Below are 56,777 nucleotides of genomic sequence, written 5' to 3'. Positions count from 1 at the left end.
CTTTCCCTGCTGGCGCGCAAGGCATCTTCGAAGTGGACGCGTTCCGTGATGTCCGAGCAGAACCCTTCAAAATGCTCAACCGAGCCATCCTCGGCGTACACCGCGCGCGCGCTCAGGCTGACCCAGCGCGGCTCCTGCGCCGCGCCCTTGAGCCGTGTGACAAAATTGGAGACTTCCCCTTGCTGCGTGAGCTGGGCGTACAACCTCTCCCGATCAGCCGGGTCGCTGTAGGTCTGGGTCGAGATGTCCGTGACCCGGCGCACCAGCGCCTCGGGGTCCTGCTCGCCGAGAAGCTTCGCGAAATACTTGTTCACCCCGAGGTAGCGGCCCTCGGGCAGGGAGGTGAAGATGCCCACCGGGGCTTCCTCGTATAGTGTGCGGAAGGCCTCCTCGCTCTGGCGCAGCTCGCGTTCCATCCGCAAAGCGCGCTCCACCTGCCGCTCCAGCGCCTGCTGGGTTCTGACGCGGCTGTATTCCATGGCCATGGCCACCAGGCCGCTGACGATGCTCACGCCGATGAACCGGTAGACGAAGGTGGCGCTGTACTGGTGGAAGTGGCCGGGGGAATAGCCCCAGAGCAGGTAAACGGTGAGGAAAACCGCGTAGGATCCGCACAGGATCAAGCCGCCTTGCAGCCCCAGCAGAAAAAACGTGCAGGCAGGAACCAGCAGGCTCCAGAGCATGCCGGAGTTCTCCGCCCCGCCGCTCACAAGCAGCAAGGCGAAAGCGGACGTGCAGAATATGCCCACCAGCTTGCGCACGAAGGCCAGACCAGGCCGCAGGACGATCCAGGCGGTGAGCCCCGTGAGCACGACCGCCAGCACAAGATCGAAAACACCGAGGAAAGTCTGCCCAAGACGCAGGGCGTTGATTCCGAATGCCAGGGCGAAAAAGCCGCCGGTCCCGGTGATCATGAGGGAGACGACGTGGCGGACGTACTCGTCCGGAGAGGCCTTGCCGGGGCTGGCGTCGGGGGGGAGCTGCATGTGCGCGCCCCTACTCGGCATTCGCTCCGGGCAGGCTCCCAGCAAAGAGCTCCAAGAGCTTCTCGTCGATGGTCTTCTTGTCCACCGGCTTGACCAGATAGGCCGTGGCCTGGCCCTTGAAGAAGGCCTTGGTCGCTTCCTTGGGGCTGTTCAGGGAGGTGGTCATGACGACCCGGACCTCGCGGCCGGGAGGCACTGCCCACTGCTGCTCCATCTGCCGAACGGCCTGGAGGAACTCGTGCCCGTCCATTTCGGGCATGACGATGTCGAGGAAGATGAGATCGAAGGGGGCATCGTCGCCCAAGGCTTTGAGGAAGGTCCCAAGGGCGGCCTTGCCGTTGTCCTCAAGCACGCACTCCCCATAGCCGGAGAGCAGTTTCTTAAGCAGGAGCCTGCTGGTGATGTCGTCGTCGATGACAAGTATGCGCACGCTTTCCCTCCCCGGACACACGGTAGAGTGCAACGGGCAGACCTCTGTGGCGCAGCCCGTACGTCGTCAATTAGCACAATAAGCCCATGTCGTGGAATCTGTCCAGACCAATGGCGAGGATAACATTCTGCCACCGGGACAAACCGGGCCCGAGCCGAAAGTGCTGGCGCGCAGGGGGCTAGCGGCCTCCGGAACTGTGGCCGGACTGCTTTTCGATGATGGAGGACAAGCCGAATTTCTTGATGCGGTAGCCGATCTGGCGCGGAGTGATGCCCAGTTCCTCGGCGGCCTTGTACTGCACCCAGCCGTTGCGACGGAGCGCCGCCACGACCTCGTTGCGTTCCATGGTCCGCAGCGGCGTGCCGCCGGACACGGGGGTCCCCTGCGCCCGCTCCGGCGGAGTGGCGCCGTGCAAGCCAGAGGGGTTCAGGTAGGGCTTGAGGAATACCGCGTCCACGCGCTCGCCGTCGCTCATGATGACCAGGCGCTCGATGAGGTTCTCCATCTCGCGCACGTTGCCCGGCCAATCGTACATGGTGAGGTCCGACAGCGCCCTGGGCGTGAAGGAGAGGATGCGCCCGTACTCGCGGGAGACCTTGTCGATGAAGTGGTTAAGCAGGGCCGGGATGTCGCCCTTGCGCTGGCGCAGGGGCGGAACCTGGATGGGGAAGACCGAGAGGCGGTAGTAGAGGTCGGCACGGAAGCCGCCGCGCTCGGCCAGTTCGCCCAGATCGCGGTTGGTGGCGGCCACCACGCGCACGTCGACCTTGCGCGTCAGGTTCGAGCCCAGGCGTTCGAACTCCTTCTCCTGCAGCACGCGCAACAGCTTGGCCTGGATGCCGAGCGGCAGTTCGCCGATCTCGTCGAGAAAGATGGTGCCGTTGTGGGCGTCCTCGAAACGGCCGGGCTTGGAGCCGGTGGCCCCGGTGAAGGCGCCCTTCTCATACCCGAAGAGCTCGCTCTCCAGCAGGTTTTCGGGGATGGAGGCGCAGTTGACCTTGATGAAGGCGTGGTCCTTGCGCTCGGAAAATTCGTGGATGATCTTGGCGATGAGCGTCTTGCCCGTGCCCGACTCGCCCAGGAGCAGGACGCTGGCGCGTGTGGGCGCGACCTTCAAAATCTGCCGCTCCACTTCCTGCATGGCCAGGCACTTGCCGACAATGTACGGCCCGCGCCGCTCCCGCGTGATCTGCGAGCGCAGATTCAGGTTTTCGCGCACCAGGGCCTGCTCGCGCGCCTTGATCTTTTCGTTCAGGGACAGGAACTGCCCGATGAGCGTGGCCACCACGGTGAGGAAGCTCAGGTCCTCGTCGTAGGCCACCTCGTCGCCGAACAGCCGGTCCACGTTGAGCACGCCCAGGCAGCGCTTGTGCGAGGTGATGGGTACGCCGATGAAGGACACGCGGCCCTTTTCCAAGTGGCGCGAGCCGGTCTTGTCGAGGAACAGGGGCTCGTGGCGGATGTCCGGCACCACGTAGGGCTTGGCGGTCTGGAAGATGAGGCCGGTGACGCCCTCGTCCAACTCGTACACGCCGCGCTCGCGCTCCTCGTCGGTGAGCCCGTGGGAGGCGCTGATGACCAGCAATTCGCTCTCCTGGTCCATGAGCGTTATGGTGGCGCGCTTCATGCTGAGCGACTCGGACAGGATGCGCAGTATCTCGGACAGGGCGCGTTCCAGGTCAAGGGCCGTGTCTATGATCTGGCAGATGGACGAGAGCACCTGAAGTTTGAGATTGCCAAGCATAATAGTCATGCTGAAACCAAAGCAATATCGGTGCCTAGGAAAGCTCCACGAGAGGAAATTATGCAACGCATTGTTTTTGCTTGATATATTAGCACAACAGTTCCACCTTCAAAATAGGTGAAATTACATTTTTGAAAATTTTCGGTAAAAACTGTTTCGTCGTCTCACAGAATTGAACAATCTCGGCAGCCTCACCCGTAGGCGCTGAAGTGCTCGCCGAGAACCAGCCCGGAGGCCGCCACGCCGCCCTCTGGTCCGTCCGCGAATGTCTCCATGCGGCGCACCCGCCCCTCGTCGTACAGCACCACCGTGCCGCCGAACTCGGCCAAGTCCTCGGGGTCGTGGGTGACGAGCATCGTCGGCGTGTCCACCGCCTGGCACATGGCGCGCACCTCGCGGCGCATGCGCGCGCGCAGCAGCGGATCCAGGGCCGAGAAGGGCTCGTCCAGCAGCAGCGCGCGAGGGCTCCTGGCCAGGGCGCGCAGCAAGGCCACGCGCTGGCGCTGGCCGCCGGAGAGCCTGCCCGGCCTGGCGTCGGCCAGGTGCGCCAACCCGGCCAGGTCCAGCAGCTCGCCAACGCGGTTGCGCGCCGCAAGATCCAGCCGCCCGAACAGCCCGACCCCCAGCCCGAACCCCACGTTCTGCGCCACGGACAGGTGCGGGAACAGCGCATAGTCCTGAAACATGAGCCCCACCCCGCGCTGCCTGGCCGGAACGTCGACCCCGTTGACCGAGTCGAACAGGCTGCGGCCGTCCAGGTCGATGCGTCCGGCGTCCGGCGCCATGAGCCCGGCCACGGCGCGCAGGGTGAGGGTCTTGCCCGAGCCGGACGGGCCGAAGAGCACGATGGACCGGCCCTGCGCCTCGAAGGCGGCGGCCAGCTCGAACTCCTGGGCTCCGGCCCGGAGCGTCTTCCTGATATCCAGGCGCAGCGCCACGGGGACTCCTTGCTACGGCTTCCTGAAGCCGAAGGCCGCGAGGATTCGCTGCCCTTCGGCGCTCAGCAGATAGTCCACAAAGGCCTTGGCCGCGGGCTTCCCGCCGGTGGCGCTCACGGCGACGGGGTACAGGGCCGGGGTCTTGCCCTCGGCGGTCTGGACCACGCGCACCTTCGCGCCCGCCTTCTGCGCGTCTGTGGCGAAGACAAAGGCCGCGTCCACCTCGCCCCGGGTGACGTAGTCCAGCACCTGGCGCACGTTGTTGCCGAAGATGTACTTTTGCGTCAGCCCCGCCCACTGCCCGGTGCTCTCCAGATATTCCTTCGCGTAGCGCCCGGCGGGCACGATGTCGGGATTCCCCAGAGAGATGCGGGCCACCTCGGGCCGGGCCAGGTCCGCGGCGGACTTCACGTTCAACCGGGAATCCCCCGGGACGACCAGCACCACGGCATTGCGGACGAAATCGCGCCGCGAGCCCTTGTCCACCAGCCCCTTGGCCACGGCCTGGTCCATGGTCTTCTGGTCCGCGCTGGCGAACACGTCCACGGGCGCGCCACTCTCCATCTGCCGGAGCAGCACCCCGGAGGCCGCGTAGTTGCTCACCACCGCCACCCCTTGGTGCGACGCCTCGAAGCCCTTCTTCACTGCGTCGAAGGCGTTGGTCAGGCTGGCGGCGGCGGAAACGATGATCTCCGCCCTCTGCCCGGCGGCCTGGGCCGGGGCAACGCGCGCCAGGAGCAGCAGGCACAGGGCCAGGAAGCCAACGACGGTCTTGAGGCGCGACATGGAGGCTCCTTTGCTTCAGGTTGCGGGTAAGGCCTTGAGAAATTTGCCAGAGGCCAGCAGCAGGCTGATGCACACCAGGGAAGTCAGCACTACCAGGAACAGCGCCTCGTTGTCGCGCCCGGCCTGGGCCGCGTCGTACACGGCCAGCGACAGCGTCTGGGTGCGGCCCGGCAGGTTGCCAGCGAGCATCAGCGTGGCACCGAACTCGCCCATGGCCCGGGCCAGGGCCAGCATGGTGCCGGAGAGCACCCCCCGCCAGGCCAGGGGCAGGCTCACGCGCAGGAACACCGCGCACTCTGTCGCCCCGAGGCTGCGTGCGGCATGCTCCAGGTTCTCGTCCACGCCCTCGAAGGCCGTGCGCGCGGCCTTGCACACCAGCGGAAAGGCCACCACGCAGGCTGCCAGGGCCGCCCCCTGCCAGGTGAACACAAGGCTCACGCCGAAGCTCTCCTGCAGCCACTGGCCCAGCCACCCGCGCCGTCCGAAGAGCACCAGCAGGTAGTAGCCGATGACCGTGGGCGGCAGCACCAGCGGCAAGGCGCAGATGGCGTCGAGCAGTTCCCGGCCGGGCAGGCCGCGCCTGGACAGCGCGAAACCCGCCCCGACGCCGAGCGCGCAAGCCCCGGCAGTGGCCGTGAGCGCGACCTTGAGGGTCAGCGCCAGCGGCACGAGCGCCTGCAGCAGCAGCTCGGTCATACGCGGGGACAGCCGCTACGGCAGGGCTCGCACTCCAGGGGGGCGTTCTCGGCACAGGCGAGCACCGGACAGCCAGCGTCCCAGTCATCGCAGAAGTGCTCCATGCTCAAGTCCGCCGCGGCGCCGATGCCGCCAAGCTTCCACAAGGCATCCAGAATTCTCTTGAAAACATGCTCCAGGCTCATGACGCACTCCTTCCGCCGCGCTGGGCGCGGGCTACAGGACTCCCAGCAATTCCGAATCGGTGAGCGGGCGGCCCAGGCGACAGGCAAGCGTGCGCACCCGCTCCATAAGGCTTGCGTCGCCACCGCAACCGCGGTCGGACGGCCTGCTCAGCCGCGCCAGGGTGGCGCTCACCGCCGCGCCGCCGCTCTTGGACCCGACCCCCACGCGCCGGGTGGCACCGACGGCTTCGGGGGCGAAGGGCTCGAACAGGGACGGATCACGCAACAGGCCGTGCACATGAATGCCCGACTCCGCGGCGAAGACATCTTCCCCGGCCACGGCCTTGTTGCGCGGCACTGTCGTCTTGGCGGCCTGTGCAGCCAGCCGGCACAGCTCGCGCAGGGCCGGGACGTCGTAAACGGCCTGCCCCTGCATGGCGGCAGAGGCGCGCAGGGCCAGCCAGGCGGCCACCTCCTCCAGGGCCGCGATGCCCGCCCGTTCGCCTAGGCCCAGGGCCGAGACATCCACAAAGCCCGCACCGCACTCCAGCGCCGTGACGGCGTTGGCCGTGGCCATGCCCAGGTCGTTATGGCCGTGGAAGGCCACCGGCACGGCGATCTCGCGCAGGAAGCTCCCCAGCAGCCGGGCCGTGGAGAGCGGCGTCAGCACACCCACCGTGTCCGACAGGCGGATGCGCGAGGCGCCAGCCTGCACGGCAACGCGGGCCAGGGCCAGGGCCTCATGCGGGGCGGCCCGGGAGACATCCTCCAGGCCGACGGAAATGTAGGGGACCATGGCGGCGCGAGCCGCGCCCACCACGTAGTCCACGCGCTCGCACATCTCGGCCAGGGACAACCCCAGGCGCTTCTGCCGGTGCGCGGACGAGGACGGCGCGCCGATGTTCAGGCGGTCCACGCCAAGGGCTGCGGCCTCGCGCACGTCGGCCTCGCGGCAGGGACACCAGAGCGAAAGCGCCGGCCCCCCCTGTTCCAGCCGGGGCAGCTTCTCCCTGGCCCATGCCATGAACTCCGGCAGGCCCTCCTGGCCCAGCCAGCCGCACTCGATCTCGTCGACCCCGGCTGCGGCCATGATCTCGGCCATGCGGCGGCGTGCTGCGGTTGAAAAGTAGACTCCGTAGGCCTGTGCCCCTTCCCTCAGCGTACTGTCGATGAGCATACGCCCTCCCTTGGTCTTGGCAAGGAGGGTTGCACCTCTGATGCCAAACGCTCGATGTGGGGGCAAGAACTGCAATTTCAGCATGTTGCTCACAGTCCATCCCCGCCGCCGACCAGCATACAAAAACGTAGTTCATACACTTTTGGTATGTAGGCTTGTGTCGGAAGCGTAAGCGCCCGCAGCCGCCACGCGCTGGGAAAGTGTTCTGGTATCACGCTGTTACAAACATTCGTGACTGCTGGCACGCCCCTTGCCTTAGGGGTGATGTTCCCAAACCAATTTCGAGAGGAGTTAGTCATGAAGAAGATGAGAAAGGTGGCAATTTACGGCAAGGGCGGCATCGGCAAGTCCACCACCACGCAGAACACCGTGGCCGGACTGGCCGAAATGGGACGCAAGGTCATGGTTGTCGGCTGCGACCCCAAGGCGGACTCCACCCGCCTGCTGCTGGGCGGCCTGGCCCAGAAGTCCGTTCTCGACACCCTGCGCGACGAAGGCGAGAACGTGGAGCTTGAGGACATCCGCAAGGCCGGCTTCGGCGGCACATGGAACGTGGAGTCCGGCGGCCCCGAGCCGGGAGTCGGCTGCGCCGGCCGCGGCATCATCACCTCCATCAACATGCTGGAGTCTCTCGGCGCCTATCACGAGAGCGAGGACCTGGACTACGCCTTCTACGACGTTCTGGGCGACGTTGTCTGCGGCGGCTTCGCCATGCCCATCCGCGACGGCAAGGCCGAGGAGATCTACATCGTCTGCTCCGGCGAAATGATGGCCATGTACGCCGCCAACAACATCTGCAAGGGCATCATGAAGTACGCCCAGTCCGGCACCGTGCGCCTGGGCGGCCTCATCTGCAACAGCCGCAAGGTCGACAACGAGAAGGAGATGATCGAGGAGCTGGCCCGCCAGATCGGCACCCAGATGATCTACTTCGTCCCCCGCGACAACATGGTGCAGCGCGCCGAGATCAACCGCAAGACCGTCATCGAGTTCGACCCCAAGGCCGAGCAGGCGGACCACTACCGCAACCTGGCCAAGGCCATCGACACCAACGAGATGTTCGTCACCCCGAAGCCTCTTGAGATCGATGCGCTGGAAAAGCTGCTCATGGACTTCGGCCTCATGGAAGCCGTCTAACCACAACGCGAAAGGCAAGGAGGAAATTCATATGATCATGGTGAGAGCAATCGTCCGTCCCGAGAAGGCTGATGACGTCCTGGCGGCCCTCATGGACGCCGGATTCCCCGCAGTGACCAAGTTCTCCGTGGCCGGGCGCGGCAAGCAGCGCGGCATCAAGATCGGCGAGGTCACCTATGACGAGATCCCCAAGACCATGCTCATGAGCGTGGTCAAGAACGCCGACCGCGACTTCGTGGTGGAGACCATCATGACCGCCGCCCGCTCCGGCAAGAAGGGCGCCTTCGGCGACGGCAAGATCTTCATCTGCCCCGTGGACGAGGTCTACACCGTCAGCTCCGGCGTTTGCGAAACGGCCACACCCGAGGAGGCGTAGCCCCATGAAGGAAGTCATCGCGGTGGTGCGCATGAACATGATGAACCGCACCAAGCAGGCTCTCACCGATGCCGGCATCGACGGCTTCTTCGCCCATGAGGCGCAGGGACGCGGCGTCGGCCTGGCCAACCCCCACGTGCTGGAGGGCGCCGCCAGCGGCTACGAAGAGGCTGCCGCGCTCCTGGGCGAAAAGGGCAAGCTGTATCCCAAGCGCATGATCTCCGTGGTGGTGCCGGACAAGGCCGTGAAGTCCGTGGTCAAGACCCTCATCGAGGTGAACCAGACCGGCAAGCCTGGCGACGGCAAGATCTTCGTCATGCCCATGACTGACGCCGTGCGCGTGCGCACCGCCGAGTCCGGCGAAAAGTCCATCATCTAACGGCCCGTCATCACAAGGGTAAGGAGCCAATACCATGGCCACACAGAGCAAGCCCGCGCAGTGGACCCCAGCCGAGGTCAAGGAGGAGATGCTCAAGAAGTATCCCCCCAAGGTGGCCCGCAAGCGCGCCTCGTCCATCCTCATCAATGAGGCCCTCTCGAACACCACGCCGGAAATCCAGGCAAACGTGCGCACCATCCCCGGCATCATCACCATGCGCGGCTGCACCTACGCAGGTTGCAAGGGCGTCATCATGGGCCCCACCCGCGACATCGTGAACCTGGTGCACGGCCCCATCGGCTGCAGCTTCTACGCGTGGCTCACCCGCCGCAACCAGACCGACGCGGGCGAGACCGGCGAGAACTACATGACCTACGCCTTCTCCACCGACATGCAGGATTCCGACGTCATCTTCGGCGGCGAGAAGAAGCTCAAGGCGGCCATCCAGGAAGCCTACGACCTCTTCCACCCCAAGGGCATCGCCGTGTTCGCCACCTGCCCCGTGGGCCTCATCGGCGACGACATCCACGCCGTGGCCAAGGAGATGAAGGACAAGTTCGGCGACTGCAACGTCTTCGCCTTCTCCTGCGAGGGCTACAAGGGAGTAAGCCAGTCCGCCGGCCACCACATCGCCAACAACCAGGTGTTCAAGCACCTCGTGGGCCAGAACGACGAAAAGAAGCCCGGCGAATACAAGATCAACCTGCTGGGCGAGTACAACATCGGCGGCGACGGCTTCGAGATCGACCGCATCCTGAAGCTGTGCGGCATCACCAACATCGCCACCTTCTCCGGCAACTCCACCTACGACCAGTTCGCCAGCGCGCACACGGCCGACCTGTCCTGCGTCATGTGCCACCGCTCCATCAACTACGTGGCCGACATGCTGGAGACCAAGTACGGCATCCCCTGGATCAAGGTGAACTTCATCGGGGCCGAGGCCACCGCCAAGTCCCTGCGCAAGATCGGCCAGTACTTCGGCGACAAGACGCTCATCGACCGCATTGAGGCCGTCATCGCCGCCGAAATGCCCGCCGTGAAGGCAGCCCTTGAGGACATCAAGCCCCGCACCGAGGGCAAGACGGCCATGCTCTTCGTGGGCGGCTCGCGCGCGCACCACTACATGGAGCTCTTCAATGAACTCGGCATGAAGACCGTGTCCACCGGCTACGAGTTCGGCCACCGCGACGACTACGAGGGCCGCGAAGTCATCCCGGGCCTCAAGGTCGACGCCGACTCCCGCAACATCGAGGAGATCGAGGTCGAGGCCGACCCGGAGCGCTTCGCCCCCCGCAAGAGCGAGGAGGAGATGAAGGCGCTCACCGACTCCGGCTTCGAGTTCAAGGACTACAAGGGCCTGATCCCGGACATGGACAAGGGCACCCTCGTCATCGACGACCTCAATCAGTACGAGGCCGAGAAGCTTGTGGAAATGATCAAGCCCGACATCTTCTGCGCGGGCATCAAGGAGAAGTACTCCATCCAGAAGCTCGGCATCCCCCTGAAGCAGCTGCACAGCTACGACTACGGCGGACCCTATGCCGGATTCCAGGGCGCGGTAAATTTCTACAAGGAAATCGACCGCCTGGTGAACAGCAAGGTCTGGGGTTTCATGAAGGCCCCCTGGCAGGAGAACCCCGAACTCTCGGCCACCTACGTCTGGGAATAGCGAGGATCACACTATGTTGCTCAGACACACACCCAAGGAAATCAAGGAACGCAGCGCCCTGGTCGTGAACCCGGCCAAGACCTGCCAGCCCATCGGCGCCATGTACGCGGCGCTCGGCGTCCACGGATGCCTGCCCCACAGCCACGGCTCCCAGGGTTGCTGCGCCTACCACAGAAGCGCGCTCACCAAGCACTACAAGGAGCCCATCAGCGCGGCCACCAGCTCCTTCACCGAGGGCGCCAGCGTCTTCGGCGGACAGGCCAACCTGCTGCAGGCCATCGAGAACATCTTCACGGTCTATGAGCCGGAAGTCATCGCCGTGCACACCACCTGCCTGTCGGAAACCATCGGCGACGACATCAAGCAGATCCGCGACAAGGCGGAGAAGTCCGGCCTGGTGCCCAAGGGCAAGCACATCATCTACTGCAACACGCCGTCCTACATCGGCTCGCACGTCACCGGCTTCTCGAACATGGTCAAGGGCATGACCGAGGTGGCCGAGAACACCGGCAAGAAGAACGGCAAGGTCAACGTCATCCCCGGCTGGGTCGAGCCCGCGGACATGGAGGAGCTCAAGCGCCTGGCGGCTCTCATGGCCGTGCCCATCACGCTCTTCCCCGACACCTCCGGCGTGCTGAACGGTCCTCTCTCCGGAGAGTACCACATGTTCCCGGAAGGCGGCGTGACCATGAAGGAGCTGAAGGAAGCCGGCGACGCAGTCGGCACCCTGGCTCTGGGCGAGTGGTGCAGCGCGGACGCCGCGCGCAGCCTGGACACGCGCTGCAAGGTGCCCTGCAAGGTGCTGGACATGCCCTTCGGCCTGAAGGCCACGGACCGCTTCGTCGACGCCCTGCGCATCATCGCGGGCACCTCCGTGCCCGAGGAGATCACCCGCGAGCGCGGCCAGCTGGTGGACATGATCAGCGACTCCCACCAGTACTACTACCAGAAGAAGGTCGCCCTCTTCGGCGATCCCGACCAGCTCATCGCCATGACCGAGTTCCTGGTGTCCATCGACATGTGGCCCACGCACATGGTCACCGGCACTCCGGGCAGCAAGTTCGAAAAGCGCATCAAGGAGCTCACCGCCCACCTGCCCTACGAGGTGAACGTCAAGGCCGGCGGCGACATGTTCCTGCTGCACCAGTGGATCAAGAACGAGCCCGTGGATCTGCTCATCGGCAACACCTACGGCAAGTATATCTCCCGCGACGAGGACCTCCCGTTCCTGCGCTGGGGCTTCCCCATCCTTGACCGCGTTGGGCACCAGTACTTCCCCACCGTCGGCTACAAGGGCGGCCTGCGCCTGCTGGAGAAGATTCTGGGCCTCCTCCTCGACCGCAAGGACCGTGACGACTCCGAGACCCAGTTCGAGCTGACCCTTTAACCTCCCCTGCCCCCCGGTCCGCGCCCCGTCCAGCAGACGGCGCCGGACCGGGGGCGGGACAAACGCCGCCACTCTCAAGCCCGCGAACAGGAGCCGCCGATGACAAACGCCGCCAACCCCAGCCCCACCAGGTCCGCATGCGCCAAGGGCGGGAGCATCTTCCTGCCCGTGGCCGCCAAGACAAACGTGCGCCGCCGTTTCGGCGAACCCGAGACCCCCGGCCGCGCCCTTTCCCCTCGCGACGTGACCCAGTGGCTGGACCGCGTGCTGTCCGACACCACGGACGGAGGCGTCAAGCTCTCCACCGTGGGCATCAGCGGCCCCGGCGACCCCCTGGCCGATCCGGCCACGACCCTTGAGACGCTGCGCGCCGTACGCGCCGCCCACCCGGAGCTGTCGCTCTCGCTGACCACCATCGGCCTGTGCCCGCAGGACACCTCCATCGCCGAGCTGACCGCCCAGCTGGCCGAGGCCGGGGTCTCGCAGGTGACGCTGCTGGTGGACGCGGTGGACCCGCTCATCGTGGAAAAGCTTTTCGCCTGGATTCGCCCCGGCAAGCGCACCCTGCCGCTGCCCGAGGCCTCCCGGCTGCTTGTGGACGCCCAGGCCCAGGCCATCCGCTACCTTCGCGAGGCCGGGCTCTTCGTCAAGGTCAACATGACCGTGTACGCGGGCATCAACGAGGAGCACGTGCCCGACGTGGCGAGCATCGTGGCCTCGCTTGGCGCGGACATGCTGGCCGTGCTGCCCTTCACCCCGGCGACGCCCGTCGGCGCCACCGGCTGCGGCTGCGACAGCGTGCCCTGCACCCCCGTGAAGTGCTCCTCCTGCGCCACGTCGTCCAGCTGCGGCAGCAAGCCCGCCGACCAGCCGGACGCCATGCAGGAGCTGGAAGCCCCGGCCCTGCCGCCCCTGGCGCCGGAGCGCCTGGCAGAGCTGCGCGCCGCCGCCGCAAAGCACATCGCCCTGGTTCCCGAGGCCGATCCCTGCGGCCAGGACATCACCTGGGTGGAGCATGCCGGGACCGCGGCGGTGCTCGATCTCCAGAACCCGGCCCTGCCCAAGCCCTCGCCCGGCCGCGCCAATGTCGCCGTGGCCAGCTCCGGCGGGCTCGAGGTCGACCTGCACCTGGGCCAGGCCATCCGCTTTCTGGTCTACGGCCCGCGCGAGCGCGACGGCCTGCCGAGCCTGCTTGGCACCCGCAACGCGCCGGAACCGGTGGCAACGGGCTCCGGCAACGGCGACGCCCGCTGGAACGCCCTTGCCGACACCCTGTCCGACTGCTTCGCCATTCTGGCCTCCAGCGTGGGCGCAAACCCCCGCAAGGTGCTCTCCGAGCGCGGCATCACGGTCATGACCACCGAGGCGGATGTGCAGTCCGCTGTGGACGCCCTGTACGGAGGCGGAAAAAAAAACGGCAAGAAGCGTGTGAAGGCTAATTAAACTCAACATTTTCAGCTGACACAAACGAAACAACAACCTCAAGCCTCAAGGAGCATCACCATGGCGCTGCCCGAAAAACTCATCCTGGTCTGTCAGAGCTTCCGCCTGGGCAAGGAGCCCAAGGGCATCTGCCACAAGCAGACCGACGGCCTGCTGCAGTACATCGAGGAAGGCATTCTGGACCGCGGCCTGGACGTGCAGGTCGCCACCACCGGCTGTCTCAAGCAGTGCGAGAAAGGCCCCATCCTGGTGATTCAGCCCGACAACCTCTGGTTCAAGGGCGTGAACAGCGAGGAAGCCATCGACGCCATTCTCGATGCCATGGCCGACGGCCTGGAAGCGGGCACCCCCGCGGCCGAGTATCTGCTGTCCTAGTTCAGACATTCAGAGGAGCATCCCATGACTGCCGCCTGCACCATCCGCGAAGCCCGCACAAGCGACCTGGACGCCCTGGTCGAACTCCTGGGAATGCTCTTCTCCCTGGAGGCGGACTTTGCGGTGGACGCGCGGCGGCAGCGCGACGGCCTCCTGCAGATGCTAGAGGGCGCCAAGAACCGCCTGGTGCTTGTGGCCGATACCGCCGGCGTGGTGGTCGGCATGGCCACGGCCCAGGTCGTCGTCTCCACCGCAGAGGGCGGCCCGTCGCTGCTGGTGGAAGACGTGGTGGTCCGGCCGGAGTCTCGCGGCCTGGGCATCGGCCGGGCGCTGCTCACACGGATCGAGGCCTGGGGCACGCGCCTGGGCGCCACCCGCCTGCAACTGCTGGCCGACCGCGACAACGCGCCGTCCCACGACTTCTACCGCGCCTGCGGCTTCATGCCCACAAACCTCGTCTGCCTGCGGCGCACCCTGCCCTAGGGCAGCGGGACAAGGGAGTCCATCATGACCGAGACAGCCAAGGCCCTCACGCCGGAACACATCGCCTGCCCCGAAGATTCCGCGGCGATCCCTGCGGAGCGTGCGACAATATTCGAGGAGCGCAAGGACCAGATCCACCGCGTGGGCGACGGCGACTTCGCCATGGCCTGCAACCGCGACAGCCTCGCCGGAGCGGTGAGCCAGCGCGCCTGCGTGTTCTGCGGCTCGCGCGTGGTGCTCTACCCCATCGCCGACGCCCTGCACCTGGTGCACGGCCCCATCGGCTGCGCTGCCTACACCTGGGACATCCGTGGCGCGCTGTCCTCCGGCCCGGAGCTGCACCGCCTGTCCTTCAGCACCGACCTGCAGGAGCTCGACGTCGTGTTCGGCGGCGAGAAGAAGCTGGCCAAGGCCCTGGACGAGCTCATCCCGCGCTACGAGCCCAAGGCCGCCTTCGTGTACTCCACCTGCATCGTGGGCCTCATCGGCGACGACCTTGCCGCCGTGTGCAAGGCCGCCAGCGCCCGCCACGGCATCCCGGTCATCCCGGTGCAGAGCGAGGGCTTCAAGGGCAACAAGCGCGAGGGCTACCTGGCCGCGTGCAAGGCCATGCGCACCCTGGTGGGCACCGGCGAGACCGCGGACATTTCGAAGCTCTCCGTGAACATCATGGGCGACTTCAACCTGGCGGGCGAGACCTGGATCATCAAGGACTACCTGAACCGCATGGGCATCGAGGTGGTGGCCGGGATCACGGGCGACGGCCGCGTGGACGACCTCAAGCGCGCGCACGGCGCGGCCCTGAACCTCGTGCAGTGCTCCGGCTCCACCCAGGACCTGGCCAAGATGATGCGAGAGGACTTCGGCATCCCCTTCCTGCGCGTGTCGTGGATCGGCATCGAGGACGTGGCCGAGAGCCTGTACGCCGTGGCCGAGCATTTCGAGCTGACCCAGCCGGAGCTGGCGGCGGGCATGGTCGAGCGCACCGCGCTCCTCGTCCGCGACGAGCTGGCCACCCTCATGCCGCAGCTCAAGGAGTTCCGCCGCGACCTGGAGGGCAAGAAGGCCGCCGTGTACGTGGGCGGCAGCTTCAAGGCCTTCTCCCTGGTCAAGGCCTTCCGCCACCTGGGCATGGAAGTGGTCATCGTGGGTTCCCAGACCGGCACCGAGGATGACTACCGCGAGTTGGCCGCCATCTGCGCGCCCGGCACCATCGTGGTGGACGACGCCAACCCGCTGGAGCTGTCCGCCTTCCTCAAGGAAAAGGACGTGGACATCTTCGTGGGCGGCGTGAAGGAGCGCCCCATCGCCTTCAAGCTGGGCGTCGGCTTCTGCGACCACAACCACGAGCGCAAGATCGCGCTGGAGGGCTTCGTGGGCATGCTGAACTTCGCCAAGGAAGTGCACGCCTCGGTCATGAGCCCCATTTGGCAGTTCGTGCCCCGGCGCGAGTCCCAGAACCGTCCGATCGAGGAGGCGTAGACCATGGACCTGAACGCCGTCATTGATTCCGCAGTCAGCGCTCCCGCCGCGTCGGCCAGCGACTACAAGGGCTTAAGCAACGTCGCCACCACCAACGCCTGCAAGCTGTGCACTCCGCTGGGCGCCACCCTGGCCTTCAAGGGCGTGGAGGGCGCGGTGAGCTTCCTGCACGGCTCCCAGGGCTGCGCCACCTACATGCGCCGCTACATCATCAGCCACTTCCGCGAGCCCATGGACATCGCGTCCTCGTCGCTCGGCGAAAAGAACGCCATCTACGGCGGCGGCCCCAACCTCAAGAAGGGCCTGTTGAACGCCATGCAGAAGTACGGCGCGGGCGTCATCGGCGTTGCCACCACCTGCCTCACCGAGACCATTGGCGACGACGTGGCGCGCCTGCTGACCGAGTTCCGCGAGGAGTTCAAGGACCTGCCGCTGGCAGAACTGGTGCACGTGTCCACGCCGAGCTACTCCGGCACGCACATGGACGGCTTCCACGGCGCGGTGAAGGCCCTCGTGGACCAGCTCTGCCCCGGCTCACGGGAAAACGCGGCCCCGGCCAACTCCCGCGTGAACCTCTTCTCCGGCATGGTCTCCCCGGCGGACATCCGCCACCTGAAGGAGATCTTCCGGGGCTTCGGCGTGGAGGCAATCGTCCTGCCGGACTACTCCGAGACCCTCGACGCCCCGGCCCTGCTGGAATACGAGAACATCCCCTCCGGCGGCACCAGCGTGGCCGACATCCGCGCCATGAGTGGCGCGCGCGCCAGCGTGGAGCTGGGCCGGGCAATCTCGACCCAGGACACCGCCGGCACGTCCCTCAACGAACGCTTCGGCACCCCGCTGTTCCGCCTGGGCCTGCCCATGGGCATCCGCGAGACGGACGCGCTGTTCGCCACGCTCAAGTCCATCACCGGGGTCGACACCCCGCGCGATTTGCTTCTAGAGCGCGGCCGCTACATCGACTCCCTGGTGGACGGCCACAAGTACGTCTCCGGCCTCAAGGCCGTGGTCTACGGCGAGGAAGACCTGTGCATCGGCCTGACGAGCTTCCTGGCCGAGATCGGCGTGCACCCCGTGCTGGTGGCAACCGGCGCCAGGAACCGCAACCTCTCCGCGCACATTGAGGCGGCCTGCGGCTCCGTGCTGCGGGAGATGCCCCCCCATCTGAGACCGATAATTCGCGAGGGCGCGGACTTCTTCGACATCGTGGAAGAGGCGAAGACCCTCGCCCCGGACCTGCTGGTGGGCCACAGCAAGGGCCAGCGGGCCGCGCGCGAGTGGAACATCCCGCTTCTGCGCGTGGGCTTTCCCATCCACGACCGCTTCGGCGGGCAGCGGCTGCTGCACCTGGGCTACCGGGGCGCGCAGGCCCTGTTCGACCGGCTGGTGAACCTCGTCCTTGAAAAGAAGCAGAACGATTCCGACATCGGCTACGGATACCTCTAGCAGCTCGACATATCAGAGAAAGGAGCCGACCATGCAGACCATCATCACTACTCCCAACACATCCGCCAGTGTCGACCCGAAGTCCGTCAAGCACCCCTGCTTCAACAAGGAATCGTCCGGCTCCTGCGGCCGCGTGCACCTGCCGGTGGCGCCCAAGTGCAACATCCAGTGCAACTATTGCAACAGAAAGTACGACTGCGTGAACGAGTCGCGCCCCGGCGTGACCAGCGGCATCCTGAAGCCCTTCCAGGCCCTGGAATACACCAGGCAGGTGCTGGACAAGGAACCGCGCATCACGGTCATCGGCATCGCCGGCCCCGGCGACCCCATGGCCAACCCGGCGGAGACGCTTGAGACAATGCGCCTCATCCGCAAGGAATACCCGCACATGCTCTTCTGTCTGTCCTCCAACGGTTTGGCCATGCCCGAGTACCTGGACGACCTGGCCGACCTGGGCGTTACCCACGCCACGGTGACGCTCAACACCATCGACCCGGCCATCGGCGCCAAGATCTACTCCTGGGTGCGCGACGGAAACGTGGTCTATCGCGGCCAGGACGCCGCCGAGCTCATCCTCGGCCGCCAGTTGGAGGCCATCGAAGGCCTGAAGGCCCGCGGGCTGGCCGTGAAGGTCAACACCATCGTCATCCCCGGCGTGAACGACACCCACATCCAGGCCGTGGCCCAAAAGGCTCAAGAACTCGGCGTGGACCTGCAGAACCTGATGCCCATGCACCCCACCGAGGGAACCCCGTTCGGAGAGCTCGTCGAGCCCTCCAAGGAGCAGATAAACGCCCTGCGCGCCGAGGCAGGCCCCCTGGTGCCGCAAATGACCCACTGCCGCCGCTGCCGCGCCGACGCCGTGGGGCTCCTGTGCCACGACCGCTCCACCGAGCTTGGCGGCGTGCTTTCCGCCTGCAGCAAGATGCCCCCCGCGAACAAGGCCGACCGCCCCTACGTGGCCGTGGCCACCCGCGAAGGCCTGCTGGTGAACCTGCACCTGGGCGAAGCCAAGCGCTTCCAGATCTGGGGGCTGGCCGAAAACGGCGGCTTCCGCATGGTCGAGGAGCGGCAGGCCCCGACCGCCGGGTGCGGCCCTTCCCGCTGGGAGGACCTGGCCAAGCTGCTGTCCGACTGCCGGGCCGTGCTGGTGGCGGCCGTGGGCGACACCCCGCGCAGGATCCTGGCCGAGAGCGGCACCCCGGCGGCGGCCTGCTCCGGGTTCATCGAGGAAGCCCTGGCGCTGGCCTACGGCGAGGACGGCATAGCCAGGCTGGAAGCCCTGCGCGCCAGGCGCGGCGGCGTGGGCAAGGCCTGCTGCGGCACGGGCGACGGCTGCTAGCGACGGCTCAAGCCATTTGCGGCCCATCAACAACAAAACGCCCGGCCTCCCAAAACAGGGGGACCGGGCGTTGTTGCATGCTCGGGCTGGCGCGGCTTAGAACGCCGTGCCGCTCAGCGCCAGGTCGGCCTGGAGCAGCGCGCGGATGCGCTTGCTCACCGGGCCGGGCCGGGCATCGTGAATGGGCTTGTTGTTGTAGCGCACCACGGACACGCAGTCGAAGCTGGTGCCCACCATCATGACCTCGCGGGCGGTGAAGACCTCGTCCTCGGTGACGCCCTTGAAGATGATGTCCATTTCGTCCTTCACCAGATCCACGGCGCGCATGAGCGTGGTTCCGGCCAGCGAGTTGGTGAACTCAGGGATCACCAGCTTGCCCGACTCGTCGACGAGGCAGACGTTCTCGGTCGCGCCCTCGGCCAGGAACCCCTTGTCGTCGTAGCAGAAGGGGAAATCAAAGCCGCCGTTCACCGCCTCGCGTTTCATGAGCACGTTGGGCAGATAGTTGGTGGTCTTCACCGTGGCCATCCAGGCCTGCTTGGCCGGGATGCTGGTGCGGAAGGCCGTGACGCCCTTGTCGAAGTACGACTCCGGCTTTTTGTGCATGCGGTAGGCCACCAGGTACAGGCTCTGCACCGGGCTCTCGTAGGGGTCCACCCCGAAGCCGCCCGGCCCGCGGCCGAGCAGAACGCGGATGAGCCCGTCGGGCTCGTTGCCAGCGCTGGCCAGCTCGATGATGGCCTCCTTCAGTTCCGTCCAGGAGCACGGCGGCTCCAGGTGGATGGCCTGGCAGGAGAGCTTCATGCGCCGCAGGTGCGGATCCAGCTGGTACAGCTTGCGGCCCACGTACTTGATGGTCTCGAACACGCCGTCGCCCCGGTGCACCAGGTGGTCGTCCCAGGGCATGAGCATGAGCTTCGGGTCCGTGCCGATGACGCCGATGCGGTGGTCATAGAAGGCCAGCACCTCCTCGGTGCCGGGCCGGATGGCCTCCAGCATGGCCTCCAGGTATTCCTGCGAAGTAGCGACGCGCATGGGCGCCCTCCTTTGGTTGCTTCTACTTCGGCACGCGCAGCAGGTTGCGGCGGATGAGCTCCTCGCCGATCTGCACGGCGTTCAGCGCGGCGCCCTTGCGGATGTTGTCGGCCACGATCCACATGTTGATGCCGTTGTCGATGGACTCGTCCTCGCGGATGCGGCCCACGAACACGTCATCCTGCCCGGCGGCGTCGATGGGCATGGGGTAGACCTTCTTCTCCGGGTAGTCGGCCACGGTGACGCCCGGGGCCTGGGCCAGGATGCTGCGCACGTCCTCGACGGTGAGCTTCTGCTCCGTCTCGATGTTCACGGACTCGGAGTGGCTGAAGAACACGGGCACGCGCACGGTGGTGGCGGTGACGCGGATGGAGTCGTCGCCCATTATCTTCTTGGTCTCGTTGACCATTTTCATCTCTTCCTTGGTGTAGCCGTTCTCCATGAACACGTCGATCTGCGGCAGGCAGTTGAACGCGATCTGGTAGGGGTACACCTGGGGGATGACTTCCTGGCCGTTCATGAGCCTGGCGGTCTGGGTCTCCAGCTCGGCGATGGCCTTCTGCCCGGTGCCGGAAACGGCCTGGTACGTGCTGACGACGATGCGCTTGATCCTGGCCTCGTCGTGCAGGGGCTTCAGGGCCACCACCATCTGGATGGTGGAGCAGTTGGGGTTGGCGATGATGCCGTTGTGCCACTCCAGGTCCTTGGGGTTGACCTCCGGCACCACCAGCGGGCACCCCGGGTCCATGCGCCAGGCGCTGGAGTTGTCGACCACGACGCAGCCCGCTTTCGCGGCGAGCGGCGCGTACTTCTCGGAGGTGGAGCCCCCGGCGGAGAACAGGGCCAGATCGAACCCGGCGAAGGAGTCTTCCTTCAGCTCGCGCACGGTGAGCTCGCCGTCGGCGAACTCGACCTTGCTGCCCGCGGACCGGGCCGAGGCGAAGGGAACGACCTCGGAGGCCGGGAACTGGCGCTGGGCCAGCACTTCAAGCATCTCGCGGCCAACTGCGCCCGTGGCGCCCACCACTGCAACTCTCGGATTCTTCGCGCTCATAATTTGGCTTCCCCCGTTTAGCGGATGATGATGTTGTTCATGATGGACAAGCACGCCTCGGCGCGGTTGAGCGTGTACAGATGCACGCCCGGCACTCCCGCGTCGAGAAGCCCCTGGACCTGGCTCGTGGCATGGGCGAGCCCAAGCTCGCGCACGGCCTCGTCGCCGCCTTTGGCAAAGGCCGCCTCCAGCTTCTCATAGAATCCGCCGAACACTTCGCGGCCGTTCAGGCCGGCGATGAACTCGGCGGACTTCATGCTCAAAATGGGCATGATGCCCGGCAGGATCGGCACGTTGACGCCCATTTCGCGCAGGCGCTGAACGTACGTCAGGTACAGCTCGTTCTCGAAGAACAGCTGCGTGACCACGAACTGGCCGCCCGCGTCCACCTTGTGCTTCAACCACTTGAGGTCGTCCGCGAGCGAGGCCGACTCCGGGTGCATGGTGGGAATGCCCGCCACGCCGATGCCCATGTCCGGGTAGCCCCGGCGGATGAACTTTACCAGGTCGGAGGCGTGCTTGAACTCCTGCCCTTCGAACGAGAAGTTCTCCACGTTCTTGGGCGGGTCGCCGCGCAGGGCCAGCACGTTCTGGATGCCCGCCTCGGTGATGGCCTTGAGGAAGCCGTTGAGCGCGTCGCTTGATGCGCCCACGCAGGTCAGATGCGCCATGGGCTCAAGGCCCAGGTCGTTCTTCATGCGGGTGACGATGTCGAGCGTATTGGCCTGGGTGCCGCCACCCGCGCCATAGGTGACGGAGACGAAGAGTGGGTCGAGCGCCTTAAGCTTCTCGACCTCTTCGAAGAACTTGGGCCAGGTGTCGCGGTCTTTGGGCGGGAAAAACTCCAGCGACAAAAATGGCTTGCGAGTTGGTATCAGGTCCGCGATGCGCACGCGTCAGGACTCCTTGGTTGTTGCCGCGCCATGATGATCGAAAGGATTCACTCCGGGGTGGGCGCAGAAACTAGGCCTGTATCCTTTCTTGACCCGGCCCGCAACGGTTGCGCCAGGATTCACAATGTTCGGGTGAGGATTTGGCACAAGCCTGCGCCGCCAGAGAAGCTTAAGCCCCTTGGGATAGCGCGGGGCGCGGCAATGCACGGCACAGGAGGGGAACCCGGGCCGAACATTTCTGTTTGAGAGTTGCGGAGCAGGACAGGGGCTCTGGCCGGTTGCGATGGGCTCAACCGGCCAGGGGCTACAGGGCGGGCTCCGCCAAGGTCATGGCCTGAATCTCGCGCGCGCGGTCAGAGTAGAGGTTGATGCGCTCCACCGCGGGAGGGTCCAGAAGCTTCTGCATGAGCAGGGCGTCGTCGTCGAACCAGCGCGGCATGAGCCCCCCCAGCCGGTAGCCGTTGCGGGCCAGCGGCCAGGCCCCGGCCGCCGCGCTGGGCTCGGCCAGGTTCAGGAACCACTGGAAGACGCGGCAGCCCTGCTCCGCCGCCGCGGCCTCGGCCTGGCGCATGGCCGCCGCGCCGTCGCCGGACAGGCTGTACACGTTGCCGCGCATGACCCCGGCGTGGGCGAAGGTCTGGACTTCCAGGCGCGTCGCCTGCGCGGCCAGGGACTCCTCCCCCAGCGCCACCACCTCGCGGTCAAGCTCCGCCCAGGCCAGAAGCTTGCCCAGCTCCCCGGCGCAGAACGCCGGGGCATGCAGCGTGCGCCTGCGGTCGCGGATGTTGCGGAATACGGCCAGGCAGGAGATGCGGCCCGAGCCGCCCCCCGGCATGAGCTCCAGTTCCAGGGCCACCTCCCTGAAGCCGAACAGGGCGCTGGAGTGCTGGGTGATGATGGTGTCGCACACGGCCTCGCCGTACACCGCCTCGACCGACGGCAGCGAGTTCATCAGGTCCATGAGTTCGGTGGTCAGGTGGAACAGGATGAGCGAGCCGCGATACGCCGGGTGCACCATGCCCAGCCCGAACTCCAGCAACCCGGCGAAGGGCGGGGAGGAGCGGTACAACGCCGCGAACCCGATGACCTCCCCCCCCGCCAGGCGGGCCACCACCGGATACAGCGCGCCCTCTGCCACCGCGCCGCGCACGGCGTCGGGGATGTAGTACATGTCGACGGGGTAGGCGTCCTGATAGACCCTGTAGAACAGGTCGCACACGGCCTCGGCGTCTTCCGGCCGGAAGGCCTCCACCACGTAGACAAGCCCCGGCTGAACGGTGTCCGGCTGCTGGCTGAGCCGGGCCAGGGCCTCCGCGCGTGTCGTCATGTTGTCTGCAGCCCCTGCTAGCGGGCCTTGTTGACGAAGGCCAGGACGTCGTTGAGCGTCTTCAGCTTCAACCCTTCCTCGACGCTGACCTTCACGCCGAAGGCGTTCTGCATGGCCACGGCCATGGCCGTCATGGCGAGGGAATCAACGCCCTGGGCGGCCAGCGGCTTGGCCGGGTCGAGCTTGGCCAGGACATCAGCGGGAATGGCGAAAGCGAAGGTCTTCTTGAGGTCTTCCAGTGTTGCCGACATGAAATGCTCCTTGCGTCTCAGGTTTGTTCACGATCGAGAAAGCGCGCATCAACCGTTTGAGGCCTCCCGCCGCAGGACGAACCGCTGGATCTTCCCGCTGGCCGTCATGGGCAGGGAGGCGTGAAAAACTATGTCCGTGGGGACCATGTAGTCGGGCAGCGACTCCAGGGCGTGGCGCCGCAGGGACTCCACCAGCTCCTGCCCGGCCTCCCGCCCCTGCTTCGGCACCACATGCGCCCGCACCAGGGTGAAGGCGCCCACGTCGCCTCCGGTGACGGCGCACTGGGCAACGTCGGGGTGCGAGAGCAGCGCGTTCTCCACCCGCATGGGCGAAACCCACAGCCCGCCCGCCTTGAACATGTCGTCCATGCGGCCCATGATAGTGAACAGGCCGTCGCGCTCCACGCCCATGTCGCCGGTGAGCAGCAGCCCGTCGGCGGTGAATATCCGGCGCGTCCATTCCGGCGCGTTGTGGTAGCCGCGTGTGACCGAGGCCCCGCGCACGGCGATCTGTCCGGGCACGCCGGACGGGACCGGGCGGTGGTTTTCGTCCAGAACGCACGCCTGATAGGGCTTAAGCACCCGTCCCGCCGTGCCGGGCACGATGTCCGGCGGGCGGCTGCCGATGATGAAGGTCATCGTCTCCGTTGAGCCGTAGCCCTGCCAGATTTCCAAACCCGTTTTTGCGCGCCAGCTCTCGAACACGGCTCCGGGCAGGGCCTCGCCCGCGGCGAAGCACAGCCGCACCTGCCCAAGTCCCGCGGGGGAAGCGCCCTCCGGGGAATCCATGGCCAGCAGCAGCATGGTGAACAGGACAGGCACGGACAGGAAGACCGTGACCTTCTCCTCCGCGAACAGCCGCAGGGTGTTCTCCGGGGTGGGCTTGTCCGGGTCGAGCACCACCGTGGCGCCGACCTGAAGCGGCATGATGAGCGAGGAGAACATGCCGTAGGCGTGGCCGATCTTGGCGGAGCACAAGAGGACATCGTCCTGCCTAATGCCGAAGAAATTCCCCATGCACTCGCCCACGACGAAAAAGTCCTCGTGGCGGTGGGGCACGACCTTGGGGTGGCCCGTGGTGCCGGAGGTGACGAAAAACACGCCGACGTCGTCCAGCCCGGAGGGATGCGCAACCACGGGGGCAACGTCTTGCAGCAGCGGCTCAAGGCTGTGGTCATCCAGGACCAGGGCGGGCACGCCGGCTTCGGCGGCGGCGTCCAGGGCCTCGTGCCCGGCGGAAACGATGACCAGCGCGGGTTCGATGTCCGCGAGGCACTCGGCATAATCCTGGCGGCGCAGGCGGCTGTTCAGCGGGGCGGGAACCATGCCCCCCAGCATGCAGCCGAGAAAGCTCGCCAGGAGGGAAAAGCTGTCCGGCAGGACCAGGAGCACCTTGCCGCCGGGCTCGACGCCCCGCTGGCGCAGCAGGCCGCCCATGGCCTTGGACAGCCGCACCAGCTCGGCATAGGTGAGGCTCCTGCCCTCGCAGCGCGCGGCGATGCGCTCCGACCAAAGGGGGGCCTTTTCCAGCAAAAGGTGCGCGGCATAGTTGCTCATGCAAGACTGCCTTCGGGTTGGCGTTGGCGGGCAACGAGTGAAAAGGATTGTCATATACTTGGACGAAAGAAGGATAAGAGTCAATGCGCGAGGATTTTTGATGCGCGTCTGGAGGACTCTTCTTCAGGAGGCCATGCGCGCAGCAGCCCGCCAAGGGGCTTGCCCTGGGCGTGGCGGCCGCCTCGGCGCTGGCCGGGGGGGGTATTCAGCGGGATTACTTCAGGGGTGGCGGCCACGCGAGCGCGGGCACGATGTCCGCGTTGGCGGGCAGGAAGATGGACACGTCGGCCTGGCCCGGCGTGAACCAGGCGAAGCGCTGGCCCTCCAGCGGCACGACCTCGCCGGTGAATCGCGTGACGTGGAAAAAGTGCAGGCGCACCGGCCCCTGCGGGTACACGAAGCGCTTCTCGCGCCAGAACACGAGCTCGGTGGAGGTGAAGGACAACTCTTCCTCAAGCTCGCGGATGAGGGCGTCGGCCAGAGACTCGCCGGGTTCCACCTTGCCGCCGGGGAACTCCCACCAACCAGCGTGGGCCTTGCCCTTCGGGCGCTCGACGGCAAGAAACCGCCCATCTCGCCAGACAACCCCCGCCACGACCTCAAGATCGGGCCTGGGGTCTGGCTTCAGGCCGGGCGCGCTACTCACCGAAGGCCTCCATCTCGGCATCCATTTTCGCCTGGAGCGCGGCCATGTCGGCCTCCAGCTCGCCCATGCGCTCCATGAGCCTCTCGGCCCAATCGCTGACCTCGCGGTACTGGTTGTTCACCGCGATGGCCTCGCCGCCGCTCTCGTAGGTGGCGGGGTCGTTCATCTTGGCCTCCAGCTCGCCCTGCTCAAGCAGCACGCGCTCAAGGTCCTGCTCGCACTTGGCGTACTCCTCGCGCAGGGGCTTGAGCTTGCGCGAGTAGGCGTTGCGCAGCTCGGCCTGACGGCGCTTGTCCTCCTTGGACAGGCGCTTGCCACCCTGCGCCTCGTCGGCCTCGCCCCCGGAGGCCGCCGCAACCGGCGCACCGTCCGGCTTGCGGGCGTCACGGCGCGACTCCAGCTTGGCCTCGGTCAGCGCGACGCGGCGCTTGGCGTCGTAGTCCTCGAACCCTTCGTGGCGCTGGGTCAGCCCGTCCGGGCCAAGCGTCCAGACCTCCTCGGCCACCTCGGCCATGAGGTGGCGGTCGTGCGCCACCATGAGCAGCGTGCCCTCGTAGTCCTTGAGCGCGGCCACAAGGCCCTCGCGGGTCTCAAGGTCCAGGTGGTTGGTGGGCTCGTCGAGGATGAGGAAATTGCAGCGGCCCATGAACAGGCTGGCCAGCACCAGCCTGCCCTTCTCGCCGCCGGAGAGCGCGGCCACCGGGCGCTCGAAGTACTTCTCGCCCAGCAGGAACAGGCCCAGCACGCCCATGAGCTGCTCTTCGGTGCTTCTGGGATCGGAGAGGCGGCGCATCTCGCCGATGACCGTGCCCGTGGAGCGCAGGATCTCCTGCGCATGCTGGCTGAAGTAGCCCATCTGGGTGTTGGAGCCAAGCTTGGCGTAGCCCTTGGTGGGCGTGTTCACCCCGGCCAGGACCTTCAGCAGCGAGGACTTGCCCTTGCCGTTGGGCGCCACCAGGGCGATCTTCTTGCCGCGGAAGATCTGGAAGTTCAGCCCGCTGAAGACCTTTTTCTCCGGGCGGTCGGGGTAGGCGTACTCCAGGTCCACCACATTCAGCACGACCTTGTCGCCGCGCCCCGGCTCCGGCAGGCGGAACGACAGCCTGCGGCCAGGCCGTGCCGAGAGCTGCTCGTCCTTGAGCTTGGTCAGCTCCTCCTTGAGCTTGTCCACCTTCTTGAGCTTGCTTTGGGCCTGGGCGGCCTTGCGCGCCTTGACCCGGAAGCGGCTGACGAAGGTCTCCTCGTGGTCGATGCGGGCGGCCAGCTTGGCGGCCTCGCGCTCACGCTGGTCGGCGTTCTCCTCCATCCAGGCCACGAACTGGCTGAACGAACCGGCGCGCACCACGGGGCGGTTCAGGCCCAGCACCAGCACGTGGGTTCCCACGCGCTCCAAAAACACCCGGTCGTGGGCCACGAAAATCAGCGTGCCCTTGAAATTCAGGAGGTAGTCCTCCAGCCACTCCACCGCCTCCAGGTCCAGGTGGTTGGTGGGCTCGTCCAGCAGCAGGATGTCCGCCCCCTGCAGCAGCACGCGCGCCAGCTTGGCCCGCTCGCGCCAGCCGCCGGAGAGCGTCTCCAGCCTGCGGGCCAGCTTCTCGTCCTTGAAGCCCAGGCCGGAGAGGATGGCCCTGGCCCTGTGCTCCGGGTTGTAGCCGTACTGCTCCTCGAACCGGGCCTGGCGCTCGGCCAGCTTCTTCAGCCTGGCCTCGTCGCGCTCCTCGGCGGCATGCTCCCACTCGCGCCAGAAGTCGCGCCAGTTGGGCAGCACGGAGAGCACCCAACCCAAAAGCGGCTCGACGAGATCGGCCTGCGACAGCTCCTGGGCCACGTAGCCCAGGCGCGCGCCCTTGCTCATGACCACGCTGCCGCCGTCGGGCTCGGTGCGCCCGGCCAGCACGCGCAGAAGCGTACTCTTGCCGGAGCCGTTTGGACCGGCCACGGCCAGGCGCATGCCCGGCAGGGCCTCGAAGGAGAGGTTGCGGAACAGCTCCTCGCCCCCGTAGGATTTCGCGACATTCTGGACGGTGATCTTGGACAAAGCTTTCAGCCTCCGGTTGCCGCCCTGTTTTCAAGCGGGCGGCGTGGAGGACGTATATCGCCTCACGCGGCCTTGGCAAGTGCCATGATGGGGGCTATCATCGCCACATGCCCAACTGGTCCGCGTACCTGCTCTCCTGCGCCGACGGCACGCTCTACTGCGGCGTGACCACGGACCTCGCCCGCCGCCTGGCCGAGCACAACGCCGGCACGGCCTCCAAATACACCCGCGCGCGCCTGCCCGTGGCGCTCATGGCCTCCGCCCCCTGCGAGGACAAGGGCGCGGCCCTGCGCCTGGAGCTGGCGGTGAAGAAGCGCCCGCGCGCCGCCAAGCTGGCCTTTCTGCTGGCGCAACCTGGGGCGCTGCCGGCATGAGCGGGAACAGCCTCGAGGCCTGCCGCATCTGTCCGCGCGCCTGCGGCGTCGACCGTACCCGAAAGCCCGGCCTGTGCGGCATGGGCGCGACCGTGCGCGTGGCCCTGGCGCAGTTGCACGTCGGCGAGGAGCCGGTGCTGAGCGGCACGACCTCCCTTGCGCCGCAGGAGGCCAGGGGCAGCGGCACCATCTTCTTCTGCGGCTGTTCGCTGCGCTGCGTCTACTGCCAGAACCACGACATCTGCCTTGGCGGCCCCGAGTGTGCCGACAAGGAGGGTGACGGCCCAAATGGAGTCGGCCCGAATGGCGGCGGCCCGGGGCATGACCTGAGCGTGGACGACTTGACGGCCCTGATGCTCGAACTGGAGCTGGCGGGCGCGCACAACGTGAACCTGGTCACGCCCACGCACTTCACGCCGCCGCTGCGCGAGGCCCTCACCCTCGCCAGGAACAGCGGGCTCACCATCCCCGTGGTCTGGAACTCCAGCGCCTACGAGACAGTGGAGTCCCTGCGCAGCCTGGAAGGCCTGGTGGACATCTTTCTCCCCGACCTGCGCTACATGGACGCCACCGCCGCCGCCCGCTACTCCGCCGCGCCGGACTATCCCGAGGTGGCCACCGCGGCCATCGCCGAGATGCACCGCCAGGTGGGTCGGCTCGTGGTCGAGGACGGCATCGCCCGGCGCGGGCTGCTCATCCGCCTGCTGGTGCTGCCGGGCAACGCGGGGCGCGCGGACCTGGCCCTGGACTGGATCGCCGAGAATCTGGGCACAGACACGGCCGTCAGCCTCATGGGCCAGTACTATCCGGCCCACCGCGCCAGCGAGTTTCCCGAGATCAACCGCTGCCTCAAGCCCATCGAATACGCGGCCGTGCGCCGCCACATGGAGCGCCTGGGCTTTTCCGACGGCTTCGTGCAGGAGGTGGGCTCCAGCGCCGCCTTCACCCCGGACTTCCGCCGGGGCGGCTGAACCGCGCCTCGCGGTCAAGGCCCTCCGGGCATCGACGGCGCGGGCAGAATCTGGCAAGAGATGCGCAGAGGAGACATGCATGCCGACCTCCGAACAGGACTTTCTCGCGGCCATCGACCGCCACTTCCCCAACCAGGCCGAGGGCATCCTCCTTGGCCGTGGCGACGACTGCGCCATCCTCGACATGCAGGGGGGCGCCCTTGGCCCGCTGTGCGTGAGCACCGACCTGTTCGTTGAGGGCGCGCACTTCCGGCGCTCGTACTTCTCCCCCGCCGACATCGGCCACAAGGCGCTGGCCGCGGCCGCAAGCGACCTCGCCGCCATGGGCGCGGCCCCGATTGCCTGCGCGCTGTCACTGGTCCTGCCCCCCGATGGACCGGGAGGCGTGGACGACGCGTTTCTGGACGAGATGCTGGCGGGCATGGCCGCGCTGTCGAATCGCCTGGGCCTGCCCCTGGCGGGCGGAGACCTGAGCCGAGGCCCGGCGCTCATCCTCGACCTCTGCGTGTTCGGGCGGCCCGGCCCGTCCGGAACGCTGCTGCGGCGCGGCACCGTGCGCCCCGGCGACGAGCTTGTGCTGGTGGGCGAGGCGGGACTGGCCAGGGCTGGCCTGCTGGCGCTGGAGGCAACCGGCCGCGCCGCCTGCGAGGCCATGCCCGCCGCCACCGCCGCGCACCTGCGGCCCGAGCCGCGCCTGGACGACGGACAGCTCCTGGCTGGCCTGCCGGGCGTGCGCGCGCTCATGGACGTTTCCGACGGCCTGGCCCGCGACCTCCCGCGCCTGGTCGGCCTGGAGTCGGGCCTGGGCGCCGAGCTGAAGCTCTTCGAGCACATGCTGCACCCGGAGGCGCTGGCGTTCTTCTGCGCGCAGGGCCACGGCCCCGTCGAGGCCTTCATGCTCGGCGGCGAGGATTATTCCCTGCTGGCGGGCGTGACCCCTGAGGCCCTTTCCGGCGTGCTCCTGGCGCTGCCCGTCGCCCGGCACATCGGCACTGTGTCGGCCGCGCCCGGCCTGCGCGTCAACGGCGCGGACTTCACCCGCGCGGGCTTCGACCACTTCGGCTGAGAGCTGCGAATCCTTCGGGGGGGGAGGCTATGCAAACCGCCACGCTGACCATCCTGGGCCATGTGCGCTCAAGCCTCAAGCACCGCGACGCCGCGCCGAAATCCGGCGAGGAGGGCGCACCCGAGGCCTGGCTGGAGCTCGACGCGGCCTATGCTCCGGCGCTCCTGGGCCTGGAGGTCGGCAGCCGCATCCTCGTCGTCACCTGGCTGCACCAGGGCGACCGCGGCGTGCTGCAATGCCACCCGCGCGCGGACAAGGCCCGGCCCCTGCGCGGGGTCTTCGCCACGCGCTCGCCGGACAGGCCCAATCCCCTCGGGCTGCATGAGGTCACCATTCTGGAAATCGCCGAACCGGCGAGGCTGCGCGTGTTCCCGCTGGAGGCCATCGACGGCACTCCGGTGGTGGATGTGAAAAACGTGGGCTGAGGGAAGTTACTTTTTGAGCAGTCTCGTGATGACAACCGCAACGGCAACGGCGAGGACGACCAGTATCAGAACCCAGTTGTCCTCAAGAAACACTTGATATTCCGGCTTTCTCGCCCTGTCGATATCCTGCAAGGCCTTCCCGATGACATCCGTCGCGGCCACGCTTATCTGCATAAAATTGTCCACGCCAAGCCCCCTCCCGTTACGATGCGCACGCCCCACGACGGGGCCACTCACCATCGAATTACGCAAATGTCCTGGCGCTGTCGGTGCTCCAGCGAACATTGGCGGACCTGGCAGCGGGGAGTGGTGGCCCGCTATAGGCTGGCGAAGTATTCCTTCGCCCTGGCGGCCAGCTCCGGGTTCTGAATGTGCGCAGCCACCTGGTCGATCACGGGGCGCCCCTGGCGGCAGTTGCGGCAGCAGGGAAGCTCGTTCTCCGTGTTCACGGTCTCGCGCACCTTGCGGCGGAGCGGTGGTTCCAGACCTCGTCGAAGCTGTCGGTGTTGAGGTTCCCGGCCAGGCCTGCGCCGCCGCAGCAAATGGCCACGGAGCCGTCCACGTTCACGGTCATGCTCTGCCAGGGAGCGGCGCAGCGGTGGCTCTCGCACACCGCCTCAGCGTACACCGGCTTGTCGGCAAACAGCGGCGGCACGTTCACCTTCACCCCGAGCATCTTGCCTGCCAGGGCGGCGCGCAGAAACTCCTGGTCCGCCAAATCCGGCTGGAAATACAGGGACTCCCGGGCCATGTCTTCCGTCTCGGCCAGGAGCAGGAACACGTTGACGACCTCCACGCCGATGGCCTTGGCCAGATTGACCAGCGGCACAAGCTCCGAAACGTTCGAGCGCATCGCCACGAAGTTGAACTCCAGCACGGGCAGCTTTGTCCCGCGGGCAGCTTTCAGCTCCGTCAGCAGCCGGATGTTCTGCACAAGCGTATTGAAGTTGCCGCCCGGGCGGATGCGGTTGTAGGTCTCGGCCCTGGCCCCGTCGCAGCTGATCTTCACGATGCCCACCCCGCACTTCAGCAGCATGCGGCGCTGCCGCTCCAGCAGCAGAGAGCCGTTGGTCTGCACCACGGGCTCGCAGCCGCCCTGGTGGCAAAGCTGGAAGAACTGGTCGATGTGCCCGTACAGGAAGGGCTCGCCGCCGGTGATGCACACGTAGTCCGTGTAGGGCAGCGAGCGGCCGATCCGCTCCAGGGCCGCCTGGCTGATCTGCGCGTCCGACTTGTGGTGCTGGGAGCACATGATGCAGCGGAAGTTGCACTTCTCCAGCGCGGTGATGGCCACCAGCGAGGGGTACGACTCCACGCGGCCGATGTTGTGCTTGGCCTCGTGCGAGAGCAGGGCGCGGTTCATTCTCTTCAATTCTGGCAGGGTATGCATGCGCTTCCTTCCTGTTGCGGACCTTCTGGGGGCCGGATAACCCGGCAACTGCTGCAGCCCCACAGGCGAATGCAGTTTTGAGGCCAACGGAAGGCGACGCCCTGCCGGTCGGCAGGGACATGCGCGGAAACACGGGTACAGAAAGCGAAGGGAAAGAATCGACAGGCGGGAAGCGGCGGGCGGATGCGGCGAAGGGGCCGGACAGGGGCCGCTACGCCTGCCCCTTGATGACCAGGCTGATCTTGTTCAGCTCCTTGAGGGCCTTGGCGCGCAGCTCCGTGACCTCGTCGAGCTTGTCCTGGAGCTTGGCCACGTTGCGCCGGGCGAGGTCCTGAATCTTGCTGTGGCGGGGGTCCTTGCTGGTCTTGAAGGCGGGCTTGGCCTTCTCCTCGGCGAGCTCCCGGGTCAGGTGCTTGATCTTCTTCTCAAAGTCCTGGATGCGGGTGCCCAGTTCCTTGCGCCGCAGCTTGAGGGCTTCGGTATTGTCTTTCGGGGGCGTGGGCATGCGGGCACCTTGGGCTGTTGGTGATGGGGGTTGGGATGGCGATAAGTCACCCGCGGGGCGGGGTTTGTCAACTGCGGGAGGAGCGGGGTCTTGCTTCAGGTTATGGTGTCCCCTTACTCGCTGCACCTGGGAGACTTCTTTCAATCTCACTGAGCTGGGTATCCCACCATTCAATTGCCTGGCGAAGCAGTTTTATCGAATCAACGCCCTGGAATGGACCATGTTTCATTGCACAGGAATTCATGTCCACGATCGAATACCAATCGTCACATGTCCAAAGATCTAGCGACCCATCATCATAATTACACTGGTACTCTTTTATTAGAATGTCGCGTTCTTTCTTGATGAAATGCCAGTAAATACTTTGGGGGTCTTTTTTTGAATCATCTATTTGTTTGAATTGAACGTCAATTTTGTGTCCAGCTTCAGATGACTGGTCCCTATCAACATTTCTGAGCACATGGCCAACCGCTCTACACAAAGCAATAGTCGCCAAAAACATGACCCTATACTCTTGCCGCCCCACGGCGTGAGTCAGCCTGTCTAGCGCAAAACGGCAATCATCTAGCACCTGTCGGGCTTTTAGCATGGACCCTCCGAATTGAAATTAAGTATAGCTGACACAGCTCAACAGTCAATTGTAGAAAAGGCCCGCCGCTTGCGCGACGGGCCTTGGTTTTGCCGTTGTCTGAACCGTCAGCCTAGAACTGGTCCTGCAGACCGAAGGGGTCCTTGAACTCCACGCTCTTGTCCCACATGATCTTCTTCTCGCCCCGGTTGTCCAGGTACTTGGCCAGCTCCAGGTCGACCTTGAGCGGCACATCCACGCCAGCCTTGGTCAGCGCCTGGCGCAGCAGACCCTCGGCCTTGCCCGCGAAGGCCACAGAGTCGCCCAGCACACGCATGGCCTCGGACGGGTTGTGGAAGCCCATGGAGTTCTCCGCGCCGATGAACAGCGAGCGGTAGAACGCCTCCTCGTAGTAGTCGCGCGCCTTGTCATACAGCGTCTGGTCGATGGTCTTGCCCTCGGCCTGGGCCTTGTGCGCGGACTCGATGAGCTTGGCCACGGTGGCGGTGGCGTAGCCGGAGCGCAGCATCATGGACGCGGTGCGGTCCTGGATGGTGGTGACCTGCTCCTTGAGCCAGGTTGCAGTCTCGGTGTGGCACTGCATGCAGGCCTTCATGTCGTTCTTGAGCGGGCTCATGACGCGGTGGTCGCTGAACTTCTTCACGCCCTGCTTGGTGTAGGGCATGTGGCAGTCGGCGCAGGCGGCCCCGGCCTTCCAGTGAGTGCTCTTGTTGCTGAACAGCTCGAACTCGGGGTGGCGGATGAAGGCCATCTTGTAGCCGGTGACGTTCTGCTTCCACTCGCGGTAGGAGTCGTCGGAGCGGATGACCTTGACGATATTCTCGATGGTGATGGCGCCCCACTTGCTGCCCTGCCACGGGAAGAACAGGCCGACGGACTTCATCTCCTTGTTCTTGGGCACGTTGTAGGTCACGTGGCACTGGGCGCACACGGCGCTACGCTTCTCCTGGCGGGTCAGGTTCTTCTGGTCCACCTTCATGGCGTCCAGGGCCGCGCCCAGGGTGAACCCGCGCGAGAGCTTGAGGCCCATGTCCTTGTTGTCGTGGCAGTCGATGCAGGCCACGCCGAGCTCCCGGTTCTTCTCCGGGATCATGGCCAGAACTTCCTTGTAGGGCTTGGAGTAGTAGTCCTCGCCCAGCTGCTTCTGGAGCTGCACGGAATAGGGCGACTTGCAGGAGAGGCACACGCCGCCGGACTTCAGGCGGCTGGCGTCGATCTCAAGCTGGTCGCGCACCATGCGCGCGTGGCCCTTGGGCTCGTTGTACTCCACGCCGAAGCCCCAGCCGTTGAACAAGAGCGCCATGTAGGGGTACTCGGCGAGCTTGTCGTAGGTCAGGTGGTCGGCGTCCATGCCACGCTTGTACTTGCTCTTTCCGGCGGGCTCGGGGTCGTTGGTCTTCTTCCAGGTCTCATATTCTTCCGGGTAGGCCTTGCCCCACAGCTCCGGATCGATCTCGCCATCGGGAATGGCGACGGTTTTGACCATCTCCGGCTTGCTGGGCGCACAGCCGTAGGGGATGACCAGGTACGCCAGCGCCAAAGCCACTGTAACGACGAACAGGGTTCCCTTTTTCCTCAAAGCCATGTCGCTCCTCCTCCCGTAAATGCGTTGTTCCCCTGCAACGGAGAAATTTGTGTTCTCATGAGACCGCCCCGCTACTGCGTTTCGATGGCGCCACTGCGCTTGTGCATGATGCGGCGGTGGCAGTCGGTGCAGTTGCGCTCCTGGTTGATCATCTCCACCGTGTCCTCATGGCAGCGGATGCAGTTGGCCTGCACTGTCCTGCGGCCATGCTCGGTGATGCGGATGTCGTCGGGCACGCGCCCGGAGTTGAACACCAGCACGTCCTTCATGCCGTCGATGGACTTCCAGACATAGTGCGACGGGAGGCTGTCATTGGGCAGGTGACAATCCACGCAGACTTTGCGCCGGTGCGCGCCCTGGTGGAACCAGGCCTCGTACTCGGCCTCCATCACGTGGCAGGAGGCGCAGAAGTCCGGGGTTTCCGATTTGGCCAAGAGCTGCGGCGGGCCGACGGCCAGGAACAGCGCCACGGCCAAGGCCACTGCGCCCGCCAGAAGAACAATCCTCAAGCCGCGACGTTTCTCGTCACTCATTCCCCCACCCCTTCAGGCTAAACGTCCCGCCCAGGCGGACCCCTGGACGGCTTCCCCGCAGGCACAAAATGCAACTGTCTGAAATAATTGCACCTGGCAACTGTGCCCACACATTTGTAGCTTACCCTATTTTCTGGCGGATTACTTGACTTAAGTCAAGAGACTTGAACCAGGCGAGAAGAAATTGACTTTGACACATCTTGGCCGCGGTTGCGCCCGGCGCGGACCTGTGGCAAACACGCACGAATCCGTCTCCAAGGAGCTTCCCTCATGCAAATTCCCTTCATGCGCCTGGACCGCCAGTTTGCCAACCACCGCCAGGAATTCATGGACGCTGTGGAAACCGTCTTCACCCACGGCAAGGTGCTGCAGGCCCAGGAAGTGGGCGACCTGGAGGCCCTGGTGGGCGACTATTTCGCCCTGCCCCACGCCGTGGCCGTGGGCTCCGGCACCGACGCGCTCATCCTGGCCATGAAGGCCCTGGGGCTCAAGCCCGGCGGACGCGTGGCCGTGACCAGCCTGTCCTTCGTGGCCTCGGCCTCGGCCATCGTGCACGCCGGGGGCATCCCCGTGTTCGTGGACATCGAGGACGACTATTACATGGCCCGCGAGGACGTGCTGCTCGATTTGGTGAAGTCGGGCAAGGTGGACGGCGTGGTGGCGGTGCACCTCTACGGCCAGATGACCGAGCTTTCCGAGATTTACGCCGAGGCCAAGAAGCGCGGCGTGTTCGTCATCGAGGACGCGGCCCAGGCCCTGGGCGCCACCCGCCACGGCGTCGCGCCCGGCGCGCATTCCGACGTCACCTGCGTCAGCTTCGACCCCACAAAGGTCATCGGCGCGCAAGGCAGCGGCGGCCTGGCCCTGGCGCGCGAGCACCACATCGCCGAGCACCTGCGCCGCCTGCGCTACCACGGCCACGCCGGGCAGCGGGTGTACACCGAGATCGGCCACAACAGCCAGCTGCCCACGGTCCAGGCGGCCATCATCAAGGCCAAGCTGGGGCACGAGGAGGAGTGGCGCCTGCGCCGCCTGGCCATCGCGAGCGCCTTCACCGAGACGCTCCAGCGCCGGGCCGACATCCGCCCGCCCAAGGTGCGCGAGGGCAACACCCACATCTTCCACAAGTACGCCATGACCTTGAAGCAGGGGCGCGACGCGCTGGCCCTGCACCTGAAGAACCGGGGCATCGGCAGCTCGGTGCACTACAGCCTGCCGCTGAACGAGCAGCCCTGCTTCGCGGGCAACCACGAGACCGTGGGCGACATGAGCGTGGTCAAGAAGGCCACGCAGCGCCTGCTGTCCCTGCCCATCTACCCGGAGCTGACGGACAGCGAGGTGAACTACATCTGCGAGGCCCTGCGCGACTTCAAGGGCTAGGTCCCTTCGGGGCTTTCAAGGGTGTTGCGACACCGCCAAACGAAAGCGCCCCCGCAAGTCACCAGGACTCGCGGGGGCGCTTCATGTTGTTGGAAAAGGAGCTACATCGCGTTGGCGTCGATCTGCTCCACCTGCTCCTGGATAGCCTTGGCCAGCGGCCCTTCCAGGCCCATGATGTCGACGTTCAGGAAGCCGCGCACGATGGTGCTGGTGGCCTCGGCCTCGTCCATGCCGCGCGCCATCAGGTACTCGATCTCATCCTGGGCGATCTTGCCCACCGCCGCCTCGTGCGACAGGTCCACGCCCTCCACCGTTGCGTCCAGCTCCGGGATGGCCAGCATCTGCCCGCCGCCCAGGATGAGCCCCTTGCACTCCAGGTGGCCCCGGCACGGCACCGCGTGGCCCGCGATGTGCCCGCGCGCGATGTTGGTGCCGCCGGTGGTGATGGTGCGCGCGATGATCTCGCATCTCGTGTCGGGCGCGTTCATGATGACGCGGTTGCCGGTGTCCACGTAGGAGCCGGCCGGCGTCACGATGATGGAGTTGAACCGGGCGATGGCCCCGCGCCCGTTCAGGTGGATGGCCGGGTACATCTGCAGGTTGCCCACCGGGCTCATGAGCACGTAGTTGCTCTGGAACACGCCGCCCTCTTCCACCACGCCCACGGAGCGCGGGCGCACGGTGGCGTTCTCGCCCCAGTTGTGGACCATGGTGAAGGTCAGCTTGCCGCCCTTCTTGACGTAAAACTCGGTGATGCCCAGGTGCGCGGCGTGGGTCGTGCCGTGGGCCGTGGAGCAGCCGGTGAGGATATGCACCTCGCTGTCCTCTTCCACCACCACGATGTTGTGCACGTTCTGGCCCGCGTTGTCGGCCTTGAGGAACAGGCAGGACTGCACGGGCTTTGTGATCTTCACGCCCGGCTTGGTGCGGATGAAGTAGCCGCCGTGGGTGTTGGCCGCCACGTTCCTGGTGAACTCGTCCTTGTCCTTGTCGACGAGCTTCCAGACGTACTCCGGCAGATTGTCGTAGCGCTTCATGGCCACGTTGAAGTCGAGCAGTTCCAGGCCCGGATCGCGGGACTTGCAGTGGACGGTGCTCTGGTCCATGTGCATGAACACGGCGCTCGCCGCGTCGGAGTCAACGTCCACGCCCGCGTGCAGGATGCGGTGCTTGTCGCTCTCGTCCAGGGTGCGCAGGTCGGCGATCTCGCCGCGCTCGATGCCGGTGAAGGAGAAGTCGTTCAGGTTGACGTCTTTCATGATGCCGTCCTTGTGAGGTCGAGCGGCTGCAAGCCCGAGGGCTCGTTCAGGCACTTGATGCACTCCTGGTAGCCGTAGCTGCGGATGTGCTCCAGGATGTCGCGGGGGCGCGCCTCGCAGCAGAGGTGTCCCTCGTAGAGCACCTGGCCGCGGTCGGCGTTGATGTAGTCGAGGATGTAACCGGTGTGGGTGATGATGAGCCCGCTCGTGCGCAGCTTGCACTTGAGCGGCTTGGCGCAGGCGCCCGGGGGCAGGTCCACCTCGCCGTCCAGCAGGCGGCGCACCACCTTGCCGATGAGCTGCATGTTCTCCAGGTCCACGCCGCTCTCCGGCTCGTCGAAGAGCACGAAGCTGGGCTTCTGGGCCATGAGCTGCAACAGCTCCGAACGCTTGATCTCGCCGCCGGAGAACCCGGCGTTGATGTCGCGCTCAAGGAAATCGACGAAATTGACCTTGGCGGCCAGGGCCTCGGGGTCGACCTCGCGGCCGCGCGCGCACATCTGCACCAGGTGCCGGGTCTTGAGCCCGTGGATGGTGGGCGGACGCTGGAAGCTCATGCCGATGCCCAAGCGGGCGCGCTCGTACATGGGCATGTAGGTGATGTCCTGGCCGCGGAAGGTGATCTTGCCGCCGGTGACGGTGTAGCCCGAGAAGCCCATGAGCGTCATGAGCAGGGACGTCTTGCCGGAGCCGTTGGGGCCGAAAAGAATGAAGGTCTCGCCTTCTTTTATGTGCAGGTCGATGCCGCGCAGCACCTCTCGCTGGCCAATGCTGACGCGCAGATCCTCGATCTTGAGCATGGAAGCCTCGCCTGTGGCCGCCTGGTTTGGGTCCGGTCGCGGACCGGCGGTCGCGGGCTGTTTCCTACCGATTTTGGCGGGCGAAGTCCAGTTGCCCCCCGGCGGCCCACCCTCCCCCGGCGCGCTTTGCTCCCGGGCTGCTTTGTTGTAGAGTGCCTACAGCGAGGCACACCATGGCGAAGAAGCTTTCATCACTGGACGACCTGAAGGACCTGAAGCTGGCGGGCGGCAAGACCAAGACCACGGCTGTGGACCTGGCCCGCATCGCCATGAAGGGCGGAGCTGTGCCGTCCCCGAAGGCTTCCCAGGCCAAGCCTTCCGCACGGCCCGCGCAGCCCGCTCCCGAGCAGGACAGTGGCCCCGGCAACGCGGACGACGCCATGTTCTTCCGGGCCATGCAGGGCATCGCCCCCCTTGCCGGCAGCGGTCGCCAGATCCAGCCGCCCCCGCCGCCGCCCGCCGCTGTCGAGCCGGAGGACGGCGACGACTCCGACGCCAAGCTCATGCGCCTGGCCGCCCAGGGCGCCATCGAGTTCGACCTGGAGCTTTCGGACGAGTACATGCGCGGGTTCGTGCGCGGGCTGGACTCCAAGATCTTCCAGCAGCTCAAGGCCGGGAGCCTGTCCGTCGAGGGGCACCTGGACCTGCACGGGCAGAACGCGGACCAGGCGCACGACGCACTGTTGTTTTTCATGCGCGAGAGCTATCTGGCGGGCAAGCGCGTGGTGCTGGTGATCCCCGGGCGCGGCAAGAACTCGCCGGGGGGCTTGAGCATCCTGCGCGCGGAGATTCAGAGCTGGCTGACGCGCGAGCCGCTGCGGCGTATTGTTCTGGCCTTCTGCACGGCCCAGCCGCGCGACGGCGGCACAGGCGCGCTGTATGTTTTGCTGCGCAAGATCCGCAAGAGCGTGGGCAAGGTCGCCTGGGACAAGCAGATGAACTGGGAGGACCTTGACCGGTAGGCTTGCCAGCGGCCCCTCCACAATGTATACACCGCGTCTCGCAACGGCATCACACCCGCCTTCTCAAGTGCGGAGAGGTAGCGAAGTGGCCGTACCGCGCCCGACTCGAAATCGGGTTACGGACTAATAATCCGTACGTGGGTTCGAATCCCACCCTCTCCGCCATCACACTCCCAAGCCTTCGAGACTCCAAGAAATCCTGATATTCAACAGCTTCTCGCCTTCCAACTGGTACACTTCAGTGGTACACTTGGAGGCATGAAGACTATGCCCATGAAGTGCCCTGGCCTCACCCGCCGGGACAAGAGCACGAACTTCCGGCTGCGCGTCAAGGTGCCTGTTGACCTCCTGGCGCACTACCACCCGAAGAAGGAGCTGACGTTCTCCCTCGGCACCAGCAACCGCGAGGAAGCCTGTGCGAGAGGCACCGCCAAGCGCGGGCAAGTCCTCCAGGAGTTCCAGGCCATCCGAGCCAGGCGGGACGCAGAGGTCCGCACCAGCCTGTCCGAGACGGAGATGGACCGCCTTGGCCTCCTCCTCCAGCACAGCATGTTGAAGGCCGATGACGAGATCAGGATCAGCGGCATGGAGGACTGGCTCTTCGAGCGCCAAGGAGAAGAGCAGGCCCAGCGCCTTGAGACCTACCGCCGCGCCCTGGCCCGTGGCGACATGAGCGTGGTGGCCCCGGTGGTGGAGGACTGGCTGTGGGGCCATGGCATCCAACTGGACCGGGCCAGCCAGGACTTCAAGACCTTAGCCCACCGCTTTCTCAAGGCCCTTGTGACGGCCACGGACAAGCAAGTCCAGCGGCACCAGGGCGAAGTGGTGGACACGCCACCCGATCCCGGCCCCCTGGAGAGCCACGGCAAGACCTCGGCCAAGGTGGGGGGCGAGCTGACGCTGTCCGGCCTCTTCGAGAAGTGGAAGGACGAGAAGCAGCGCACATTGCCGGAGAACACCGTCACCGACTACGCCACCCACGTCCGGCACTTCCAGGAGTTGCACGGCGACCTGCCCTTGCCGGGCATCGCCAAGGCCCACGTCCGTGAGTTCAAAGACGCCATGCTCAAGTGCCCGGCCATCAACCGGCTGCCCAAGCACTACCGGAGCAAGAAGCTCCCAGCCCTGATCAAGCTGGCGGAGAAGGACACGAGCCTCCCGCGCCTGTCCGAGCGTACCATCAACGAGAAGTGCCTCGCGGCTCTGGCCGCCGTGCTGAACTGGGGCGTGAAGAACGGCTACCTGGAGCACAATCCGGCCACGGGCATCAAGGTGGACGTGGGCAAGGTGAAGGAAAAGAAGCGCCTGCCCTACTCCGTGGAAGACCTGAACCTGATCTACCGCTTCCCGATCTTCACCGAGGGCGCGAGGCCCAGGGGCGGCGCAGGCGAGGCGGCCAAGTGGCTGCCCATCCTGGCCCTATTCACAGGGGCGCGCCTCCAGGAGCTGGGCAGGCTTCAGGTGGAGGACGTGCGGACGGACAGGGGGATCACCTACCTGGACCTCACTAGCGCAGGCACCAAAACCACCAGTTCCAAGCGTCGCGTCCCGGTCCACAACGAGCTGGTCCGGCTCGGCTTCCTGGCCTACGTCGAGGAACGCCGCAAGGCCAAGGGCGGCCCGTTGTTCCCGGCCCTCAAGTCCGAGCGCAGCAGCCCCACCGAGGGCTGGACATCCTGGTGGGGCCGCTACTGTCGGAGCAACGGGATCACGGACCCCCGCAAGGTGTTCCACTCCTTCCGCCACACGGTGAAGGATGGCCTGCGGGATTCCGGGGTGCCCTTCGACATCCGCAGCATCCTCCAGGGGCACACCGTGCCGGGCGTAGGCGAGGGCTACGGGCAGGGGTTCGCCCTGCATGTCCTGGCCGAGGCGATGGACAAGCTCCACTACCCCGGCCTGGACCTGGAGCATCTAGTGCCCCAGTGAGCCGGAATCACCGCCCCAAAGGTGCCTTGCCATGAAGTCAGCCATTTGAGAGAAAGGATCATCTCGAACCTTCCGGCACTGCCGCGCCCCACAAACAGGAGAAGTCCTCCATGAGCCTGTTCCGCTTCTTCCGCAAAGAGAATTCCTGTCGTTTCCTCGTGGACCCGGATGGCCGCTTGGCGCAGAAGTATGCCAACTTCAAGGCGCTGCTTGAGAACAACAACGAGGCCCTGGACATCCTGGCCGGGCTGGAACAGCTCTACTACGGCGGCGGCACGTTCAACATGGCCGCTGTGCGCGACGCCTGCCGCAGGCTCTCCGAAACCACAGGAGAACTGGTGGTCATGCTCAACGCCCTGACCGGAAACCGGCACCAGGAGCTGCGCGGGTCTCTGGCCCGCGTGGACGCCGGGCTGGCTCCGCTGTTCGGGGACAGGACCGTGGCGCTGCGCGGCGATGCCCCGCTGGTGCAGCCCCTGTCCGCCGTGGACCCCGGCCAGACGGCCCTGGTGGGCGGCAAGGCCTCGAACCTGGCGACTGTGCGCAACACGCTTGGAATGCCCACGCCGGACGGCTTCGCCGTCACCTCGGCTGCCTTCGCCAGCTTTCTGGACGCAGGGGGCCTGCGCCAGGCCGTGGCCGCGCAGTTGGACCGGGCCTCGCCCTATGACCTGGAAGACCTGGACGCCCGATGCCGAGTGCTGCGCGAACTCGTCATGGCGGCGGAGGTGCCCCAGGCCATTGCGTCTGCCATCCACGCGGAAGTGGACCGGCTGGAGCGCGAGGCCGGTGCCCCGGTGCTCCTGGCCATGCGCAGCAGCGCCGTGGGCGAGGACTCCCAGGCCTCCTTTGCCGGGCAGTACTCCACCGTGCTGAACGTGGGCAAGGGCGGCGTGCTGGACGCCTACAAGACCGTGCTGGCCAGCAAGTACACCCCGGCCGCCATCCTCTACCGCCTGCGCTACGGGCTGGACGAGGCCGACACGCCCATGTGTGTGCTGGGCCTGGTCATGGTCCCCAGCCAGGCCAGCGGCGTGCTCTACACCGCCGACCCCGGCGGCCAGCTGGACCCCGAGGGCGCTCCGGCCCTGCGCATCAACGCCGTGCTGGGCCTGGGCGAACAGCTTGTGAGCGGTCGCGCCACGCCGGACATCTTCGTGCTGGGCCGGTCGCCCCTGCGTATCCTGCACCAGGAGATCAGCCCCAAGGCCGAGCGCCTGGTGGCCCTGGCCGAGGGTGGCACGGCCCTTCAGGCTGTCACCGGGGCAGAGGGCGAACGCTCCTGCGTGTCCGAGGCCACGGTTCTGGACCTGGCTGTCCGCGCCCTGGCCCTGGAGACGCACTTCCGCACCCCGCAAGACGTGGAGTGGGCCGTTGATCCGTCCGGGCGTCTGCTCCTGCTGCAATCGCGCCCCCTGGAGGCGGCGGTCACGGTGGAGGGGCCAGCGGTCAGGCAGGAGGACATTTCCAACCCCGTGCTGCTCCAGGGCGGCAAGGCGGCGGCACCTGGCGCTGCCTCGGGTCCGGCCTTCGTGCTCAACTCCGCAGGACGTGAGTCCATGCCCGAAGGCGCGGTGCTGGTGGTGCGCACGGCTGCGCCCGAGTACGCGGCGCTGCTGGACAAGGCCGCTGGCATCGTCACCGATGTGGGCGGCGTGGCCAGCCACCTGGCCTCCGTGGCCCGCGAACTGGGGCTGCCCGCGCTGTTTGATGCCAGCGACGCCACCACGCGCATCCCCCACGGCCAGACCGTCACCCTCTGGGCCGACGCCGCCACGGTCTATGACGGCGAGGTGGCCGAGCTGGCCCGCACCCGCTCGGGCCGCAGGAGCCACGTCTTTGACAGCCCCATGCACAAGCGCCTGCGCGCCGCCCTGGACCTCATCGCTCCGCTGCACCTCACCGACCCCGAAGCCCCGGACTTCACCCCGGAAGGCTGCCGCACCATCCACGACATCGTGCGCTTCGCCCATGAGAAGTCCATGAAGTCCATGTTCGCCCTGTGCGACGAGGCCGGAAACGAGGCCAACGTGGTCCGGCTCAAGGCAGGCATCCCCCTGGTGCTCTACTGCGTGGACCTGGGCGGCGGCCTCAAGCCGAACCTGACCACCTGCGACGAGGTTGCCATCAGCCATGTGGAGTCCATCCCCATGCTGGCGCTCTGGAGCGGGTTGACCCACCCCGGCGTGTCCTGGGCGGGCGGCGTGGCCCTGAACGCGGGCAACCTCCTCTCGCTCATGGCATCCACCACGACCACGGCCGAGGCTCCGGGAGGGGACAGCTACGCCGTCATCTCGCACGACTACGTGAACCTGAGCGCCAAGTTCGGCTACCACTACGCCAACATCGACGCCCTGTGCGGGAAGGAACCGGGCCAGAGCCATGTGTCCCTGCGCTTCTCCGGCGGCGTTGGCAGCTTCTCGGGGCGGTCCCTGCGCATCAATTTCCTGGCCACGGTGCTGGGGCGGCTGGGCTACGTGGTCAACGTCACCGGCGACTTGTTGGAAGCCAGCCTGAAGGGGTCAGACTGCGCCGCCCTGACGGACGTGCTGGACCAGACGGGCCGCCTGCTGGCCTCCAGCCGCCTGCTGGACGTGGCCATTGGCAACCCCGGCCAGGTGGACGCAATGGTGGAGCGCTTCTTCCAGGGGAATTACGACTTCCTCGGCCAGACCGACCGCAACCGGGTGCCGGGCTTCTATTCCCTGCAAGGCGACTGGAGCCTGGAGACCGGCGGCGAGTCCCCGGTGCTGCGCCAGGACGGCTCCAAGTGGGTGGACGGCCTGTCCGCCGGGGTGGCCAGCCTGGCCGGGAAGTTCATGGGCAAGCGCTACCAGGAGTTCCTGGACGGCATCGAGGCCTACGCCTACTTCCCGCTGGCCGTTGCCCGCGATGTTCAGGCCCGCGACGCCGACCTCCAGGTGGAGGTACTGCCCCAGGCCGGGAGCATAGACAGGGCGGGCGGCCTCGCCTTCGGTCTGAAGAACTCCGGCAACTACTTCGCCTTCCGCGTCAACGCCCTGGAGGACAACGCCGTGCTTTTCGAGTTCGTGGACAACCGAAGGCTGGAGCGGGCCAAGGTCGATCTGCCCGTGGTGGCGGGCCGCTGGACACGCCTGGAAGTGCAGGTGCGCGGGAACAGGATCACCGGCCTCGTGGATGGACAGCCTGTTCTTGAGTACGAGGCCGCCAAGCCAGTGGCCGGATACGTGGGGCTGTGGACCAAGGCGGATTCGGTGACGCAGTTCCGAGACCTCGTATTGACTGCTAGTGGCATCTCCAAGCGACTCCTTGCACCCGAATAGGCCGCAGGCGCCAGGCAACACCATGCCAGGCCTGGACCTGGAGCATCTGGTCCCACGCTGAAACTGGCTTCACCATTTGGCTTCTGCGGCCTCGAAGCGACCTCGGATGACCTAGACTTCATCCCGGCCCTCGAAACGCGCTCTACGAGCTTGCGGCAACCTTTGAGGCTGTAGCGCTTGCGGACGCCTCCGCTGTCCAGACAACTGGGCAGGCAGCGCACACCACCCCCTGTCCACGCACTGGATCAAGTCCACTGCACGTCCACCAAATCCCCCCCCAGACTCAAGGCGGGCGGCAAGCACACGCCCACCGCCCGCTTCCTGGCCTAGCCGGTTGCGCCGCTACCCGATCTGCGGGGCCTCCGCCTGCCGCGCCTTCCGCTCCAGCGTGAGCCACAGGCGACCCACCCGCAGATGCCGGGCGCTGTCCTCCGCCCACCAATCCAAGGCCGGGCGCTCCGTCCGCGTGCTGAAGATGCCACGGCCAAGGATCACCCCAGCCAGCCCCAGGCCGCGCCGGGTGAACGTCACGTCCAGGGCCAGGAGCCAGCGGGGAAGGATCGCCAGGGTGAAGCCACGGGACTGGAGGCGCACGGCCAGGAGGCCGCAGAGGTCCAGGGCGAACAAAGCAGGGGGCGGGGTCTCGGTGTCGTAGGTAAACAGGTCCATGGGTCGGTTCCTCCTCAAGGGTTTTGCCCGACCCTATGCCCGCACCAACACGTCACGTCAACATAAAGTTAATGATTCTCACATGTTATACAATCTACATCCAGGTGCCACGCTCCTCTCGATCCCCGTCCGGTGGGCATCGCCAGCCAGTAGGCCCGCCCTTCGCCGCAACATCCCCGCCAACCCCGGCAGCAACCCCATGTTCAACTTCGAGGGCCGGTCCCTGCGTGTGACCAACATCGACAACAAGCCGTGGTTCACGGCCCGTGATGTCGTGGTCTGCCTCGGGCTGAAGAACATCACCATGGCCTTGGCCCCGTTGGCCTCGGATCAGAAGGGAGTCAAAACTTTTGACACCCCTGGTGGTCGTCAGGCATGCCCGCCACTCATCCGATGAGTGGCAGGATCGTCTCCCTGGTGAAAAGAGAATGTAATTTTACCACACTCTCCCTGTTCCCCAGGACGAGAAGGGACTTCATCAGATGAACACCCCTGGTGGCCCCCCAGAAGGTCGCCGTCATCTCCGAGTCGGGCCTCTACAAGCTCATCATGCGCTCGGACAAGCCCGCCGCCAAACGCTTCCAGAACTGGGTGACCCGTGAAGTACTCCCCGCCCTCCGCAAGGACGGCATGTACGTCATGGGCGAGGAGAAGGTGAAGACGGGGTAGATGTCCGAGGACGAGGTTACCCCCTGTTCGACAAGGGGTATGCGCCGCCCGCACGCCTAACATGGGAAACTCCCAGCATAGGGTCACGGTCTCGGTCTTCTCCAGCATGGCGAAGTGCTTGGCGGCGTCGAGGGTCAGGAAGTACTCCTTGGTCGGACGGCCACCGAGGGGGTTTTTGACCGTTCCGTCAAAAACCACGAAGTCCTCGTTTTCCTTGAAGTTGCAGGCGTCGATGCGCTGCTTCACCCAGGTGGCGTACTCGCGCTTCGAGCCGAGCGCCTTGTGCAGCTCACGGGCGTTGACGGTGTCGATGAGGCCATCACCGAAGGCGGGGCAGGTGCCGATGGGGACGAAACCCTTACTGAAGGTAATGCAACCAAGCCCAAGGGTATCACCGATGCTGATACCCTCACAGCCGCACCACCCCACCAAACGTAACAGATGCTCAAGCCCACAGGTGCAGAATGACCAGGGCGGCAGGCAACGCAGGGCCTGGATCACCAGGAGCGCCCACGTTGCCTGCCGCCCACAGCCAGAAAGTGGGGATCACGATCTGCGGCCTCACCCATGCCCGGCCCTAGCCCACACCACGCCCTGCCCTCGCCAGGATGCCCCAGGCACAGCAGCGGCCCCACCGCTGGGCACCTGGGAGGTCCTGGCGCTGGTCCAGGGCGATAGGCTGCCCAGGTAGGCCTGGGTGGGTGGTGGTGGATCAGGATGAACAGGGCAGCTACTTGAGAGCTGGGAGGGGCTACGGGAGGACTCGCAGTATCTTGAAGCTATCTCTAGGAGGAAGACTACTCATAACCCTACAAGGAAGACTATGGGTGGTCTTACTGGTGGTCTACAAGTAGATTACTTGTAGTATATCTTAAAATAGCACAACTGGACCAGTCTTGCAAGAGGAAAGTGCAGGAATCCACACCCTGTCTCCTAAAACATGTCGGGTAATTACACGGCCTGGGCACACTGCATCGACCAGATCGACGGACGCATGGAGATGCGTCATATTTGCCACCCAGGAGGCCCGCAGACGCGCCCCCCCGCCTCTCGGCCACAACGGCACCGCAAGGCCGCCAGAACGCCCCGCAGGGCCACCCAGGCGCTTTTTGCGAGGGGCACCCCCAGGGCCAGGATCAGCACCAGGGAGCGAGGCCACCGAAGGTGCCCCAAAAGGTGCGCCTTGTTTCCAAGGAAGTGGCTGGTAATTCGGCCCTGTTTGCAAAGAAGCGTTGGGGGAGTAAGGCCAACGCGGTATTTCAGCCCCCACCTCACAGCCCCAGGCGCTTCAAGGCCCTCTGCACAGCGCACAGGCTCCAGGTGCAGCCCTGGGCCGTCCTGATCCCCAAGGTGTTCAGCTCCTCCACCATGCGGCGCTGGGTCATGCCCTGCCCCTTGAACGCGGCCAAGGTGCCCCGCAGGCGCTCCACGCCCTGGTCCGCCTTCTCCTGGCGGGCCGTGTTGATCCGCTCCAGGTTGGGGTTGCCCAGCTTCTTGCCCTGGGCCTTCACCCTGGCAAGGCCGTTCTTGGTCCGCTGGCTGATGAGGGTCCGCTCCATCTGGGCAGCCATGGCAAAGGCGTTGATCAGGATGTCCGTGGTCATGTCACCCTCGCCACGGGCCACCACGTTCTGCTTGATGATGTGCACCTCCACCTTCTTGGCGGCCAAGTCGCCCATGATGTTGTGCACCTCACGCATGGACCGGGCCAGCCGTGAGACTTCGGACACCACCAGTACGTCCCCACGCTTGAGCCTGTCCACCAGCTCGACGATCCGGCGCTTGCTGATGTCCTTCCGGGAGCTGATCTCCACCTCCAGCCACTCGGACACCTCCAGCCCCAGCCGTGCGGCGTAGGCCGTGATCTCCATCCGCTGGTTCTCCAAGTCCTGCCTGTCCGTGCTGACCCTCAAGTAGGCGTAGACCTTACCCATGCTGGGCACCTCCTCCGTGCTGACAGCATTTCTAAACGATCCATCCGTTCCTGGACGGCAACGGTCGCCTGGGCCGACTCCTCATCACCTTGCTGCTCTGTGAACAGAAGATCCTGCGAGAGCCCCTGCTGTACCTGAGCCTGTATTTCAAGACTCATCGGCAACGGTACTACGAACTGTTGGGCCAAGTCAGGACCGATGGCGACTGGGAGGCTTGGCTTGAATTCTTTGCCGAGGCTGTTGTCTTAACTTCCTCACAAGCGGTCGATACCTCAAGACGCCTGCATGAGCTCGCCGCAGCAGACAGAGAGAAGTTGACCACACTAGGGCGCGCTGCAGAATCCACCATCCAGATTCACAAGGCGTTCCTGGCTCATCCTGTGGCCACGGCCAAGTCCCTGGGGGCCAGGACCGGGATCAGCCCGGCCACGGTCAACAAAAGCCTTGTTCTTCTGGAGCGGCTTGGGATCGTGCGGGAGACCACCGGCAGGAAGCGCGGCAGGGTTTTCAGCTATGGCGGTGTGTTGGACATCATGAATGAAGGGCTAGAATTGCCTGCCAGGTAGGCGCGTGACAGGATGCTTTGGAATGACAGCCGGGCGAACTCGGCTATCAGGCATTTGCGTAACGCACTAGCTCAGTTAGCATCAACGGAAACCCACTCCCCCGGAAAGCACCTCCAGCTTTCTCCGCATTGGCCTTCGGCCCTCACCCAAGCCTCAATTGACCCCCAAAGAGCCTGACGGGCACGTCCTGCGGGGCATACTTGGGGGCATACGCAAAATATATCCAGATGATTGCCAAATATGCTGGGAGATTGCTGCAGGCATTCGGCCGTTACCATTGCCTCCGACTAGTCGTATCAAAAAACACAGAACGCATAAGCGCCCCCTCTCCCTACATGCACTCCCTACCCCAAAGTCACTTGCAGGACATCGCGCACGGTTGTAAGCAATTCCTATTTCCTTAGGCTTATAGCCATCGGAACCGCACGAGGAGAACATGCAGCATGCCCCACCGGCGCCAGCCGCCCCCAGGGAACCACCTCTGGACTCAAGATAGGCATCCCAGACTTACGAGTGGTACAACTCATGGGGGCAGGCCATGCGCCCCTGAGCCGATGTTTGCGGCCTTATCCGGACGAAAGCGTTTGACAACCGGCCCCTAGCAAAAGCATTCTATAGAATGCCTTAAGCTGGAGAAGCTGCACCCAACATCCACGTTACCGCCTCTGGCGTGGCAAACACAAATCGCCCATGAGGACACATAATAATGGCCGAGATAGAAGACCGCTGGTTATCGGTAGATGAGATAGGTAAGTTCCTCGGTGTCAGTAGTGACACCGTTTACCGCTGGATAGACAAGCATGCGATGCCCGCCCATCGAATGGGCCGCCTTTGGAAGTTCAAGAAAGACGAGATCGACGAGTGGGTGAAGGCTGGCGGTGCGGCGGACAAGAGCAGACAGGATCAAGCAGAATGAGCAAGAAGAACGGGAATAATAATTCAGTCGATCTGGATATCGGGACCCTCTCCGGGCATCTCTGGGAGGCGGCCAATATCCTGCGCGGTCCTGTCGACGCGGCTGACTTCAAAACCTACATCTTCCCTCTGCTGTTCTTCAAGCGGCTCTCCGATGTCTACGACGAAGAGTATGCCGTGGCCCTGAAAGACTCCGACGGCGACATGGAATTTGCCCAATTCCCCGAGAACCACCGGTTTCAGGTTCCGGAGGGCTGCCATTGGAAGGATGTCCGGGCCAAGAGCGTCAATATCGGCCATGCGCTCCAGAAGGCCATGCGCTGCCTCGAGCAGGCCAACCCGGACACCCTGCATGGCATTTTCGGCGATGCCCAGTGGACCAACAAGGATCGTCTATCTGACGCATTACTCAAGGACCTGATCGAACACTTCTCGTCGCTCAACCTGGGCAATAAGCACTGCAAGGCGGACATTCTCGGCCAGGCCTATGAATACCTGATCAAGAAATTTGCCGACCTGACCAATAAGAAGGCCGGTGAATTCTATACCCCGCGCTCTGTGGTCGCGCTGATGGTTCGCATTCTAGCGCCCAAGGCCGGGGAATCCATCTATGACCCGGCCTGCGGGACTGGCGGCATGCTCCTCGAGGCCCTGCATCATGTCAAAGAGCATGGCGGCGATGAGAACCTCATGCTGGGCAAGCTCTACGGCCAGGAAATGAACCTGACCACATCCTCCATCGCCCGAATGAACCTCTTTCTTCACGGCGCAGAAGATTTTCATATCGAACGCGGCGACACACTGCGCTTGCCCGCCTTTTATTCAGGCGACAGCCTCGCCACCTTTGACTGTGTCATCGCCAATCCTCCGTTCTCACTGGAAAAGTGGGGTGACGACGTCTGGGTCAACGACCCTTACGGCCGCAACTTTGCCGGGCTGCCGCCTGCGACCTCTGCTGACTTCGCCTGGGTCCAGCACATGATCAAGTCCATGGCTCGCAAGACCGGACGCATGGCCGTGGTGCTTCCCCATGGCGTGCTGTTCCGCATGTCCAAGGAGGGCGAGATCCGGCGCAAGCTGCTGGAGATGGACATCCTCGAAGCGGTGATCGGTCTCGGCCAGAATATTTTCTACGGCACTGGTCTCGCGCCGTGCGTCCTGGTCTTCCGCGACAGCAAACCCAAGGCACACCGCCAGAAGGTGCTGTTCATCAACGCCTCGAAAGAGTTCAAGACCGGCCGCGCCCAAAACGAGCTGTTGCCGGAACACGTGGACAACATCCATCGCTGGTACGAGGGCTATCAGGACGTGGAAAGGATCTGCCGGGTGGTCACGCTCGACGAGATCCGCGAGAATGATTTCAACCTGAACATTCCACGCTATGTGGAGCCGGTGATCGAGGAAGAATCCATGACCATCGATCAGGCCGTCGCCAATCTCAAGGAATCGTTGCAGGCGGCGTACACGGCAGAGGATCGCCTGAAGGTGCTGCTGCTCCGGGAGGGGCTCCTGTGAAGATATACCAGTACAGATCACCCATCGGTCGGTTCCTTATCAAACCGCAAGCCAACGGTCGCTGGGGACTTTGGTTCAAAGACGACCTGCTCGGCTCCTATCACGCTGCCATGGCGGCCGCCGATGACGTCTACATGCAGGCGACCGGCGATTACGACTGGGATTCTCTGGATGACGCCGATATTCCAACGGATATATCTGAATGGGAAGTGGTAGCACGGTGAAAAAGAATAAGCACATTTCTCAATCGGAGTTGGAATCCTACCTCTGGGGCGCGGCCACCTTGCTGCGTGGCTACATCGATGCCGGGGATTACAAGCAGTTCATCTTCCCTCTGCTGTTCTACAAGCGCCTGTGTGACGTGTACGGCGAGGAGCTGGCCGATGCGCTGGAGGAATCCGGCGGCGATCAGGAATACGCCGCACTCCCCGAACAGCATCGCTTCCAGATCCCGGAAGACGCTCACTGGAAGGCGACCCGCACTAAGGTTGAGAACGTGGGAAAGGCTATCCAGGACTCGCTGCGGGCTATTGAAACAGCCAACCCCGACACCCTGTACGGAGTCTTCGGTGACGCCCAGTGGACCAACAAAGACCGCCTGCCGGACCGTATGCTGCGCGAGCTCATCGAGCACTTCAGCTCGCAGACGCTTTCACTCGCCAACTGCCCGGAGGATGAGCTGGGTGTGGGCTACGAGTTCCTGATCAAAAAGTTTGCCGACGATTCCGGCCACACGGCTGCTGAGTTCTATACCAACCGCACCGTGGTCCATCTGATGACAGAGATGCTCGAACCCAAACCGGGGGAGTCGATCTATGACCCCACCTGCGGTTCAGCGGGCATGTTGCTCTCCGCCGTCACCCATCTGAAGCGTCAGAACAAGGAGTGGCGAAACGTGCGGCTGTTCGGCCAGGAGCGCAACCTGCTCACCTCGGCCATCGGCCGGATGAACCTATTCCTGCACGGCATCGAGGACTTCCGCATCGTCCGGGACGATACCCTGGCTAATCCCGCCTTTGTCGAAGGCGACCAACTCATGCAGTTCGATGTGGTCCTGGCCAATCCGCCCTACTCCATCAAGCAGTGGGACCGCGATGCCTGGTCCGCCGACCCGTGGGGCCGGAACATCTACGGCACCCCACCCCAGGGCCGCGCCGACTATGCCTTCTGGCAACACATCATCAAGAGCATGAAGGCCAAGAGCGGCCGCTGTGCCATCCTGTTTCCGCATGGTGTTCTCTTCCGCAATGAAGAGTCGGCCATGCGCGAGAAGCTGGTCGCCCACGACGTGGTGGAGTGTGTGCTGGGGCTCGGCCCCAACCTCTTTTATAACTCGCCCATGGAAGCATGCGTAGTCATCTGTCGGATGAACAAACCCAAGGAGCGCAGGAACAAGGTGCTCTTCATCAACGCGGTTAATGAGGTGACCCGTGAGCGGGCACAGAGCTTCCTCACCGAAGACCATATCCAGCGCATTGTCGCCGTCTACCAGACGTTCAGTGACGTGGACGGCTTTGCCCGGGTGGTCGGCAATGACGAGATCAAGGAGAAAGCCAGCAATCTCAGCATTCCGCTCTACGTACGGGCGGGCAACGGAAACGGCAATGGCAATAGGGCGATCGAAACGGTCAGCCTTAAGCAGGCTATTGCGAACTGGCAGGAAAGCTCGATGGCTTTGCGGGAGTCGATGGATGGCCTCTTCGAATTGCTTGAGGATGCGCGGGTGATGGGAGGTGCCAAATGAGCACGCGCCCCCTGAAGCCTGGCTGGAAGATGGTGAAGTTCGGCGAGGTGGTAAAAAACGCCAATCTTGCGGAGCGTGATCCCGAAGCCAATGGAATTGAAAGAATCGTTGGCCTTGAACACATCGACTCCGAGAATCTGCATATCCGTCGCTGGAATTCCGTCGCGGATGGCACATCCTTTAGCCGCAAATTTGTGCCAGGACAGACTCTTTTCGGCAAGCGCCGGGCTTATCAACGCAAGGTCGCCTATGCCAAGTTTGAAGGTATTTGCTCTGGGGATATCCTGACGTTCGAGCCGAAAAACAGTAAGGTTCTGCTGCCGGAACTTCTGCCTTTTATCTGCCAGAGTGATGCCTTCTTTGATCATGCACTTGGCACCTCGGCCGGCTCGTTGTCGCCAAGAACCAGTTGGGCCGCGTTGCAAGATTTTGCATTCCCGCTGCCGCCCCTTGATGAACAGAAGCGTATTGCCGAGATTCTGTGGGCGATAGATGAATCCGCGATGAGCTGGAGCAATTCCCTTTGCGCTATGTCTGGATTAATGCAGGCTACAATAGATTCATTTGTTTACGGTTCAGATGGGAAAACAAGCCAGTGGCCGCAAGTTAAACTTAGTGATCATGTGGAAGAAAGCTTGTATGGCCCTCGGTTTCCCGCAGGACTGTACTCCCCGGAAGGCAACGCATACACCATTCGAACTACGGACTTTGATCGAGTAGGAGGAATTGAGTATGCCGATGTTCCCGCCGCGAACCTTGAAGAGAGCGTTGTTAATAGACATCTGCTTCAAGACGGCGATTTTCTTCTCTCTCGGTCTGGTGAGTATGCAGGTCTAGGCGCAGTATTCAGGGCACAAGAAGACGGACGTATCTACATACCAGCAGCATTTTTAATTCGGTTCCGGTTGCGTGGATCGCTCTTGCCAGATTATCTAATGGCGCTATTCAGATCAAAGTTTCATCGGTTGCATGTTCTTCCTTTGGCAAAAGGAAGCGCGCAACCAAATATTAGTGGCTCGAGGGCTCTTGATTTGTTGATCCCTACGCCTCCAATCAAAAAGCAAGAACAGCTATTGCGATATATCGCAGAGATAAGAAATCGGCAGGAAGAGCTGAAGAGCCATTGGCATATGGTAAGCACGACAACAAAAGGGCTGATCGATTTCTATGTGACGGGAGCCGCCCATGTTTAACGAAGAAAATACGGTCGAGCAGATGGTTCTCGACACGCTCTGCAGCGGCGAGATTTCGAGCATGGTCGCCGAAGAGCTTGCGAGCTACGGTGGCGAGATCAAGGGCTGGCGAGTCGTGCCCGCCGAGGAGCTGCCCCGGCAGCATTCCGACATGCTGGTGGAGTCGATGGTCCGCGACGCCCTCATCCGCCTGAACCCGGAGATCAAGGCCCAGCCCGACCGCGCCGACGAGGTGCTCTACCGCCTGCGGACCATCCCGCTGTCGGTGCAGAGTGAAGGCCTGGTGCGAGCCAACGAGCTGTTCGCCGAATGGCTGCGGGGCGAGAAGTCCATGCCCTTCGGCGAGCGCGGCGAACATACCCCGGTACGCCTCATCGACTTCGAGAATCTCAGCAACAACGATTACGTGGTCACCAACCAGTGGGTCTACCCGGTCAAGGAAGGTGGCCGCCGTTTCGACATCGTTATGCTCGTCAACGGCATCCCGCTGGTAATCGGCGAGGCCAAGACTCCAGTGCGCCCGGCGGTGACCTGGGTGGACGCGGCCAGCGACATCCACAACGGCTACGAACAGAGCGTACCGCAGATGTTCGTGCCCAACGTCCTCTCCTTTGCCACCGAGGGCAAGTGCTATCGCTACGGCTCGGTGCGCATGCCCATCGATATATGGGGACCGTGGCACGAGGGCGAGAACAAGGCCGAGGGGACGCTTGCGGACGTGCAGCGCTCCACCCGTTCCATGCTGCGTCCCTATGTGGTGCTGGACATCCTACAGAACTTCACCCTGTTCGCCACCGACAAGAAACACCGGCGTATCAAGATCATCTGCCGCTATCAGCAGTACGAAGGCGCCAACCTAATGGTGACCCGCGTGGTCAAGGGCTACCCCAAGAAGGGCCTGATCTGGCACTTCCAGGGCTCGGGCAAATCGCTGCTCATGGTGTTCGCCGCCCAAAAACTGCGGATGCACCGCAAACTCGGCAACCCCACGGTGATGATCGTGGTGGACCGCATCGATCTGGACACCCAAATCACCGCGACCTTCAACGCCGCTGATATCCCGAACATGATAGGGGCGGCCACCCGGCAGGAGCTGCAAGGTTTGCTGGCGGCCGATACCCGCAAGATCATCATTACCACCATTCACAAGTTCGGCGAGGCGGACGGCCGCCTGAACGAGCGGTCGAACATCATCGTGATGGTGGACGAGGCGCACCGCACCCAGGAAGGCGACCTGGGCCGCAAGATGCGCGACGCGCTGCCCAATGCATTTCTCTTTGGCCTGACCGGAACGCCCATCAACAAGCGGGACCGCAACACCTTCTGGGCCTTCGGCGCAGACGAGGATGAGCAGGGCTACATGAGTCGCTACTCGTTCCAGGACTCGATCCGGGACAAGGCCACGCTACCGCTGCACTTCGAGGCGGTGGACGTGAAGCTGCACATCAACAAGGACGCCATCGACGAAGCCTTCTCGCAGATGACCGATGAGCTGAGCGAGTTGGATCGTGACGACCTGGCCAAGCGGGCCGCCAAGATGGCGGTGCTGATCAAGGCCCCGGCACGGGTGAACGCCATCTGCCAGCACATTGTCAAGCACTTCCAGGAGAAGGTGGGGCCGAACGAATTTAAGGCCCAGGTGGTGACCTTCGACCGTGAGTGCTGCGTGCTTTACAAGAAGGCCATGGACGAGTTGGTCGGCCCGGAGGCCAGCGCCATTGTCATGCACACCCAGGGTGGCAAGTCCGACGAGTACGCGGAATGGAAACTGGACAAGGACCAGGAGGAAAAGCTCCTCGACCGTTTCCGCGATCCAAACGACCCGCTCAAGTTCCTGATCGTCACTTCCAAGCTGCTGACCGGCTTTGATGCACCCATTCTGCAGGCCATGTACCTCGACAAACCGATGAAGGATCACAACCTGTTGCAGGCCATCTGCCGCACCAACCGTATCTATCCCGGCAAGACCCACGGACTAATCGTGGATTACCTGGGCATCTTCGATGATGTTGCCACGGCCCTCGATTTTGATGAAAAGGCTGTCCAGAAGGTCATCACCAATCTGGATGACCTCAAAAAAGAGTTGCCCGGTGTGGTGGCGAGATGCTTGGCGTTCTTCCCGGGCGTGGACCGCACCGTCGGAGGCTACGAGGGACTGATCGCGGCGCAGGACTGCCTGCCGGATAACGAGACCCGAGACAAATTCGCAGCGGAATACTCCGTACTCTCCCGTCTGTGGGAGGCGCTGTCTCCCGATCACTGTCTTGGCCCTTATGAAAAGGACTACAAGTGGCTGACCCAGGTGTATGAGTCAGTTAAGCCGCCAAGCGGCAACGGCAAGTTGCTATGGCACGCCCTGGGGGCCAAGACCATCGAACTGGTGCATGAAAACGTGCATCTGGAGACGGTACGGGACGACCTGGACACCCTGGTGATGAACGCCGAGGTACTCGAAGGGCTGCTCGATGCCAAGGACCCGGACAAGAAATCCAAGGAAATCGAGATAAAGCTCATCGCCCGCCTGCGCAAGCACAAGGACAATCCGAAGTTTGTCGCCCTGGGCGAACGCCTCGAAAGGCTCAAAGAACGGCACGAACAGGGCCTGCTCCATAGTCTCGACTTTCTCAAAGAGCTGCTAACCCTGGCCAAGGAGGTCGTCCAGGCCGAGAAGCAGGTGGACCCGGTCGATGAACAAGCCAAGGCTAAAGCTGCCCTTACCGAGTTGTTCGCCGAGGTGAAGAACGGCAAGACGCCAATGATGATCGAGCGGATCGTGACCGATATCGACGAGATCGTGCGCTTGGTCCGGTTCCCCGGCTGGCAAAACACCAAGGCCGGAGAGCGCGAGGTCCAGAAGGCCCTGCGCAAGGTGATTTACGTGAAGTACCAAGTCAAGGACCAGGATCTGTTTGACAAGGCGTTCGGATATATCCGGCAGTACTACTGAGATGGGATGGTAATGAGGCTCTATTGCTAAAGCGGGTCAGGCAAAGATGATCATTGAAAACCGCAAAGGCGACACCTTTGACGGATGGCCTGCACGCACCATACGGGAGGCGGGCGAGATTCCAATTGCCGAAATCGCTGAGCTTGCCCGACACCATTGACTTGCCGTTCTTTGAACGCGGTGCTCTGTCGACCATGAGATGCAAATTGAGGGGGCAATACGCGAATGGAGTTTGATGCAACCAGCGACTATCCATTTGTTGCAGCACCTTGGGGGGACTGAACATGTTTTGTTTCGTTTCCCAAACGTTT

General features: G+C 64.6%; 55 protein-coding genes, 1 tRNA gene and 2 pseudogenes (1 of these 58 only partly in view). 29 read left to right on the top strand and 29 right to left on the bottom strand.

From position 1 onward, the window contains the following. The 8 genes from RDU24_RS09710 to RDU24_RS09675 all read right to left on the bottom strand — a co-directional run. Positions 1-986, bottom strand: partial view of a PAS domain S-box protein gene (locus RDU24_RS09710; RefSeq protein ID WP_308735550.1) — the start only. Its footprint begins 2,764 nt before the window's first position; only the first 986 of its 3,750 coding nucleotides appear in the window; it begins with the start codon at positions 984-986; the stop codon falls past the left edge of the window. Positions 987-996: 10 nt separating this feature from the next. After that, on the bottom strand, positions 997-1,416 hold the full coding sequence (locus RDU24_RS09705) for a response regulator (protein ID WP_308735549.1): 420 nt from the start codon (positions 1,414-1,416) through the stop codon (positions 997-999). Positions 1,417-1,594: 178 nt separating this feature from the next. Beyond that, positions 1,595-3,169 carry a sigma 54-interacting transcriptional regulator gene (locus RDU24_RS09700; protein ID WP_308735548.1) on the bottom strand — a complete coding sequence of 525 codons (1,575 nt, stop codon included), beginning with the start codon at positions 3,167-3,169 and terminating at the stop codon, positions 1,595-1,597. Positions 3,170-3,351: 182 nt separating this feature from the next. Beyond that, entirely contained in the window at positions 3,352-4,098 is a 747-nt protein-coding gene (locus RDU24_RS09695; RefSeq protein WP_308735547.1) for an ATP-binding cassette domain-containing protein, read from the bottom strand. A gap of 12 nt (positions 4,099-4,110) precedes the next feature. Then, positions 4,111-4,884: a molybdate ABC transporter substrate-binding protein gene (modA, locus tag RDU24_RS09690; RefSeq protein WP_308735546.1), complete on the bottom strand. Its 774-nt coding sequence runs from the start codon at positions 4,882-4,884 to the stop codon at positions 4,111-4,113. A gap of 15 nt (positions 4,885-4,899) precedes the next feature. After that, positions 4,900-5,580 (bottom strand): molybdate ABC transporter permease subunit, encoded by a 681-nt coding sequence (modB, locus tag RDU24_RS09685; protein ID WP_308735545.1) that lies wholly within the window; start codon positions 5,578-5,580, stop codon positions 4,900-4,902. Continuing rightward, a complete protein-coding gene (locus tag RDU24_RS09680; protein WP_308735544.1) occupies positions 5,577-5,765 on the bottom strand; it encodes a hypothetical protein in 189 nt (62 codons plus the stop codon). The genes modB and RDU24_RS09680 overlap by 4 nt, the downstream gene beginning before the upstream one ends. Before the next feature lie 31 nt (positions 5,766-5,796). Then, a complete protein-coding gene (locus RDU24_RS09675; protein ID WP_308735543.1) occupies positions 5,797-6,921 on the bottom strand; it encodes a LeuA family protein in 1,125 nt (374 codons plus the stop codon). A 306-nt stretch (positions 6,922-7,227) separates the two neighbouring features. Between RDU24_RS09675 and nifH the strand changes: the two genes are divergently transcribed. The 11 genes from nifH to nifB all read left to right on the top strand — a co-directional run bounded on the left by nifH (position 7,228) and on the right by nifB (position 18,440). Beyond that, entirely contained in the window at positions 7,228-8,058 is an 831-nt protein-coding gene (nifH, locus tag RDU24_RS09670; RefSeq protein ID WP_308735559.1) for a nitrogenase iron protein, read from the top strand. 31 nt (positions 8,059-8,089) lie between these two features. Beyond that, entirely contained in the window at positions 8,090-8,434 is a 345-nt protein-coding gene (locus RDU24_RS09665) for a P-II family nitrogen regulator (protein ID WP_308735542.1), read from the top strand. Positions 8,435-8,438: 4 nt separating this feature from the next. Then, the gene (locus RDU24_RS09660; RefSeq protein ID WP_308735541.1) at positions 8,439-8,813 is read left to right on the top strand and encodes a P-II family nitrogen regulator; all 375 of its coding nucleotides are present in this window, start codon (positions 8,439-8,441) and stop codon (positions 8,811-8,813) included. Positions 8,814-8,847: 34 nt separating this feature from the next. Beyond that, positions 8,848-10,482, top strand: coding sequence for a nitrogenase molybdenum-iron protein alpha chain (nifD, locus tag RDU24_RS09655; protein WP_308735540.1), 1,635 nt, complete (start codon positions 8,848-8,850; stop codon positions 10,480-10,482). 13 nt (positions 10,483-10,495) lie between these two features. Beyond that, positions 10,496-11,869, top strand: coding sequence for a nitrogenase molybdenum-iron protein subunit beta (gene nifK, locus RDU24_RS09650; protein WP_308735539.1), 1,374 nt, complete (start codon positions 10,496-10,498; stop codon positions 11,867-11,869). Between the two features lie 99 nt (positions 11,870-11,968). Then, positions 11,969-13,312 carry a radical SAM protein gene (locus RDU24_RS09645; protein ID WP_308735538.1) on the top strand — a complete coding sequence of 448 codons (1,344 nt, stop codon included), beginning with the start codon at positions 11,969-11,971 and terminating at the stop codon, positions 13,310-13,312. A 60-nt stretch (positions 13,313-13,372) separates the two neighbouring features. Further along, positions 13,373-13,687 carry a (2Fe-2S) ferredoxin domain-containing protein gene (locus RDU24_RS09640; RefSeq protein WP_308735537.1) on the top strand — a complete coding sequence of 105 codons (315 nt, stop codon included), beginning with the start codon at positions 13,373-13,375 and terminating at the stop codon, positions 13,685-13,687. Positions 13,688-13,711: 24 nt separating this feature from the next. Continuing rightward, a complete protein-coding gene (locus RDU24_RS09635; protein WP_308735536.1) occupies positions 13,712-14,170 on the top strand; it encodes a GNAT family N-acetyltransferase in 459 nt (152 codons plus the stop codon). 24 nt (positions 14,171-14,194) lie between these two features. Further along, entirely contained in the window at positions 14,195-15,652 is a 1,458-nt protein-coding gene (gene nifE / locus RDU24_RS09630) for a nitrogenase iron-molybdenum cofactor biosynthesis protein NifE (protein ID WP_308735535.1), read from the top strand. Positions 15,653-15,655: 3 nt separating this feature from the next. Beyond that, positions 15,656-17,098, top strand: a complete 1,443-nt coding sequence (locus RDU24_RS09625; protein ID WP_308735534.1) for a nitrogenase component 1 — start codon at positions 15,656-15,658, stop codon at positions 17,096-17,098. Positions 17,099-17,129: 31 nt separating this feature from the next. Further along, on the top strand, positions 17,130-18,440 hold the full coding sequence (gene nifB / locus RDU24_RS09620; RefSeq protein ID WP_308735533.1) for a nitrogenase cofactor biosynthesis protein NifB: 1,311 nt from the start codon (positions 17,130-17,132) through the stop codon (positions 18,438-18,440). Between the two features lie 96 nt (positions 18,441-18,536). On the opposite strand, the gene RDU24_RS09615 is transcribed toward nifB, so the two are convergent. The 9 genes and pseudogenes from RDU24_RS09615 to RDU24_RS16070 form a co-directional block, all read right to left on the bottom strand. Continuing rightward, positions 18,537-19,475, bottom strand: a complete 939-nt coding sequence (locus tag RDU24_RS09615; RefSeq protein ID WP_308735532.1) for an aminotransferase class IV — start codon at positions 19,473-19,475, stop codon at positions 18,537-18,539. A 22-nt stretch (positions 19,476-19,497) separates the two neighbouring features. Further along, positions 19,498-20,529: an aspartate-semialdehyde dehydrogenase gene (locus tag RDU24_RS09610; RefSeq protein ID WP_308735531.1), complete on the bottom strand. Its 1,032-nt coding sequence runs from the start codon at positions 20,527-20,529 to the stop codon at positions 19,498-19,500. 17 nt (positions 20,530-20,546) lie between these two features. Further along, complete coding sequence (locus RDU24_RS09605) at positions 20,547-21,422, bottom strand: methylenetetrahydrofolate reductase (protein ID WP_308735530.1); 876 nt, start codon at positions 21,420-21,422, stop codon at positions 20,547-20,549. 304 nt (positions 21,423-21,726) lie between these two features. Further along, the gene (locus RDU24_RS09600; protein WP_308735529.1) at positions 21,727-22,749 is read right to left on the bottom strand and encodes a hypothetical protein; all 1,023 of its coding nucleotides are present in this window, start codon (positions 22,747-22,749) and stop codon (positions 21,727-21,729) included. 17 nt (positions 22,750-22,766) lie between these two features. Next, entirely contained in the window at positions 22,767-23,000 is a 234-nt protein-coding gene (locus RDU24_RS09595; RefSeq protein ID WP_308735528.1) for an acyl carrier protein, read from the bottom strand. Positions 23,001-23,048: 48 nt separating this feature from the next. Then, positions 23,049-24,557, bottom strand: coding sequence for a class I adenylate-forming enzyme family protein (locus tag RDU24_RS09590; RefSeq protein ID WP_308735527.1), 1,509 nt, complete (start codon positions 24,555-24,557; stop codon positions 23,049-23,051). Between the two features lie 214 nt (positions 24,558-24,771). Then, positions 24,772-25,203 (bottom strand): (deoxy)nucleoside triphosphate pyrophosphohydrolase, encoded by a 432-nt coding sequence (locus tag RDU24_RS09585; protein ID WP_308735526.1) that lies wholly within the window; start codon positions 25,201-25,203, stop codon positions 24,772-24,774. Further along, a complete protein-coding gene (locus RDU24_RS09580) occupies positions 25,196-26,545 on the bottom strand; it encodes an ATP-binding cassette domain-containing protein (RefSeq protein ID WP_441319111.1) in 1,350 nt (449 codons plus the stop codon). The genes RDU24_RS09585 and RDU24_RS09580 overlap by 8 nt, the downstream gene beginning before the upstream one ends. A gap of 153 nt (positions 26,546-26,698) precedes the next feature. Next, a pseudogene (locus RDU24_RS16070) lies at positions 26,699-27,241 on the bottom strand (ATP-binding cassette domain-containing protein); the annotation flags it as partial. Positions 27,242-27,348: 107 nt separating this feature from the next. Here RDU24_RS16070 and RDU24_RS09575 point away from each other — a divergent pair. The 4 genes from RDU24_RS09575 (at position 27,349) to tsaA (ending at position 30,077) form a co-directional block, all read left to right on the top strand. Continuing rightward, positions 27,349-27,615, top strand: a complete 267-nt coding sequence (locus RDU24_RS09575; RefSeq protein WP_308735524.1) for a GIY-YIG nuclease family protein — start codon at positions 27,349-27,351, stop codon at positions 27,613-27,615. Next, complete coding sequence (locus RDU24_RS09570; RefSeq protein WP_308735523.1) at positions 27,612-28,586, top strand: radical SAM protein; 975 nt, start codon at positions 27,612-27,614, stop codon at positions 28,584-28,586. Before RDU24_RS09575 ends, RDU24_RS09570 begins: the two co-directional genes overlap by 4 nt. A gap of 79 nt (positions 28,587-28,665) precedes the next feature. Beyond that, positions 28,666-29,652: a thiamine-phosphate kinase gene (thiL, locus tag RDU24_RS09565; RefSeq protein WP_308735522.1), complete on the top strand. Its 987-nt coding sequence runs from the start codon at positions 28,666-28,668 to the stop codon at positions 29,650-29,652. 29 nt (positions 29,653-29,681) lie between these two features. Further along, a complete protein-coding gene (gene tsaA, locus RDU24_RS09560; protein WP_308735521.1) occupies positions 29,682-30,077 on the top strand; it encodes a tRNA (N6-threonylcarbamoyladenosine(37)-N6)-methyltransferase TrmO in 396 nt (131 codons plus the stop codon). 6 nt (positions 30,078-30,083) lie between these two features. Here tsaA and RDU24_RS09555 read toward each other — a convergent pair whose 3' ends face one another. The 7 genes from RDU24_RS09555 to nrfH form a co-directional block, all read right to left on the bottom strand. After that, the gene (locus RDU24_RS09555; protein ID WP_308735520.1) at positions 30,084-30,263 is read right to left on the bottom strand and encodes a hypothetical protein; all 180 of its coding nucleotides are present in this window, start codon (positions 30,261-30,263) and stop codon (positions 30,084-30,086) included. Positions 30,264-30,394: 131 nt separating this feature from the next. Further along, a complete protein-coding gene (locus RDU24_RS09550) occupies positions 30,395-30,526 on the bottom strand; it encodes a hypothetical protein (RefSeq protein ID WP_308735519.1) in 132 nt (43 codons plus the stop codon). Further along, positions 30,523-31,467, bottom strand: a complete 945-nt coding sequence (locus tag RDU24_RS09545) for a radical SAM protein (RefSeq protein WP_308735518.1) — start codon at positions 31,465-31,467, stop codon at positions 30,523-30,525. Before RDU24_RS09545 ends, RDU24_RS09550 begins: the two co-directional genes overlap by 4 nt. Positions 31,468-31,678: 211 nt before the next feature. Then, complete coding sequence (locus RDU24_RS09540) at positions 31,679-31,972, bottom strand: hypothetical protein (RefSeq protein WP_308735517.1); 294 nt, start codon at positions 31,970-31,972, stop codon at positions 31,679-31,681. Positions 31,973-32,072: 100 nt separating this feature from the next. Continuing rightward, a complete protein-coding gene (locus tag RDU24_RS09535) occupies positions 32,073-32,561 on the bottom strand; it encodes a hypothetical protein (protein ID WP_308735516.1) in 489 nt (162 codons plus the stop codon). A gap of 112 nt (positions 32,562-32,673) precedes the next feature. Continuing rightward, entirely contained in the window at positions 32,674-34,146 is a 1,473-nt protein-coding gene (locus RDU24_RS09530; protein ID WP_308735515.1) for an ammonia-forming cytochrome c nitrite reductase subunit c552, read from the bottom strand. A gap of 71 nt (positions 34,147-34,217) precedes the next feature. After that, positions 34,218-34,679 carry a cytochrome c nitrite reductase small subunit gene (gene nrfH, locus RDU24_RS09525; RefSeq protein WP_308735514.1) on the bottom strand — a complete coding sequence of 154 codons (462 nt, stop codon included), beginning with the start codon at positions 34,677-34,679 and terminating at the stop codon, positions 34,218-34,220. Positions 34,680-34,949: 270 nt separating this feature from the next. Between nrfH and RDU24_RS09520 the strand changes: the two genes are divergently transcribed. After that, on the top strand, positions 34,950-36,059 hold the full coding sequence (locus tag RDU24_RS09520) for a DegT/DnrJ/EryC1/StrS family aminotransferase (RefSeq protein WP_308735513.1): 1,110 nt from the start codon (positions 34,950-34,952) through the stop codon (positions 36,057-36,059). Positions 36,060-36,160: 101 nt separating this feature from the next. Here RDU24_RS09520 and RDU24_RS09515 read toward each other — a convergent pair whose 3' ends face one another. Continuing rightward, positions 36,161-37,318, bottom strand: coding sequence for a SufB/SufD family protein (locus RDU24_RS09515; protein ID WP_308735512.1), 1,158 nt, complete (start codon positions 37,316-37,318; stop codon positions 36,161-36,163). Beyond that, positions 37,315-38,118 carry an ABC transporter ATP-binding protein gene (locus RDU24_RS09510; protein WP_308735511.1) on the bottom strand — a complete coding sequence of 268 codons (804 nt, stop codon included), beginning with the start codon at positions 38,116-38,118 and terminating at the stop codon, positions 37,315-37,317. Before RDU24_RS09510 ends, RDU24_RS09515 begins: the two co-directional genes overlap by 4 nt. Before the next feature lie 173 nt (positions 38,119-38,291). Here RDU24_RS09510 and RDU24_RS09505 point away from each other — a divergent pair, with 173 nt between their 5' ends. The 4 genes from RDU24_RS09505 (at position 38,292) to RDU24_RS09490 (ending at position 44,314) form a co-directional block, all read left to right on the top strand. Beyond that, positions 38,292-39,080 (top strand): Smr/MutS family protein, encoded by a 789-nt coding sequence (locus tag RDU24_RS09505; RefSeq protein ID WP_308735510.1) that lies wholly within the window; start codon positions 38,292-38,294, stop codon positions 39,078-39,080. Between the two features lie 71 nt (positions 39,081-39,151). Next, a tRNA-Ser gene (locus tag RDU24_RS09500) sits at positions 39,152-39,245 on the top strand. A 102-nt stretch (positions 39,246-39,347) separates the two neighbouring features. Beyond that, complete coding sequence (locus tag RDU24_RS09495; protein WP_308735509.1) at positions 39,348-41,009, top strand: DUF6538 domain-containing protein; 1,662 nt, start codon at positions 39,348-39,350, stop codon at positions 41,007-41,009. Between the two features lie 110 nt (positions 41,010-41,119). Beyond that, a complete protein-coding gene (locus RDU24_RS09490) occupies positions 41,120-44,314 on the top strand; it encodes a PEP/pyruvate-binding domain-containing protein (protein ID WP_308735508.1) in 3,195 nt (1,064 codons plus the stop codon). Positions 44,315-44,656: 342 nt separating this feature from the next. Here RDU24_RS09490 and RDU24_RS09485 read toward each other — a convergent pair whose 3' ends face one another. Continuing rightward, positions 44,657-44,983, bottom strand: a complete 327-nt coding sequence (locus RDU24_RS09485) for a hypothetical protein (protein ID WP_308735507.1) — start codon at positions 44,981-44,983, stop codon at positions 44,657-44,659. A 199-nt stretch (positions 44,984-45,182) separates the two neighbouring features. On the opposite strand from RDU24_RS09485, the gene RDU24_RS09480 reads away from it, so the two are divergent. Together RDU24_RS09480 and RDU24_RS09475 are read left to right on the top strand one after the other, a co-directional pair. Beyond that, complete coding sequence (locus RDU24_RS09480) at positions 45,183-45,380, top strand: BRO-N domain-containing protein (protein ID WP_308735506.1); 198 nt, start codon at positions 45,183-45,185, stop codon at positions 45,378-45,380. A 98-nt stretch (positions 45,381-45,478) separates the two neighbouring features. Beyond that, entirely contained in the window at positions 45,479-45,652 is a 174-nt protein-coding gene (locus RDU24_RS09475; RefSeq protein WP_308735505.1) for a BRO-N domain-containing protein, read from the top strand. A gap of 153 nt (positions 45,653-45,805) precedes the next feature. On the opposite strand, the pseudogene RDU24_RS16000 reads toward RDU24_RS09475, so the two are convergent. Next, a pseudogene (locus tag RDU24_RS16000) lies at positions 45,806-45,898 on the bottom strand (hypothetical protein); the annotation flags it as partial. 1,025 nt (positions 45,899-46,923) lie between these two features. Continuing rightward, a complete protein-coding gene (locus RDU24_RS09465) occupies positions 46,924-47,586 on the bottom strand; it encodes a recombinase family protein (protein ID WP_308735503.1) in 663 nt (220 codons plus the stop codon). 38 nt (positions 47,587-47,624) lie between these two features. Between RDU24_RS09465 and RDU24_RS09460 the strand changes: the two genes are divergently transcribed. The 7 genes from RDU24_RS09460 to RDU24_RS09430 all read left to right on the top strand — a co-directional run bounded on the left by RDU24_RS09460 (position 47,625) and on the right by RDU24_RS09430 (position 56,466). Beyond that, positions 47,625-48,152 (top strand): Fic family protein, encoded by a 528-nt coding sequence (locus RDU24_RS09460; protein ID WP_374989756.1) that lies wholly within the window; start codon positions 47,625-47,627, stop codon positions 48,150-48,152. A 706-nt stretch (positions 48,153-48,858) separates the two neighbouring features. Further along, positions 48,859-49,068 carry a helix-turn-helix domain-containing protein gene (locus RDU24_RS09455; RefSeq protein ID WP_308735501.1) on the top strand — a complete coding sequence of 70 codons (210 nt, stop codon included), beginning with the start codon at positions 48,859-48,861 and terminating at the stop codon, positions 49,066-49,068. Continuing rightward, a complete protein-coding gene (locus RDU24_RS09450; protein ID WP_308735500.1) occupies positions 49,065-50,582 on the top strand; it encodes a type I restriction-modification system subunit M in 1,518 nt (505 codons plus the stop codon). The genes RDU24_RS09455 and RDU24_RS09450 overlap by 4 nt, the downstream gene beginning before the upstream one ends. Then, positions 50,579-50,806 (top strand): hypothetical protein, encoded by a 228-nt coding sequence (locus RDU24_RS09445; RefSeq protein ID WP_308735499.1) that lies wholly within the window; start codon positions 50,579-50,581, stop codon positions 50,804-50,806. The genes RDU24_RS09450 and RDU24_RS09445 overlap by 4 nt, the downstream gene beginning before the upstream one ends. Then, positions 50,803-52,326: a type I restriction-modification system subunit M gene (locus RDU24_RS09440; RefSeq protein ID WP_308735498.1), complete on the top strand. Its 1,524-nt coding sequence runs from the start codon at positions 50,803-50,805 to the stop codon at positions 52,324-52,326. Before RDU24_RS09445 ends, RDU24_RS09440 begins: the two co-directional genes overlap by 4 nt. Next, the gene (locus RDU24_RS09435) at positions 52,323-53,519 is read left to right on the top strand and encodes a restriction endonuclease subunit S (RefSeq protein ID WP_308735497.1); all 1,197 of its coding nucleotides are present in this window, start codon (positions 52,323-52,325) and stop codon (positions 53,517-53,519) included. The genes RDU24_RS09440 and RDU24_RS09435 overlap by 4 nt, the downstream gene beginning before the upstream one ends. Then, complete coding sequence (locus tag RDU24_RS09430) at positions 53,512-56,466, top strand: type I restriction endonuclease subunit R (protein ID WP_308735496.1); 2,955 nt, start codon at positions 53,512-53,514, stop codon at positions 56,464-56,466. Before RDU24_RS09435 ends, RDU24_RS09430 begins: the two co-directional genes overlap by 8 nt. Positions 56,467-56,777 lie beyond the last annotated feature (311 nt).

Source organism: Humidesulfovibrio sp. (assembly GCF_031082295.1).
Classification (GTDB): Bacteria; Desulfobacterota; Desulfovibrionia; order Desulfovibrionales; family Desulfovibrionaceae; genus Humidesulfovibrio.
This window is presented reverse-complemented; position numbering and strand designations above follow the sequence as displayed.

Coding starts and splice junctions, on each gene's coding strand:
- RDU24_RS09520 (WP_308735513.1), top strand. CDS start 34,950: ATGCAAATTCCCTTCATGCGCCTGGACCGCCAGTTTGCCAACCACCGC.
- RDU24_RS09505 (WP_308735510.1), top strand. CDS start 38,292: ATGGCGAAGAAGCTTTCATCACTGGACGACCTGAAGGACCTGAAGCTG.
- RDU24_RS09595 (WP_308735528.1), bottom strand. CDS start 23,000: ATGTCGGCAACACTGGAAGACCTCAAGAAGACCTTCGCTTTCGCCATT.
- RDU24_RS09570 (WP_308735523.1), top strand. CDS start 27,612: ATGAGCGGGAACAGCCTCGAGGCCTGCCGCATCTGTCCGCGCGCCTGC.
- RDU24_RS09700 (WP_308735548.1), bottom strand. CDS start 3,169: ATGACTATTATGCTTGGCAATCTCAAACTTCAGGTGCTCTCGTCCATC.
- modA (WP_308735546.1), bottom strand. CDS start 4,884: ATGTCGCGCCTCAAGACCGTCGTTGGCTTCCTGGCCCTGTGCCTGCTG.
- RDU24_RS09485 (WP_308735507.1), bottom strand. CDS start 44,983: ATGGACCTGTTTACCTACGACACCGAGACCCCGCCCCCTGCTTTGTTC.
- RDU24_RS09640 (WP_308735537.1), top strand. CDS start 13,373: ATGGCGCTGCCCGAAAAACTCATCCTGGTCTGTCAGAGCTTCCGCCTG.
- RDU24_RS09660 (WP_308735541.1), top strand. CDS start 8,439: ATGAAGGAAGTCATCGCGGTGGTGCGCATGAACATGATGAACCGCACC.
- RDU24_RS09490 (WP_308735508.1), top strand. CDS start 41,120: ATGAGCCTGTTCCGCTTCTTCCGCAAAGAGAATTCCTGTCGTTTCCTC.
- RDU24_RS09495 (WP_308735509.1), top strand. CDS start 39,348: ATGCCCATGAAGTGCCCTGGCCTCACCCGCCGGGACAAGAGCACGAAC.
- nifD (WP_308735540.1), top strand. CDS start 8,848: ATGGCCACACAGAGCAAGCCCGCGCAGTGGACCCCAGCCGAGGTCAAG.
- RDU24_RS09480 (WP_308735506.1), top strand. CDS start 45,183: ATGTTCAACTTCGAGGGCCGGTCCCTGCGTGTGACCAACATCGACAAC.
- RDU24_RS09615 (WP_308735532.1), bottom strand. CDS start 19,475: ATGCGCGTCGCTACTTCGCAGGAATACCTGGAGGCCATGCTGGAGGCC.
- RDU24_RS09450 (WP_308735500.1), top strand. CDS start 49,065: ATGAGCAAGAAGAACGGGAATAATAATTCAGTCGATCTGGATATCGGG.
- nifB (WP_308735533.1), top strand. CDS start 17,130: ATGCAGACCATCATCACTACTCCCAACACATCCGCCAGTGTCGACCCG.
- RDU24_RS09455 (WP_308735501.1), top strand. CDS start 48,859: ATGGCCGAGATAGAAGACCGCTGGTTATCGGTAGATGAGATAGGTAAG.
- RDU24_RS09625 (WP_308735534.1), top strand. CDS start 15,656: ATGGACCTGAACGCCGTCATTGATTCCGCAGTCAGCGCTCCCGCCGCG.
- RDU24_RS09635 (WP_308735536.1), top strand. CDS start 13,712: ATGACTGCCGCCTGCACCATCCGCGAAGCCCGCACAAGCGACCTGGAC.
- RDU24_RS09545 (WP_308735518.1), bottom strand. CDS start 31,467: ATGCATACCCTGCCAGAATTGAAGAGAATGAACCGCGCCCTGCTCTCG.
- nifH (WP_308735559.1), top strand. CDS start 7,228: ATGAGAAAGGTGGCAATTTACGGCAAGGGCGGCATCGGCAAGTCCACC.
- RDU24_RS09600 (WP_308735529.1), bottom strand. CDS start 22,749: ATGACGACACGCGCGGAGGCCCTGGCCCGGCTCAGCCAGCAGCCGGAC.
- RDU24_RS09465 (WP_308735503.1), bottom strand. CDS start 47,586: ATGGGTAAGGTCTACGCCTACTTGAGGGTCAGCACGGACAGGCAGGAC.
- modB (WP_308735545.1), bottom strand. CDS start 5,580: ATGACCGAGCTGCTGCTGCAGGCGCTCGTGCCGCTGGCGCTGACCCTC.
- RDU24_RS09590 (WP_308735527.1), bottom strand. CDS start 24,557: ATGAGCAACTATGCCGCGCACCTTTTGCTGGAAAAGGCCCCCCTTTGG.
- nifK (WP_308735539.1), top strand. CDS start 10,496: ATGTTGCTCAGACACACACCCAAGGAAATCAAGGAACGCAGCGCCCTG.
- RDU24_RS09510 (WP_308735511.1), bottom strand. CDS start 38,118: ATGCTCAAGATCGAGGATCTGCGCGTCAGCATTGGCCAGCGAGAGGTG.
- RDU24_RS09665 (WP_308735542.1), top strand. CDS start 8,090: ATGATCATGGTGAGAGCAATCGTCCGTCCCGAGAAGGCTGATGACGTC.
- RDU24_RS09610 (WP_308735531.1), bottom strand. CDS start 20,529: ATGAGCGCGAAGAATCCGAGAGTTGCAGTGGTGGGCGCCACGGGCGCA.
- RDU24_RS09645 (WP_308735538.1), top strand. CDS start 11,969: ATGACAAACGCCGCCAACCCCAGCCCCACCAGGTCCGCATGCGCCAAG.
- RDU24_RS09530 (WP_308735515.1), bottom strand. CDS start 34,146: ATGGCTTTGAGGAAAAAGGGAACCCTGTTCGTCGTTACAGTGGCTTTG.
- RDU24_RS09680 (WP_308735544.1), bottom strand. CDS start 5,765: ATGAGCCTGGAGCATGTTTTCAAGAGAATTCTGGATGCCTTGTGGAAG.
- RDU24_RS09575 (WP_308735524.1), top strand. CDS start 27,349: ATGCCCAACTGGTCCGCGTACCTGCTCTCCTGCGCCGACGGCACGCTC.
- RDU24_RS09540 (WP_308735517.1), bottom strand. CDS start 31,972: ATGCCCACGCCCCCGAAAGACAATACCGAAGCCCTCAAGCTGCGGCGC.
- RDU24_RS09515 (WP_308735512.1), bottom strand. CDS start 37,318: ATGAAAGACGTCAACCTGAACGACTTCTCCTTCACCGGCATCGAGCGC.
- thiL (WP_308735522.1), top strand. CDS start 28,666: ATGCCGACCTCCGAACAGGACTTTCTCGCGGCCATCGACCGCCACTTC.
- tsaA (WP_308735521.1), top strand. CDS start 29,682: ATGCAAACCGCCACGCTGACCATCCTGGGCCATGTGCGCTCAAGCCTC.
- RDU24_RS09535 (WP_308735516.1), bottom strand. CDS start 32,561: ATGCTAAAAGCCCGACAGGTGCTAGATGATTGCCGTTTTGCGCTAGAC.
- RDU24_RS09435 (WP_308735497.1), top strand. CDS start 52,323: ATGAGCACGCGCCCCCTGAAGCCTGGCTGGAAGATGGTGAAGTTCGGC.
- RDU24_RS09675 (WP_308735543.1), bottom strand. CDS start 6,921: ATGCTCATCGACAGTACGCTGAGGGAAGGGGCACAGGCCTACGGAGTC.
- nrfH (WP_308735514.1), bottom strand. CDS start 34,679: ATGAGTGACGAGAAACGTCGCGGCTTGAGGATTGTTCTTCTGGCGGGC.
- RDU24_RS09430 (WP_308735496.1), top strand. CDS start 53,512: ATGTTTAACGAAGAAAATACGGTCGAGCAGATGGTTCTCGACACGCTC.
- nifE (WP_308735535.1), top strand. CDS start 14,195: ATGACCGAGACAGCCAAGGCCCTCACGCCGGAACACATCGCCTGCCCC.